General features: G+C 46.4%; 63 protein-coding genes, 1 tRNA gene, 1 other RNA gene and 1 riboswitch (1 of these 66 running past the window's edge). Of the genes, 11 read left to right on the top strand and 54 right to left on the bottom strand.

Translation table 11 applies throughout. The annotated features are described in order from the left end of the window. The 3 genes in view from QMA09_RS11070 to QMA09_RS11060 are tightly spaced (at most 13 nt apart) and all read right to left on the bottom strand, a layout consistent with a single transcriptional unit that may run on beyond the window. A protein-coding gene (locus QMA09_RS11070; RefSeq protein ID WP_290213178.1) for a bifunctional metallophosphatase/5'-nucleotidase crosses the window boundary here: on the bottom strand, positions 1-274 show its 5' portion. The gene continues 1,070 nt to the left of window position 1, outside the view; 274 of the gene's 1,344 nt are visible here — the first part of the coding sequence; its start codon is at positions 272-274; its stop codon lies beyond the left edge, outside the window. A 13-nt stretch (positions 275-287) separates the two neighbouring features. Further along, positions 288-1,115, bottom strand: coding sequence for a sulfite exporter TauE/SafE family protein (locus QMA09_RS11065; RefSeq protein ID WP_135501413.1), 828 nt, complete (start codon positions 1,113-1,115; stop codon positions 288-290). Next, entirely contained in the window at positions 1,115-1,975 is an 861-nt protein-coding gene (locus tag QMA09_RS11060; RefSeq protein ID WP_290213177.1) for a DUF72 domain-containing protein, read from the bottom strand. Before QMA09_RS11060 ends, QMA09_RS11065 begins: the two co-directional genes overlap by 1 nt. Before the next feature lie 251 nt (positions 1,976-2,226). Here QMA09_RS11060 and QMA09_RS11055 point away from each other — a divergent pair, with 251 nt between their 5' ends. After that, entirely contained in the window at positions 2,227-2,904 is a 678-nt protein-coding gene (locus QMA09_RS11055; protein WP_290213176.1) for a DNA alkylation repair protein, read from the top strand. Between the two features lie 167 nt (positions 2,905-3,071). On the opposite strand, the gene QMA09_RS11050 is transcribed toward QMA09_RS11055, so the two are convergent. The 19 genes from QMA09_RS11050 to QMA09_RS10965 form a co-directional block, all read right to left on the bottom strand. Next, on the bottom strand, positions 3,072-3,257 hold the full coding sequence (locus tag QMA09_RS11050) for a hypothetical protein (protein WP_135501407.1): 186 nt from the start codon (positions 3,255-3,257) through the stop codon (positions 3,072-3,074). Positions 3,258-3,434: 177 nt separating this feature from the next. Then, on the bottom strand, positions 3,435-4,832 hold the full coding sequence (gene sufB, locus QMA09_RS11045) for a Fe-S cluster assembly protein SufB (RefSeq protein ID WP_290213175.1): 1,398 nt from the start codon (positions 4,830-4,832) through the stop codon (positions 3,435-3,437). Positions 4,833-4,852: 20 nt separating this feature from the next. Beyond that, entirely contained in the window at positions 4,853-5,293 is a 441-nt protein-coding gene (gene sufU, locus QMA09_RS11040; protein WP_135501403.1) for a Fe-S cluster assembly sulfur transfer protein SufU, read from the bottom strand. Continuing rightward, on the bottom strand, positions 5,283-6,512 hold the full coding sequence (locus QMA09_RS11035; protein ID WP_290213174.1) for a cysteine desulfurase: 1,230 nt from the start codon (positions 6,510-6,512) through the stop codon (positions 5,283-5,285). Before QMA09_RS11035 ends, sufU begins: the two co-directional genes overlap by 11 nt. After that, positions 6,512-7,816 (bottom strand): Fe-S cluster assembly protein SufD, encoded by a 1,305-nt coding sequence (sufD, locus tag QMA09_RS11030; RefSeq protein ID WP_135501399.1) that lies wholly within the window; start codon positions 7,814-7,816, stop codon positions 6,512-6,514. The genes QMA09_RS11035 and sufD overlap by 1 nt, the downstream gene beginning before the upstream one ends. A gap of 18 nt (positions 7,817-7,834) precedes the next feature. Continuing rightward, a complete protein-coding gene (gene sufC / locus QMA09_RS11025; RefSeq protein WP_135501397.1) occupies positions 7,835-8,614 on the bottom strand; it encodes a Fe-S cluster assembly ATPase SufC in 780 nt (259 codons plus the stop codon). Positions 8,615-8,884: 270 nt separating this feature from the next. Continuing rightward, positions 8,885-9,043 (bottom strand): YuzK family famiily protein, encoded by a 159-nt coding sequence (locus tag QMA09_RS17180; protein ID WP_479681130.1) that lies wholly within the window; start codon positions 9,041-9,043, stop codon positions 8,885-8,887. 273 nt (positions 9,044-9,316) lie between these two features. Further along, entirely contained in the window at positions 9,317-9,844 is a 528-nt protein-coding gene (locus tag QMA09_RS11020) for a prolipoprotein diacylglyceryl transferase (protein WP_290213173.1), read from the bottom strand. Between the two features lie 103 nt (positions 9,845-9,947). Beyond that, the gene (locus QMA09_RS11015) at positions 9,948-11,117 is read right to left on the bottom strand and encodes a dicarboxylate/amino acid:cation symporter (RefSeq protein ID WP_183736497.1); all 1,170 of its coding nucleotides are present in this window, start codon (positions 11,115-11,117) and stop codon (positions 9,948-9,950) included. A 148-nt stretch (positions 11,118-11,265) separates the two neighbouring features. After that, on the bottom strand, positions 11,266-12,081 hold the full coding sequence (locus QMA09_RS11010) for a MetQ/NlpA family ABC transporter substrate-binding protein (RefSeq protein WP_135505769.1): 816 nt from the start codon (positions 12,079-12,081) through the stop codon (positions 11,266-11,268). Positions 12,082-12,115: 34 nt separating this feature from the next. Continuing rightward, entirely contained in the window at positions 12,116-12,784 is a 669-nt protein-coding gene (locus QMA09_RS11005; RefSeq protein WP_135505771.1) for a methionine ABC transporter permease, read from the bottom strand. Further along, the gene (locus tag QMA09_RS11000; RefSeq protein WP_135505773.1) at positions 12,777-13,802 is read right to left on the bottom strand and encodes a methionine ABC transporter ATP-binding protein; all 1,026 of its coding nucleotides are present in this window, start codon (positions 13,800-13,802) and stop codon (positions 12,777-12,779) included. Before QMA09_RS11000 ends, QMA09_RS11005 begins: the two co-directional genes overlap by 8 nt. 81 nt (positions 13,803-13,883) lie before the next feature. Beyond that, positions 13,884-13,988, bottom strand: a riboswitch (SAM riboswitch). A 47-nt stretch (positions 13,989-14,035) separates the two neighbouring features. Then, positions 14,036-14,347, bottom strand: a complete 312-nt coding sequence (locus QMA09_RS10995; RefSeq protein WP_135505775.1) for a thioredoxin family protein — start codon at positions 14,345-14,347, stop codon at positions 14,036-14,038. 6 nt (positions 14,348-14,353) lie between these two features. Beyond that, complete coding sequence (locus QMA09_RS10990; protein ID WP_135505782.1) at positions 14,354-14,692, bottom strand: toprim domain-containing protein; 339 nt, start codon at positions 14,690-14,692, stop codon at positions 14,354-14,356. A 461-nt stretch (positions 14,693-15,153) separates the two neighbouring features. Beyond that, a complete protein-coding gene (gene gcvH, locus QMA09_RS10985; RefSeq protein WP_135505777.1) occupies positions 15,154-15,534 on the bottom strand; it encodes a glycine cleavage system protein GcvH in 381 nt (126 codons plus the stop codon). 79 nt (positions 15,535-15,613) lie between these two features. Further along, a complete protein-coding gene (locus QMA09_RS10980; RefSeq protein WP_290213172.1) occupies positions 15,614-15,967 on the bottom strand; it encodes an arsenate reductase family protein in 354 nt (117 codons plus the stop codon). 162 nt (positions 15,968-16,129) lie between these two features. Then, on the bottom strand, positions 16,130-17,911 hold the full coding sequence (locus tag QMA09_RS10975; RefSeq protein WP_290213171.1) for an acyl-CoA dehydrogenase family protein: 1,782 nt from the start codon (positions 17,909-17,911) through the stop codon (positions 16,130-16,132). Between the two features lie 40 nt (positions 17,912-17,951). Further along, on the bottom strand, positions 17,952-19,124 hold the full coding sequence (locus QMA09_RS10970) for an acetyl-CoA C-acetyltransferase (protein WP_290213170.1): 1,173 nt from the start codon (positions 19,122-19,124) through the stop codon (positions 17,952-17,954). A gap of 28 nt (positions 19,125-19,152) precedes the next feature. After that, entirely contained in the window at positions 19,153-21,537 is a 2,385-nt protein-coding gene (locus QMA09_RS10965; RefSeq protein WP_290213169.1) for a 3-hydroxyacyl-CoA dehydrogenase/enoyl-CoA hydratase family protein, read from the bottom strand. 207 nt (positions 21,538-21,744) lie between these two features. On the opposite strand from QMA09_RS10965, the gene QMA09_RS10960 reads away from it, so the two are divergent. The 3 genes from QMA09_RS10960 (at position 21,745) to QMA09_RS10950 (ending at position 23,597) form a co-directional block, all read left to right on the top strand. Continuing rightward, positions 21,745-22,065 carry a thioredoxin family protein gene (locus tag QMA09_RS10960; protein WP_290213168.1) on the top strand — a complete coding sequence of 107 codons (321 nt, stop codon included), beginning with the start codon at positions 21,745-21,747 and terminating at the stop codon, positions 22,063-22,065. A 514-nt stretch (positions 22,066-22,579) separates the two neighbouring features. Beyond that, positions 22,580-23,044: an STAS domain-containing protein gene (locus QMA09_RS10955; protein ID WP_135501178.1), complete on the top strand. Its 465-nt coding sequence runs from the start codon at positions 22,580-22,582 to the stop codon at positions 23,042-23,044. A gap of 37 nt (positions 23,045-23,081) precedes the next feature. Next, a complete protein-coding gene (locus tag QMA09_RS10950) occupies positions 23,082-23,597 on the top strand; it encodes a C39 family peptidase (protein ID WP_290213167.1) in 516 nt (171 codons plus the stop codon). On the opposite strand, the gene QMA09_RS10945 is transcribed toward QMA09_RS10950, so the two are convergent. From QMA09_RS10945 to QMA09_RS10910, 8 genes are all read right to left on the bottom strand, one after another. Next, positions 23,581-24,480 (bottom strand): 5'-3' exonuclease, encoded by a 900-nt coding sequence (locus tag QMA09_RS10945; RefSeq protein WP_290213166.1) that lies wholly within the window; start codon positions 24,478-24,480, stop codon positions 23,581-23,583. The genes QMA09_RS10950 and QMA09_RS10945 overlap by 17 nt on opposite strands. Positions 24,481-24,563: 83 nt before the next feature. Next, the gene (locus QMA09_RS10940; RefSeq protein WP_135501172.1) at positions 24,564-26,060 is read right to left on the bottom strand and encodes a glycine betaine uptake BCCT transporter; all 1,497 of its coding nucleotides are present in this window, start codon (positions 26,058-26,060) and stop codon (positions 24,564-24,566) included. Positions 26,061-26,291: 231 nt separating this feature from the next. Then, entirely contained in the window at positions 26,292-27,362 is a 1,071-nt protein-coding gene (locus tag QMA09_RS10935) for an aldo/keto reductase (protein ID WP_290213165.1), read from the bottom strand. 137 nt (positions 27,363-27,499) lie between these two features. After that, a complete protein-coding gene (locus QMA09_RS10930; RefSeq protein ID WP_290213164.1) occupies positions 27,500-28,063 on the bottom strand; it encodes a DNA-3-methyladenine glycosylase I in 564 nt (187 codons plus the stop codon). A gap of 471 nt (positions 28,064-28,534) precedes the next feature. Continuing rightward, on the bottom strand, positions 28,535-28,822 hold the full coding sequence (locus QMA09_RS10925) for a hypothetical protein (protein ID WP_290213162.1): 288 nt from the start codon (positions 28,820-28,822) through the stop codon (positions 28,535-28,537). Between the two features lie 32 nt (positions 28,823-28,854). Beyond that, positions 28,855-29,244 carry an NUDIX hydrolase gene (locus QMA09_RS10920; protein ID WP_290213161.1) on the bottom strand — a complete coding sequence of 130 codons (390 nt, stop codon included), beginning with the start codon at positions 29,242-29,244 and terminating at the stop codon, positions 28,855-28,857. 114 nt (positions 29,245-29,358) lie between these two features. Then, complete coding sequence (locus tag QMA09_RS10915) at positions 29,359-29,907, bottom strand: GNAT family N-acetyltransferase (protein ID WP_290213160.1); 549 nt, start codon at positions 29,905-29,907, stop codon at positions 29,359-29,361. Between the two features lie 73 nt (positions 29,908-29,980). Continuing rightward, positions 29,981-30,418: a hypothetical protein gene (locus QMA09_RS10910; RefSeq protein WP_290213159.1), complete on the bottom strand. Its 438-nt coding sequence runs from the start codon at positions 30,416-30,418 to the stop codon at positions 29,981-29,983. 184 nt (positions 30,419-30,602) lie between these two features. Between QMA09_RS10910 and QMA09_RS10905 the strand changes: the two genes are divergently transcribed. Further along, complete coding sequence (locus QMA09_RS10905) at positions 30,603-31,478, top strand: aminoglycoside 6-adenylyltransferase (protein ID WP_290213158.1); 876 nt, start codon at positions 30,603-30,605, stop codon at positions 31,476-31,478. A gap of 25 nt (positions 31,479-31,503) precedes the next feature. Here QMA09_RS10905 and QMA09_RS10900 read toward each other — a convergent pair whose 3' ends face one another. After that, positions 31,504-31,857: a hypothetical protein gene (locus QMA09_RS10900; protein WP_290213157.1), complete on the bottom strand. Its 354-nt coding sequence runs from the start codon at positions 31,855-31,857 to the stop codon at positions 31,504-31,506. 117 nt (positions 31,858-31,974) lie between these two features. Next, positions 31,975-32,772: an aminoglycoside adenylyltransferase domain-containing protein gene (locus QMA09_RS10895; RefSeq protein WP_290213156.1), complete on the bottom strand. Its 798-nt coding sequence runs from the start codon at positions 32,770-32,772 to the stop codon at positions 31,975-31,977. A 154-nt stretch (positions 32,773-32,926) separates the two neighbouring features. Here QMA09_RS10895 and QMA09_RS10890 point away from each other — a divergent pair, with 154 nt between their 5' ends. Continuing rightward, the gene (locus tag QMA09_RS10890) at positions 32,927-33,250 is read left to right on the top strand and encodes a hypothetical protein (protein WP_290213155.1); all 324 of its coding nucleotides are present in this window, start codon (positions 32,927-32,929) and stop codon (positions 33,248-33,250) included. Between the two features lie 88 nt (positions 33,251-33,338). Here the strand turns inward: QMA09_RS10890 and QMA09_RS10885 are convergent, their stop codons facing one another. The 6 genes from QMA09_RS10885 to QMA09_RS10860 form a co-directional block, all read right to left on the bottom strand. Then, complete coding sequence (locus QMA09_RS10885) at positions 33,339-33,752, bottom strand: NUDIX hydrolase (protein WP_290213154.1); 414 nt, start codon at positions 33,750-33,752, stop codon at positions 33,339-33,341. Positions 33,753-33,785: 33 nt separating this feature from the next. Next, complete coding sequence (locus QMA09_RS10880; RefSeq protein WP_290213153.1) at positions 33,786-34,238, bottom strand: NUDIX domain-containing protein; 453 nt, start codon at positions 34,236-34,238, stop codon at positions 33,786-33,788. Between the two features lie 64 nt (positions 34,239-34,302). Further along, on the bottom strand, positions 34,303-34,878 hold the full coding sequence (locus QMA09_RS10875; protein ID WP_290213152.1) for an AAA family ATPase: 576 nt from the start codon (positions 34,876-34,878) through the stop codon (positions 34,303-34,305). A 42-nt stretch (positions 34,879-34,920) separates the two neighbouring features. Continuing rightward, positions 34,921-35,490 carry a GNAT family N-acetyltransferase gene (locus tag QMA09_RS10870; protein WP_290213151.1) on the bottom strand — a complete coding sequence of 190 codons (570 nt, stop codon included), beginning with the start codon at positions 35,488-35,490 and terminating at the stop codon, positions 34,921-34,923. 4 nt (positions 35,491-35,494) lie between these two features. Beyond that, positions 35,495-36,028, bottom strand: a complete 534-nt coding sequence (locus tag QMA09_RS10865) for an NUDIX hydrolase (protein ID WP_290213150.1) — start codon at positions 36,026-36,028, stop codon at positions 35,495-35,497. Positions 36,029-36,043: 15 nt separating this feature from the next. Further along, entirely contained in the window at positions 36,044-36,520 is a 477-nt protein-coding gene (locus QMA09_RS10860) for a GNAT family N-acetyltransferase (RefSeq protein WP_290213149.1), read from the bottom strand. 166 nt (positions 36,521-36,686) lie between these two features. Here QMA09_RS10860 and QMA09_RS10855 point away from each other — a divergent pair, with 166 nt between their 5' ends. Continuing rightward, on the top strand, positions 36,687-37,475 hold the full coding sequence (locus QMA09_RS10855; RefSeq protein ID WP_290213148.1) for a class I SAM-dependent methyltransferase: 789 nt from the start codon (positions 36,687-36,689) through the stop codon (positions 37,473-37,475). Positions 37,476-37,570: 95 nt separating this feature from the next. Here the strand turns inward: QMA09_RS10855 and QMA09_RS10850 are convergent, their stop codons facing one another. The 3 genes from QMA09_RS10850 to QMA09_RS10840 form a co-directional block, all read right to left on the bottom strand. After that, positions 37,571-37,777, bottom strand: a complete 207-nt coding sequence (locus tag QMA09_RS10850) for a hypothetical protein (RefSeq protein WP_290213147.1) — start codon at positions 37,775-37,777, stop codon at positions 37,571-37,573. Between the two features lie 18 nt (positions 37,778-37,795). Beyond that, positions 37,796-38,317 (bottom strand): GNAT family N-acetyltransferase, encoded by a 522-nt coding sequence (locus tag QMA09_RS10845; protein ID WP_290213146.1) that lies wholly within the window; start codon positions 38,315-38,317, stop codon positions 37,796-37,798. 80 nt (positions 38,318-38,397) lie between these two features. After that, positions 38,398-38,841, bottom strand: coding sequence for an NUDIX hydrolase (locus QMA09_RS10840; RefSeq protein WP_290213188.1), 444 nt, complete (start codon positions 38,839-38,841; stop codon positions 38,398-38,400). A gap of 245 nt (positions 38,842-39,086) precedes the next feature. Here QMA09_RS10840 and QMA09_RS10835 point away from each other — a divergent pair, with 245 nt between their 5' ends. The 3 genes from QMA09_RS10835 to QMA09_RS10825 all read left to right on the top strand — a co-directional run bounded on the left by QMA09_RS10835 (position 39,087) and on the right by QMA09_RS10825 (position 42,879). Then, positions 39,087-39,626, top strand: coding sequence for a short-chain dehydrogenase (locus tag QMA09_RS10835; protein ID WP_290213145.1), 540 nt, complete (start codon positions 39,087-39,089; stop codon positions 39,624-39,626). Between the two features lie 302 nt (positions 39,627-39,928). Continuing rightward, the gene (locus tag QMA09_RS10830) at positions 39,929-41,134 is read left to right on the top strand and encodes an MFS transporter (protein ID WP_290213144.1); all 1,206 of its coding nucleotides are present in this window, start codon (positions 39,929-39,931) and stop codon (positions 41,132-41,134) included. A gap of 272 nt (positions 41,135-41,406) precedes the next feature. Beyond that, positions 41,407-42,879: an aldehyde dehydrogenase family protein gene (locus QMA09_RS10825; protein WP_290213143.1), complete on the top strand. Its 1,473-nt coding sequence runs from the start codon at positions 41,407-41,409 to the stop codon at positions 42,877-42,879. Positions 42,880-43,007: 128 nt separating this feature from the next. Here the strand turns inward: QMA09_RS10825 and ssrA are convergent. The 13 genes from ssrA to QMA09_RS10760 form a co-directional block, all read right to left on the bottom strand. Further along, positions 43,008-43,360, bottom strand: a transfer-messenger RNA (tmRNA) gene (gene ssrA, locus QMA09_RS10820). A gap of 81 nt (positions 43,361-43,441) precedes the next feature. After that, positions 43,442-43,906 carry an SsrA-binding protein SmpB gene (smpB, locus tag QMA09_RS10815; RefSeq protein WP_135501110.1) on the bottom strand — a complete coding sequence of 155 codons (465 nt, stop codon included), beginning with the start codon at positions 43,904-43,906 and terminating at the stop codon, positions 43,442-43,444. Positions 43,907-43,959: 53 nt separating this feature from the next. Then, on the bottom strand, positions 43,960-46,311 hold the full coding sequence (gene rnr / locus QMA09_RS10810) for a ribonuclease R (protein WP_290213142.1): 2,352 nt from the start codon (positions 46,309-46,311) through the stop codon (positions 43,960-43,962). A 25-nt stretch (positions 46,312-46,336) separates the two neighbouring features. Continuing rightward, positions 46,337-47,083, bottom strand: coding sequence for an alpha/beta hydrolase (locus tag QMA09_RS10805; RefSeq protein ID WP_135501106.1), 747 nt, complete (start codon positions 47,081-47,083; stop codon positions 46,337-46,339). 453 nt (positions 47,084-47,536) lie between these two features. Further along, positions 47,537-47,764, bottom strand: coding sequence for a preprotein translocase subunit SecG (gene secG, locus QMA09_RS10800; RefSeq protein ID WP_135501104.1), 228 nt, complete (start codon positions 47,762-47,764; stop codon positions 47,537-47,539). A gap of 96 nt (positions 47,765-47,860) precedes the next feature. After that, a complete protein-coding gene (gene eno, locus QMA09_RS10795) occupies positions 47,861-49,156 on the bottom strand; it encodes a phosphopyruvate hydratase (protein ID WP_290213141.1) in 1,296 nt (431 codons plus the stop codon). A 20-nt stretch (positions 49,157-49,176) separates the two neighbouring features. Beyond that, a complete protein-coding gene (gene gpmI, locus QMA09_RS10790; RefSeq protein ID WP_135501100.1) occupies positions 49,177-50,709 on the bottom strand; it encodes a 2,3-bisphosphoglycerate-independent phosphoglycerate mutase in 1,533 nt (510 codons plus the stop codon). After that, positions 50,702-51,463: a triose-phosphate isomerase gene (tpiA, locus tag QMA09_RS10785; RefSeq protein ID WP_290213140.1), complete on the bottom strand. Its 762-nt coding sequence runs from the start codon at positions 51,461-51,463 to the stop codon at positions 50,702-50,704. Before tpiA ends, gpmI begins: the two co-directional genes overlap by 8 nt. 14 nt (positions 51,464-51,477) lie before the next feature. Further along, on the bottom strand, positions 51,478-52,659 hold the full coding sequence (locus tag QMA09_RS10780) for a phosphoglycerate kinase (RefSeq protein ID WP_290213187.1): 1,182 nt from the start codon (positions 52,657-52,659) through the stop codon (positions 51,478-51,480). Positions 52,660-52,769: 110 nt separating this feature from the next. Continuing rightward, positions 52,770-53,774: a type I glyceraldehyde-3-phosphate dehydrogenase gene (gap, locus tag QMA09_RS10775; RefSeq protein ID WP_135501094.1), complete on the bottom strand. Its 1,005-nt coding sequence runs from the start codon at positions 53,772-53,774 to the stop codon at positions 52,770-52,772. Next, entirely contained in the window at positions 53,775-54,818 is a 1,044-nt protein-coding gene (locus tag QMA09_RS10770; protein WP_135501092.1) for a sugar-binding transcriptional regulator, read from the bottom strand. A gap of 107 nt (positions 54,819-54,925) precedes the next feature. After that, on the bottom strand, positions 54,926-55,156 hold the full coding sequence (locus tag QMA09_RS10765; RefSeq protein ID WP_290213139.1) for a glutaredoxin family protein: 231 nt from the start codon (positions 55,154-55,156) through the stop codon (positions 54,926-54,928). A 273-nt stretch (positions 55,157-55,429) separates the two neighbouring features. Beyond that, positions 55,430-55,501: transfer RNA gene (locus tag QMA09_RS10760), tRNA-Arg, on the bottom strand. 172 nt (positions 55,502-55,673) lie between these two features. Between QMA09_RS10760 and clpP the strand changes: the two genes are divergently transcribed. Continuing rightward, positions 55,674-56,285 carry an ATP-dependent Clp endopeptidase proteolytic subunit ClpP gene (gene clpP / locus QMA09_RS10755; protein WP_135501084.1) on the top strand — a complete coding sequence of 204 codons (612 nt, stop codon included), beginning with the start codon at positions 55,674-55,676 and terminating at the stop codon, positions 56,283-56,285. The last annotated feature ends 396 nt before the right edge of the window (positions 56,286-56,681 follow it).

The raw sequence follows: 56,681 nt of genomic DNA, 5'->3' as shown, positions 1-56,681 counted from the left end.
GCTCTTCTTTCGACAATGTAATGCCTTCGTTGTTTCCGATGGTCACTGCATCATAGCCAGCATCGTTCAGAAGATCCACATTGCCCTTTCCAGCAGTTCCTTCTGTAAAGGGGTGCGAGCGGTCAACATGGTCGCCAATGTCCAAAATCAGGCATGTATCGCCCGTTTCCTCATGCCAGCGCTTGCGTTCATGCAAAAAGGCACGGATCTCCGGCCAATGCGAAAAATGGCTATGCAGATCATTTGTATGATAAATATGAATGGTTTCCCCCATGTTCTGCACCTCTTTAAAAACTGAATAATCCTTCGTAAATCGAACGCAAGCCAAGGATCAGCAATGCGATCCGTAAAATGACGACAAGCGTCTCTGATTTCATCTTTTTGTTCAATGAAGCGCCTATTTTTGCGCCGATGTATGCCGAAGGTACAATCGCCAGTGTGTAAATCCAAGGCACATTGCCCAGCGAAATATGCGTGATGGAATTGATGATCGAAGATAAGAACACCATCAGCATCGATGTACCAACCGCGACATGCGGCGGGAACAAAAATAGCAAAATCATCGCTGGCACCATGATGGAGCCTCCGCCGATGCCGAACAGCCCTGAAGCGAAACCGACGCCGAATGTCAACAACAACGCGAACCAGATGGGATAGCCATAAATGTATTCCTTGTTCATCGAATCCGTGAACGTATTCTTTTTGCCGTTCTCGACAAACCAGTAAACGGCCTTTAATTTGTCGCGAACCAATAATAGCAAGGATAGGAAAACCAATAGAATTCCAAAGTATAAATTGAATGATGGCAAATCGAGCCCTTTATTGACAAAGGCGCCCACGACTGTACCCGGTGCGCTGCCCGCAAAAAAGATGAGCGCGCTCCGGTAGTCGACCGTCTTGACTTTCATATAAGATAAAGTAGACGACAAGCCGGTGAAAATCATCATGATGACAGATAGACCGACGATTTGCTGAGGGCTTAAATCAGGGAAGAAAGCGACGGCGGTACCGAGGAACAGCATCGCCGGCACCAGAATCACGCCGCCTCCGAGGCCTATCAGCGCTCCTACAATGCCCGAAAATAACCCAGCAATCGCCAGTAATACGAACTCCATTAAAATCCTCCTTCAAATAAATCCAGTTGCTTGGCAGACAAACCATTGAATTCCAAGCCATTCATGCTTTGAAACTGCTTTGCATCTCCAGCAGCGTGGCCGCCGGAATTATTATTGAATATGACGTAAACTTTATCGGAAGATTTCTGAAGAGTTTCAGCCGCGTTGCTGATTTCACGCAGTTCTTCATCATTGTAATCATACAGATAACGGACTTCCCGCCATTTTTGGCCGCCCCCGGGATTTGTCCAACCATGAACATTGCGTCCGTGGATACGCAATAGCGCTTTGTCGCTGCGCGTAGAAGCTGCCACTAGCGGGACGGAGCCATCTCCGGCCTGCGGTTCATCACACACCGTATGGATCAAATTGTTTTCCTTTAAAAATTCCAGCGTCTTTTCGCGGAATTCCGGTGCATACCAAGATTGGTGGCGGAATTCAATCGCCAAATCGAACTCTTGCAATTGGCCCGTGATTTCCCTGATTTGTTCCACATTGTCCTTCTGGCAATCAAACCAAGGCGGAAATTGCAGCAGAACCATCGCCAGTTTTCCCGCCTCTTTCATGGGACGGATCGATAAGCGGAACGCTTCAAACATTTCGTCTCTGCTGTCGAAAGGATTTTCCCCACGCAAATGCCCAGTCATGCCTTGGTATGCTTTTACGACGAACTGAAAGCCTTCTGGCGTCTCGTTTATCCACTTGGTGATATTGCGCGCCGGCTGAACGGCATAGAATGAGGAATCCAGCTCGACAATCGGGAAATGAGCACTATAGTCAATGAGTTTTTCAGTCTTTTTAGAATCAGGGCTGTAGACGTCCGGATGGTCGCCCCAGCCTGTCAATCCCACGTATATCATCGTCCCGCCTCCATTTTCACTGTTATTTTATGATAGCATAGAAAAAAACGAACGTCTTTTATGAGGACGTCCCTTAATCGAATGTGCTGGCTTTCAGCTATTTGCAGAATAGAGGATGAAAGAATACTATTTAGCAATTTCTTCTATATAATGCAGACAGCATCCAGCTTAATCAAAATCCTATATAGTTTCATTTCCCACCTATTGAATATGCTACACTTTTTTAAAAAGCTGATTGGAGATGGTAAAAGATGAAAACAGAGTGGGACCATAACAAGCTTATTGAAAAATTCGAAGCGCACCGCGATGAAAGCTTAGCCCTCCCCATGGCCGCCTACATGAGAAACCAGTTCCCTTTCCTGGGCATTAAAACACCTTTGCGAAAAGCTTTGCTAAAAGAGCAGTTTTCCGAATGCCGCCTTCCAGAACCGGATTGCTTGGCGCAAGAAGTCTGGACGCTTTATAAGCTTCCGGAACGCGAATACCAATACGCTGCAATCGCTCTGCTTGATAAGATGAAAAGCCATTTATCGATCCACGACCTCCCTTTTCTTCGCGAATTGGTGGAAAGCAAGTCATGGTGGGACAGCGTCGATTCCATCGCGCCGCGGATTGTCGGCCACGTGGTTTTGCACGAACGAAATGCCGGTACTGCCGCCATCTTTGACTGGTCAAGTGCGGATAATATGTGGACCAACCGGGCAGCCATTCTCCATCAATTGAAGTTTAAGCAAGCTACAGATACCGAGGTGCTCAGCCGCATTGTTTTACAGCATGCCGCTTCACCCGAGTTCTTTCTCCAAAAGTCCATCGGTTGGGCGCTGCGGGAATACGCCAAAACCGATCCGGAATGGGTGAGAGATTTTGTTGCTGCTTCTGCACTGCAGCCGCTCAGCAAACGGGAGGCATTGAAAAACATCAAAAAATAAAAGCTCGGGGCAGATGCACCGGGCTTTTATTTTGGTGTTCAACACCCATCTCCTTACCGATGATTGGAAGATTCTCCATCAGTTTGTACAGAAAAATAACCTTGGGCATACCGTTAGCATGCTCAAGGTTAGTCTCTCTTATCCAAATGAAATTTCATTTCAGCCTCTTAAAAAAGCCCACCGAGCCCTTTGCTTCCTATGACGGATTTTGCAGATTCCAAGAGTTCGTTTCTTTCATTTTCATCGATTTGTCCATCATCGTAAGCTTGTTTAGCTTGTATGATTACGTCTTTTGCTTGCGCCAGATCTGCGTTGCTAAGCTTTGCCTTTAATGCATCAAATGCTTGGCTCATGTGCAATAAACCTCCCCATATTTTATCTTCTTGGTTTATATACCCTTTGAACAGACTGTAAAACCGTGCAATTTTTCCAGCAGAAACTCCCCGAGTTTACATTCGGCACCCTAAAACTTCACAAAAAAATAGCCCTTGGCATGGTCAAAACCATACCGAGGGCTATTCATTAATTCATTAACCGATCGAGCCTTCCATTTCAAACTTGATCAAACGGTTCATTTCTACCGCATATTCCATCGGCAATTCTTTCGTGAACGGTTCGATAAAGCCCATTACGATCATTTCTGTCGCTTCTTGCTCAGAAACACCACGGCTCATCAAGTAGAACAATTGCTCTTCAGATACTTTTGAAACTTTCGCTTCATGCTCCAAAGATACATTGTCATTCAAGATTTCGTTGTATGGAATTGTATCAGATGTAGATTGGTTGTCCATGATCAGCGTATCGCATTCGATGTTCGAACGCGCGCCGTCGGCTTTGCGGCCGAAGTGGACGATTCCGCGGTAGGAAACTTTCCCGCCTTGTTTCGAAATCGATTTTGAAACGATTGATGAAGATGTATTCGGAGCCAAATGGATCATTTTCGCTCCGGCATCCTGGTGCTGCCCTTTGCCAGCGATTGCGATCGACAATGTCATGCCGCGTGCGCCTTCGCCTTTCAAGTAAATAGCTGGGTATTTCATCGTCAATTTAGAACCGATGTTGCCGTCGATCCATTCCATTGTACCGTTCGCATCAACAAAAGCACGTTTCGTTACAAGGTTGAAGACGTTGTTCGCCCAGTTCTGGATAGTTGTGTAGCGGCAATAAGCGTCTTTTTTCACGATGATTTCAACTACAGCAGAGTGCAATGAATTCGTCGTGTAAACCGGTGCTGTACAACCTTCTACATAATGAACGCTTGCGCCTTCATCAACGATGATCAACGTACGCTCGAATTGGCCCATGTTTTCCGAGTTGATTCGGAAATATGCTTGAAGCGGTGATTCCACTTTAACGTCTTTAGGGACATAGATGAACGATCCGCCTGACCATACTGCAGTATTCAAAGCTGCAAATTTATTGTCTGCAGCCGGAATAACTGATTGCCAGTATTCCTTGAACAAGTCTTCGTTTTCACGAAGTGCAGAACCAGTATCTTTAAAGACGATTCCCATGTCTTCCAATTCAACTTTCATGTTATGGTAAACAACTTCGGATTCATACTGTGCTGAAACGCCTGCAAGGTATTTCTGCTCCGCTTCAGGAATTCCGAGTTTGTCGAACGTCGCTTTGATTTCTTCAGGCACTTCATCCCAAGAAGTCTGGCTTTGTTCAGATGGTTTTACGTAATACGTAATTTCATCAAAGTTCAATGAACCCAAGTCGCCGCCCCATTGTGGCATTGGCATTGAGTAAAACAATTTAAGAGCTTTCAGGCGGGAATTGAGCATCCATTCCGGCTCTTCCTTGATTTTCGAGATTTCTCTGACGATTTCTTCCGTCAGACCGCGTTTGGATCTGAAGATCGATACATCTTTGTCATGAAACCCATATTTATAATCGCCGATTTCTGGCATTTTCTTAGCCATCGCCGTTCCTCCGTTCTGTGTTACGATTTTTCTTCGCTTTGTACACCCTTTTCCATGGCTTTCCATGCAAGCGTCGCGCATTTGATGCGTGCTGGGAATTGCGAAACTCCTTGAAGAGCTTCGATATCACCCAGGTCGATCGAGTCATCATACTCTTTGCCGAGCATCATGTCTGAAAAGATGTGCGAAAGTTTTAACGCATTTTCCACTGGTTGGCCTTTTACAGCCTGCGTCATCATTGAAGCGGATGCCATGGAAATCGAGCAGCCTTCGCCGTCGAATTTCGCATCTTTGACAATCCCATCCTCGACTTGGAGCGTCAGCAAGATGCGGTCGCCGCAAGTCGGGTTGTTCATCTCTATATTAACACTGTTCGTGTCAAGCGTGCCTTTATTGCGCGGTGTTTTATAATGATCCATAATCACGCGTCGGTATAATTGGTCTAAATTATTAGAAGACATCGTTGAAATACTCCTTTGCTGAACGCAGTCCTTCTACAAGGCGGTCGATATCCGACTCGTCATTGTAAAGATAGAAGCTTGCGCGGGCTGTGGCTGAAACGTTCAGCCATTTCATAAGCGGCTGTGCACAATGGTGGCCAGCGCGTACAGCGATTCCGCTCATATCCAAGACTGTTGCAACATCATGTGGATGGACATCATTCAAATTGAATGTGACAATGCCTGCCCGTTTTGCCGGATCTGCGGGGCCGTAAATTTCTAGCCCTTCAATCCCGCTCATTTTGTCCATCGCATAGGCAGCCATTTTATGCTCATGCTTTTCGATTTCATTCAAACCGATATCATTGAGAAAATCAATGGCTGCACCTAAGCCGACAGCACCGGCAATGATCGGTGTTCCGCCTTCGAATTTCCACGGCAGCTCTTTCCATGTAGAGTCATAAAGGCCGACAAAATCAATCATTTCGCCGCCGAATTCAACTGGTTCCATGTCGTTCAAAAGAGCTTTTTTGCCGTATAACACACCAATGCCAGTCGGTCCGACCATTTTATGGCCTGAAAACGCGAAGAAATCGCAGTCCAGATCCTGGACATCAATTTTCAGGTGCGGAGCAGCTTGCGCTCCGTCCACGACCATGACCGCTCCGACTTCATGAGCGAGTTTCGCAACTTCTTTTACCGGATTCATCGTGCCTAGGACGTTGGAAACGTAAACCATGGAGACGATTTTTGTCCGGTCAGTGATTGCTGCGCGAACTTGTTCCAATGAAATCGTTCCATCTTCTTCAAGTTCAATATATTTCAGGACAGCTCCGCGTTCTTTCGCCAATTGCTGCCAGGGAATAATGTTCGAATGGTGCTCCATATAAGTGATGACAATTTCATCGCCTTCTTCGACGTTTGCCCGGCCATAACTTTGAGCAACCAAATTAATTGCTGTCGTTGTGCCGCGCAGGAAGATGATTTCTTCTGTCGATTTGGCATTGATGAATTTGCGCACTTTTTCACGGGCGCCTTCGTATTTCTCAGTAGCACGATTGCCAAGTGTATGGACGCCGCGATGGACGTTCGAGTTATCGAATTCGTAGTAATTTTTCAATGCTTCGATTACTTGAACCGGCTTTTGTGAAGTAGCGGCGCTATCCAGGTAGACCAGCGGATGGCCGTTGATTTCTTGATTCAGGATCGGAAAATAGCTTTTAATCTCTTTAGATATCATTAGCGGACTTTCCTTTCGATAACCTCCGTCAATTGCTTTTTAACGCCTTCGATTGGCAACACGCGAACAACCGGTGCCAGGAAGCCGTGAATAACAAGACGTTCAGCTTCTTGTTTTGAAATGCCTCGGCTCATCAAGTAGAACAATTGCAATGGATCCACGCGGCCAACTGAAGCAGCGTGGCCAGCTGTTACATCGTCTTCATCGATCAAAAGAATCGGGTTTGCATCTCCGCGCGCTTTCGGGCTAAGCATCAATACACGCGATTCTTGCTCGGCGTTTGCTTTGGTTGCACCGTGTTCGATTTTGCCGATGCCGTTGAAAATGGCTGATGCTGAATCTTTCATAACGCCGTGTTTTAAAATCTGTCCGTCTGAGTTCTTGCCCCAGTGGATAACTTTCGTTGTGAAATTCTGTTTCTGCGAACCGCGTCCGACCACAACCGTTTTCGTATCGCCGACAGAATTGTCACCGATTAAGAACGTCGTGTTTTCTGAAATCGTGTCGCTGTCGTTCATCATGCCAAGTGCCCATTCGATGCGCGAGTCGCGTTTTGCAACGCCGCGTCGGTTGACGTAGGTTGTGAAACCTTCAGCCAATACATCCACTGCACCATAAGTGACTTGGGCATTGTCTTCTGCAATTACTTCAGAGACGATGTTCGCCAGTCCATTTGCATGCGGCACTGTCGAAATATATGTTTCTACATATGTTACTTGGCTGCTTGTGTCCGCTACGACCAATGCATGGTTGAACAACGACGCATTCTCATCGTCATGGATGAAGATAACCTGTACAGGCTCTTCCACAACAACGTTTTTAGGAACATAAAGGAAAACTCCACCGTTCAATAGAGCGGCGTGCAATGCAGTCAATTTATGCTCTTCAGCTTTAACGGCATCTTTCATGAAATACTTGCCCACTAAATCCGCGTGGTCGCGGATTGCAGTGAAAATATCAGTCAAGATGACGCCTTTCGCTTTCAAGTCTTCCGACAAAGAAGCATATGCCGGCGTATTATTGTGTTGGATATATAGGTTTTTCTGTTCAAGATCAACCAATGATTTCACTTCTTCAGGAAGCTCAGTTAATGAAGAGTACGTTGAGCTTTCTGTTGAATGCACCGGAAACTCCGTGAAGTTCCAGCTTGTGATTTTCGTTTTATCCGGTTTTGGCAAAGGCAAAACTTCTGCCGCTGCCAGCGCCTGGACGCGCAGGTTCGTAAACTCTTCTGGTTCTGATTTAGAAGCCGAGAAGGAGCGCACGTCCTGCTCGGTCACTTTTAAGTTTGTTTCAACCGTCACGTTAGTCTCCCCTTCCAATTAAGCTTCTTGTCCTACTGTCTCGTCTTCGATGCCAAGCTCAGTTTTGATCCAGTCGTAGCCTTCAGCTTCCAATTTAAGCGCAAGGTCTTTGCCGCCTGATTTAACAACACGGCCTTGCATCATCACATGGACATGGTCCGGCGTGATGTAGTTCAGCAAACGCTGGTAATGAGTGATGATCAAGCAGCCAAAGCTTTCGCCTTTCATCTGGTTGATGCCCTCAGAAACAACTTTAAGTGCATCGATATCCAAACCGGAATCGATCTCATCCAAAATTGCGAATGTTGGTTTGATCATCATCAACTGAAGAATTTCGTTGCGTTTCTTTTCGCCGCCTGAGAAACCTTCATTCAAATAGCGCTGTGCCATTTCCTGGTCCATATCAAGCGTCTCCATTTTGCTGTCAAGCTCACGGATGAACTTCATCAATGAAATCTCTTCGCCTTCTTCGCGTCGAGCATTGATTGCTGAACGCATAAAGTCAGCATTCGTCACGCCTGAGATTTCGCTCGGGTATTGCATGCCAAGGAAAAGGCCCGCACGTGCGCGCTCGTCCACTTCCATTTCAAGAACGTCTTCTCCGTCAAGAGTGACTGATCCTGATGTTACTTCATATTTCGGATGCCCCATGATAGCAGAAGCAAGTGTAGACTTCCCAGTTCCGTTAGGTCCCATGATGGCATGAATTTCACCTGTATTAATTGTTAAGTTTACACCTTTTAAAATCTCTTTATCTTCGATTTTAACGTGCAAATCTTTAATGACCAAAGTTGACATTTAAATACCTCCATAAAGTTAATATAGAATGGAATTCCATTCTTAATTAGTATCATTCTAATCTTACATGAAATAGCCCATTGTAGCAAATCTTTAAATCGGCTCTGAAAACCAACGGCAATCAATTTAAAAACCTGTATTTGCCCTAATTTCAAGAGGTTTTTTTCCCTATCAAACCTATATTCGCATTTTCAATAACTAAATGCTAAATGAGAAATAAGCAAATAAAAAACCGGCACTTAAAGGCGCCGGCCGTGTCAATTTCGTCTATTATGAATTTCTGTGTACTTGACGTTCCAAACGAGCGGCAACTTGTTGGCCCTGCCGATAATCCTGTTCTCTCCGTTGTTCCACTTCAATAATCTTGTCAGTGTCGTTTTGGTATTCGTTGATACCAAATCCGTGAACATCCCTAAAGGCTTGCTCCATTTTTTCTGTGTGTTCAATTCCATTTGAATCGATGGCGTTTCATCCCTTTCCGGTTTGTTTTACTTGTTAAGTATACCCCTGTTATTCCAGTTAAAACCCATAAATATCGATTTTCTATAAAATGGCTCTTTTGCCTTATTAAATACCAGAAAATTCAAAACGAAATAATCTGTTATAAATAGCCGATATTCCGCAAAACAACTGCGCTATTTCCTCAACAAAAGATCAAAAAAACACAAGAAAGGCCCAGCATATATATGCCGGGCCTTTTCTTTATTGGCTTACTTCGTTGTAGATGCTTGAAGGGTTAAGCTCTTGCGCTTCCAATAGTGCGTTGAACTTCTCGTCTGCTTCTTGGAATTTTGCATTTGCCGCTTCGAAAGAAGCTTCTTTAGTCAGCTCTTCAGCTTTCATGTCGTAGGACTCTTTAATAGAAGCAAGTGCAGCTTCGATATCAGTTTTCTGTTCTTCGAGCGTTTCCGGAATTTCGATTCCTTCTACTGCTGCAGAAGTTTCTTCAGCTGAAGCTTTTGCCGCATCCTTCATTGTTTGAAGTTCTTCAGCTTCTGGCAATGTGCCTTCAGTCTGTGCCATTTCAAAAGCGTTCAAGTCTGCATCTGTTGCATTGATCGTATTTGGAACTGACATGTAGAAACGCATCATTTCCTGTTTAGCATTGCCTGTCTCTTTTGCAGCGTCGTCTGTTGCTGGTGACTTTTCAGTAGCCCCGCTAGTTGTATCTTCACCGCAAGCACTTAATAGAAGTGCAGCTGAGAACCCGATAACCAATAATTTCTTCATAAATATTTCCCCCTTTTTCTTACAATCAAAATTATAGTAGCACAGCTTTTTCTGATTGTATATATTTGGGAGAAAAGTCGAAATAGGTGAAATATTGTTTTTATTACACCGCTTTTTTTCCATTCGTGAAGCGATCGACGATCATCGATAAAGCACCGTCGCCCGTTACATTCGTTGCAGTTCCAAAGCTGTCTTGTGCTAGGTAAAGGGCAATCATTAACGCGATCATGGTTTGGTCAAAACCGAGCATGGACTCGAGCAATCCGATAGCTGCCATTACAGCACCGCCTGGCACACCTGGCGCAGCAATCATGGTGACGCCGAGCATCAAGATGAACGGCAAGATGCTACCGAAAGCCGGCACTTCGCCAGTCAATAACATGACACCGACCGCACAAGACACGATTGTGATTGTGCTGCCGGAAAGGTGAATCGTTGCGAACAGCGGCACTGCGAAGTCAACAACACGTTCGTTGGCTCCGGTCTTGCGCGCTTGCTGGACGGTAACTGGAATCGTCGCCGCAGATGACTGGGTGCCAAGCGCTGTAAAGTAGGCCGGCATCATCGTTTTCAGCAAGAAGAACGGATTTTTCTTATTCAAAGTTCCTGCAGCCGTATATTGAAGCAAGAGCATGATCCAGTGAAGGATGATGATCATTACGAATACAACCGCAAACAAGGACAGGATTTCAGCAACTGCCCCGCCGTATGCCATATTGCCGAAAATCCCGAAAATATGGAATGGCAGCAAGGGAATGATGACATACGAAATCGTCTTTTCAATAACCGCCTGGAATTCATCAAAGAACGAAACCATTGTTTTGCTGCCTGTTGAAGCCATGCCGATTCCAAGCAAAAATGCGAGGATCAACGCAGACATAACACCGAATACCGGCGGCATTTCCAAAGTAAGATAAGATGCAGCAAGTGCATGTTCCGGATCGTCGATGTTGCTCATCGTACCGGCTTTCATGAAATTCGGCAAAATTGTCGTTGACGCCATAAATGCGAGAATCCCTGCAATTATTGTCGAGAAATAAGCAAAAAAAGTAGCCAATCCGAGCAATTTCCCTGAGCCTTTGCCGAGTTTTGCAATACCGGGTGCGATAAACCCAAGAATAATCAAAGGAACGATGAAATTAAGAAAGCTTCCGAAAATAGCATTGAATGTTGCGAATACACGAGCGAGCCATTCCGGCGCAAATGAGCCAATCAATACACCCAGAGCGATGGCCAAAATGATCCTCGGCAATAAACCGAACTTGATCTTCATTACTATGTCCTCCCCATATGAACAATTGTATTATCATTATTATTCAAAAGTATCACAGGCGGCAAAATAAAAGAATAGATTCAAAAAAACGCGGAATATTTTCATTATTTCTGCAAAATAAAAAAGCACCCTCTCGGATGCTTTTTGGTCAGTCTACAGGTACGACAGAGCCGCCCCATTCTTCTAGGATAAAGTCTTGGATTTCATCTGATTTCAATACTTCAACCAATGCTTTTACGTTTTCATTGTCCTCATCGCCTTTGCGGACTGCGATGATGTTAACGTATGGCGAGTCTGAATCTTCAAGGGCAATGGAATCTTCCATTGGGTTCAAGCCGGCATCGATTGCGTAGTTGGAGTTGATCAACACAGCGTCACCTTCGCCTTGCTCGTACATTTGCACTAAAATTGCTGCTTCGTAATCTGTTTCAAACTTCAAGTTTTTAGGGTTTTCCGCAATATCGCTGACTTCTGCTGTTGTTTTCTCTACAGCTTCATCCAACTTGATCAAGCCTTGCGCTTCAAGCATAGACAAAATACGGCCGTGATCAGCAACTGAACTGCTCATCAGGATAGTAGCACCCTCTGGAAGTTCTTCTAAAGAGTCGTATTTTTGCGAATAAACACCAATTGGTTCGATGTGGATGCCACCAGCGTTTTCAAATTCGTAGCCGAATTCTTCAACTTGTGAAGCCAAATAAGGGACGTGCTGGAAGTAGTTTGCGTCAATTTCGCCAGCTTCCAAATCCTGGTTCGGCAAAATGTAATCTTGGTATGTTTCGATTTCAAGCTCGATGCCTTGTTCTTCAAGGATCGGTTGAGCTTGTTCAAGAATTTCAGCATGCGGCACGTTGGATGCACCAATTTTCAATGTTGATGACTCTTCTCCTGAGCCGCCTTCGTCTGCTCCGCATCCTGCTAGTGCAAATGCTGTTAATACTGTTCCTGCTACAAATTTCTTCATGTTGTCAATCTCCCTTTTTATGTGTTTTTTATGATTAGCGCTTGTCTGACTTGACAGTCAAACGGTCACCGATAAACTGGATGGCAAATACAATGATCAAGATAAGGATTGTGGCCATTAACGTGACGTCTTGGCGGCTTCTTTGGAAGCCGTCAAGGAACGCCAAGGTACCCAGGCCGCCGGCTCCGATGATGCCTGCCATTGCGGTATAACCAACAAGAGCAATGGCTGTCACCGTGATGCCGGAAATAAGTGCCGGTTTGGATTCCGGAAGCAGCACTTTGCGGATGATGGTCCATGTGCTTGCACCCATTGAACGGGCGGCTTCGATAACGCCTTTATCAATTTCCTTCAGCGCAATCAAAACCATGCGTGCGTAAAATGGTGCGGCGCCGATAATCAATGCTGGCAATGCGGCGTTTGGTCCGCGAATCGTTCCGATCATATACTTCGTGAACGGAATCAGCAAGATGATCAAGATGATGAACGGAATTGAACGGAAAATATTAACGAATGCACCGGTCAGCCAATTGACGATGCTGTTGGCCCATAATTGTTTCGGCGCCGTCAAAAACAGGATGACGCCGAGCACCAAGCCGATGACAAAAGTGAAGAATGTCGACATGGCCGTCATGTATAAAGTTTCGAGCGTCGCTTCCCACATATCATTCCAGTCGACGTTAGGGAATAATGACTCAATCATTTGCCATCACCTCCGTTTGGACGTCTTCTGCATTGAGGAAGGCGATCGCCTCATCAATTTCAGGTTGAGAGCCTTTTATTTGTAAGATCAATGTACCGTAAGCCCCTCTTTGCGTATGTGCGATATTTCCCTGCACGATGTTGATATCGACAGTGTATTTGCGAATCAGTTTCGTTAAGATCGGCTGCTCGGTCTGGTCGCCGACAAATACCAGCTTGATGAGGACACCCGACGGATACAGTTCACGCAAATGCTTGATGGTTTCCTGGGAATCTTCGGTATCTGTCACCTGGGCCACAAAGCGTTTCGTGATGTTTTCCTTTGGCGCCTGGAAAACGTTCAGTACATCGCCCAATTCGACGATGCGCCCGCCTTCCATTACGGCGACGCGGTGGCAGATTTTGCGGATGACGTGCATTTCATGCGTGATCAGCACAATTGTCAATCCGAGCCTTTTGTTGATATCGACCAGCAAATCCAGGATTGAATCCGTCGTCTGGGGATCCAATGCAGAAGTGGCTTCATCACATAGCAGCACTTCCGGGTTGTTCGCTAAAGCGCGGGCAATGCCGACGCGTTGCTTTTGCCCTCCGGATAGCTGCGAAGGATACGCATTCTCTCTTCCAGCGAGGCCAACGAGTTCCACAAGTTCCAAGACACGCTCAGCACGTTTTTCTTTCGGCACTCCTGCAATTTCAAGCGGAAATTCGATATTCTCTTTGACGGTGCGCGACCACAGCAAATTGAAATGCTGGAAAATCATGCTGACTTTCTGGCGTGCTTTGCGCAAGTCTTTGCTGTTGATCGCTGTAATGTCCTGGCCATTGATGACGACTGATCCCGACGTCGGCTTTTCCAAACCGTTCAATAGGCGGATGAGCGTACTCTTGCCCGCTCCACTATAGCCGATGATTCCGAAAATCTCGCCTGGCGCGATGTCCAGTTCCACTCCATCGACCGCTGTCAACGAGCCTTTGCCCGTATCGAACACTTTCGATAACTTTTTAAGTTCAATCATTTCCCAAACACTCCTAATCCAAAAATAAAAACCCTTCTGCGCAGAAATGAGCAGAAGGGTAACTGTAAAAGTTGAACCGATCTCTCATTTCCCGAAGTTTCAGCTTCGCGTGACTTGGCACCATTTCATTTTCATGACGGTTGCCGGGCTTCATAGGGCACTTCCCTCCACCACTCTTAATAAGAGTAACGATATTTAATTAATTTCAGAAATTTAATTTACCACGCTTGGTTTTATACGTCAACTGATTTCAACTTTCCATATAGATAAGGTACGGATTGGAACGCGTAAATCTTTTCTTTCAGCTGTCCGTTCTGTGTGATGAGCAGGCACGGAACGCTTTCCACTTGGTACAGCGAAGCGATTTCCTGTACATAATTCAAGTTGGCTTTGCCCATTGGCAAATCAGGCACCAGTTCCTGCACGACATCCAGCATTTTCGAAGCAATCTGGCAAGTGCCGCACATCGGCGCATACAGGTAGTAGGCAGCCACGTCGTTTGTATTTTTTTCTTTCAGCCATTCTTTATGTGTCCATTCTTTCATGCAAATTCATCCTTCAGCTATAAACTTATTGACTTGAACGTTTGCCGATATCAATATATCCATCAATATGCGAATAGGTGTAGCAGCTACTTCTTTGTAGCTCGGGTTGATATAGAAATGGCGGGCTTCCGGAAACTCGCGCTTCACCAGTTTGCGCAGCTTCTCGCCTGATTTATCCGCATCCACCAAAATGATGATATCCATTTCTTCAAACGGCAGCAGCAATTCTTCAAGCCTTGTTGCACTTACTGTACCATTTGTGCAAAGAATCGTCACGGGTTCTGCAATAAGCGGCGCTATTCTCGCTTTGTCGCTGATTCCTTCCACCAAAATCACTTTTTCCATCATGCAACACCTCGCTAGATAAGTTGAACAATCAAAGTTAAAGTTTATACACCGCTTCGGTCGCTTTGGGCATGGCTCTCGCTATGAGCCGAGAAAAGCACTCGTCTCATTGCTTCGCCTAGCCCTTGGACGCGCCTCCGCTAAAATATCTCTTGAAATGAAGCAAAACAGCAGAGAAAACCTTACTGCTCGTGTAGTGCTGCGCTAACTTCTAGACATGAAAGGGAACTGCTTCTGTGCAAGCTTGTCGCTAAGAGATCTCTCGATATGGAGCAAAACAGCGGAGACGCATGCGGGAAAGCGAGACAGCCGAGACCCGGGAAGCACGCGCTAGCGGGCTGAAGAGGCTTGGCGCTCGCCCGCGGCAAGCGGAGCTGTTTTGCGGAATATCGCGATATTAGAAAATATCATATAGATATCCACATTTGTGTATAAAAAAAGCGCCACATAGGCGCTTTTCATTACTCGTTGATCATTTCTTTGTATTGCTCAGCTGTCATCAATTCGCCCAATTCAGCTTCGCTAGGGGATTCGATTACCACCATCCACGCATTTTCGTAAGGGGATTCGTTAACAAATTCCGGGCTGTCTTCAAGCTCACTGTTCACTTCTACCACTTTACCGCTGACTGGAGCGTAAAGTTCAGAAACAGTTTTAACAGACTCGACACTGCCGAAAGGCTGGTCTTTTTTCAGTTCGTCGCCAACTTGCGGCAATTCAACAAAAACGATATCTCCAAGTTCAGCTTGTGCAAAATCAGTAATGCCGATCCGTGCTGTCGCGCCTTCTACCTTGACCCATTCATGCTCTTTTGAATAACGAAGTTCTAGTGGTGTGCTCATCGAAAACCCTCCATATTATGTAGTTTACTCATATCTAAGTTTGACATAAACAAATCGGAAATACAAGAAATCAATTGCTCTATCTCCAGCTCGCTTCAAAGTCCTGTTCTTTGAATCCAAGCGTCACTTTTCCGTCGCCATAAGCCAATGGGCGTTTGATGAGCATGCCGTCGGAAGCCAGCAATTCGAGCTGTTCTTCTTCTGCCATATCAGCTAATTTGTCTTTTAGCCCAAGCTCCCGGTATTTCATGCCGCTCGTGTTGAAAAACTTCTTCAAGTCGACTCCGCTCGCTGCATAAATTTCGCTAAGCTGCTCTTTAGAAGGCGGTGCTTCCGCGATATTGATTTCGTTGTATTCAACCCCTTGATCGTCAAGCCATTTCTTCGCTTTTCGGCAAGTTGTGCATTTCGGATACGCGTAATAAGTAATCAAGAAAAAACCTCCTTTTTTTCCAAGCTTACCAAATCGCCGGCGCTGCGTCGATGTAAAATACTCCCTTCGCCTGTACCTTCCGGTTAACGCAAAAAAGGGATTAGGCCCCCTGCCCAATCCCTTTTTCGTACCAGGCTCACCGAATGAGCCTGTTGGTCCCTGTTACACCACGTATTTTTCTGCTTCGATCAATTTAACAGCCGCTTCGCGTTTCTTCGCGATGACGTTGTACGGAGTCGAACGCGTCAGTTTGCGCAATGCTGAAAGCATCATGCGCTGGTTGTCGCCTTCGATTGCTGCGATCAATGTTTCTTTCGCGTCTTTCTCGATCTTATCGAATGCTTCTTGGCAATAAATTTGCGTATACAGCAATTTCTGCTGTGCTTTTTCTTCGCCTGATGCAGCGATCGCTTTTTCGGTGCGGAGAACGACAGATTCCATTGCGAATACATTGCTGACGATGTCAGCGATGTTCACGAGAACTTCCTGCTCCTGCTCCAATTTCGTGCCGTACGTCTGCGCCGCTAAGCCAATTGCCAGCAAGGCGATTTTCTTCGCGTTGCGGACCAGGTATTTTTCCTGCACCAAAGCTTCTGTGCCGACTTCTTCCGGCATCATCATGAGCAATTCTTCTTGCAATTTCTGTGCGTGCTGCAGCAACGGAAGTTCGCCTTTCATCGCTTTGCGCAATAACGTACCAGGAACCAGCAAACGGTTGATTTCGTTTGTTCCTTCAAAAATACGGTTGATGCGCGAGTCACGGTAAATGCGTTCGATTTCGTATTCCTGCATAAAGCCGTAGCCGCCGTGAAGCTGAACGCCTTCATCAACGATATAATCAAGCGTTTCTGTACCGAAGAATTTATTCAACGAACATTCAACTGCGAACTCAGCGATTGAGTCAGCAACCAATTTGCCGTCAGCCTGCTGCTCATCCGTGAACTCGCTCATGCGGTCTTCGAACAAACCGACTGTGCGGTAAACCGAACTTTCCACTGCATATAGGTGTGAAGCCATCGTCGCCAATTTCTCGCGCGTCAAGTTGAATGATGAAATCGGTGTCTTGAACTGCTGGCGCTGGTTCGTATACGGAATCGTGATTTCCATCGCGCGCTTCGAAGCTCCGATTGTGCCAACGCCCAATTTGTAGCGCCCGATGTTCAGGATGTTAAACGCAATGATGTGCCCACGCCCAGCTTCACCCAATAGGTTTTCCACAGGCACTTGCGCGTCTTCCAAGATCAATGTACGAGTCGATGAAGATTTGATGCCCATTTTCTTTTCTTCCGGCCCGACTGAAACGCCATCATATGCACGTTCAACGATGAACGCTGAGAATTTGTCGCCATCAATTTTCGCATAAACCACGAAAACGTCAGCAAAACCAGCGTTGGTGATCCATTGCTTTTCACCGTTCAATACATAATGCGTGCCAGCTTCGTTCAAGCGAGCTGTCGTTTTCGCACCCAATGCATCTGACCCTGAACTCGGCTCAGTCAATGCATAAGCAGCGATCATTTCGCCAGTCGCCAAGCGCGGTAAATATTGCTGTTTTTGCTGCTCGTTGCCGAACAAAACGATTGGCAATGAACCGATGCCGACGTGTGCGCCGTGCGTGATCGAGAATCCGCCGGCTTTCGACATTTTTTCAGCGATCAATGCTGATGCGATTTTATCTAACCCAAGACCGCCGTATTGTTCTGGAACGTCTGCTCCTAGAAGACCAAGGTCGCCAGCTGATTTCAGCAAGCGCACGGAATGTTCGAATTCGTGGTTTTCCAATTTTTCCACGACAGGCATTACTTCTGTGTTGACGTAATCCTCGGTCGTTTTGGCAATCATTTTATGTTCTTCTGTAAAATCTTCCGGTGTGAAGACGCGTGAAAGGTCTGCCTCTTCGATTAAGAAACTGCCGCCTTTGATCAATGTTTTTTCTTGTTCCATTGTGAATTCCTCCTAGTTTTTATTCATGAAATTAAAGATCCTATAGCATTTCAAAGACGCCTGCTGCGCCCATTCCGCCGCCGATGCACATTGTTACCACACCGAATTGCTTGCCTTGGCGCTTCAATTCACTCATCATGCGGATCGTCAAAATGGATCCTGTTGCACCCAGCGGATGCCCAAGGGCAATTGCTCCGCCGTTGAAATTCACTTTATCGATATCGATGCCGAGGTTGCGGACAACCGCCAGCGATTGCGAAGCGAAGGCTTCATTCAATTCCCAGACGTCGATGTCGCTGATTGACAAGCCAGCCAATTTTAACGCTTTCGGAATTGCCACGATCGGCCCGATACCCATAACTTCCGGCGGCACGCCGCCTGTTGCAAATGAGCGGAATTTAGCCAAAGGCTTAAGCCCAAGCGCTTCCGCTTTTTCACGGTCCATCACCAATAGCGCGCCTGCGCCATCTGATGTTTGCGACGAGTTCCCAGCTGTTACCGAACCGCGGGCAGAAAAGGCTGCACGCAATTTCGATAAACCGCCGACGTTCGTGCCATGGCGTACGCCTTCATCCATTTTGAACATGAACGTTTTTTCCTGGTATTTATTGTTTTCATCAACAAATCGTTTGGTCACTTCAACCGGCACAACTTCATCATCGAATTTCCCAGCTGCGATTGCGGCACCCGCCCGCTCATGCGAACGGACGGCAAATGCGTCCTGGTCTTCTCGGCTGACGCCGTATTGGGTTGCCACTTGTTCTGCCGTATGGCCCATGCTCATATAATACTGAGGCGCCGTTTCCGCCAATTTTGCATTGGGGCGGATGACGTTGCCCATCATCGGTACCATGCTCATCGATTCCACTCCGCCGGCGATGACCGCTTCAGCCGAGCCAACCATGATTTTCTCCGCTGCGTATGCGATCGACTGGAGGCCTGACGAACAAAAACGGTTGACTGTTACTGCCGGTGTTGTATCCGGCAAGCCGGCCAATGCACCGATGTTGCGGGCGATGTTCATGCCTTGTTCCGCTTCCGGCATTGCACAGCCCATGATTAAATCATCGATCGGACCGTCATATCCTGCCCGGTTCAATGCTTCCCTTACAACCAATGCGCCGAAATCATCCGGCCGCACAGTCGCTAGAGAACCTTTTGTCGCTTTTCCGACCGGTGTTCTTGCTCCGGCCACGATTACTGCTTCGCGCATTTCTTTTTCCTCCTTTAATATCGAGCTATTAGTTCCGGAGCGGTTTGCCTTTAACGAGCATATGCTGCATCCGCTGCTGTGTTTTCGGTTTTGCCACTAAGCTTAAGAACGCTTCGCGCTCCAAATCGAGCAGGTATTGCTCATCGACTAAAGTACCGTAAGGCAATTTCCCGCCTGATAAGACATGGGCCAATTTTTTAGCAATCTTTAAATCGTATTCGGAAATATAGCCTGAGATATGCATGCCTTCAGCGCCCAACAAGAGCGTTGCGTAACCTGGTTCGCCGGTGACAGGTACTTTGTCGCGTACTGGCGCCTGGTAGCCATTTTCATATAAATTAAGAGCGGCTTGTTTGGCGTCATGGATCAAGTGATCGCTGTTGACGCTGATGCCGTCTGTAAAGTTCAAGAAGTTGGTGTCGCGCGCTTCTTCAGCAGATGTCGACACTTTCGCCATCGCTATCGCTTCGAATACCTTGCTTGCAACGTTTTGGTAATCGAATGTCACGCCATGCGGCAAGCCTTTCAAATGCTTGATGTATAACTCTTTGTTTCCGCCGCCGCCAGGGATCAGCCCGACGCCTGCTTCCACAAGACCCATATACGTTTCCATCGAAGCTTGGATATGCGCAGCGTGCAGCGCCACTTCGGCTCCGCCTCCGAGCGTCATGCCGAATGGTGCGACGACGACCGGTTTCGAGCTGTATTTGATTTTCATCAACGCGTTTTGGAATGTTTTGATCGTAAAGTCCAGTTCGAAAATATTGTCGTCCTGAGCTTCCATTAAAATCATTCCCAAGTTTGCGCCGACACAGAAGTTCTTGCCTTGGTTGCCGATGACGAGCCCCTTATGGTTTTTCTCGACTTCATCGACTGCGTAATTGATCATCTGCATGATATCCAGGCCGATTGCGTTCGAACGTGAATGGAACTCAAGCAGCAGAATGCCATCGCCGATGTCGATCAAGCTAGCGCCTGAATTCGACTTCAGGACACCGTGCTTTTTCTTAAAGCGCTTCAAGTCGATCACTTTGCTATTGACCGGCACTGCCGTGTAATCTGAGCCATTGAAGAAATGAAGGTCGCCATCCACTTCTTTATAGAAGCTCTCATTGCCGCTGTCGAGCAAGCTTTGCGCGAACGCTGGAATCACATGCCCTTCTTCGGCCATCTTAGCGGCCGATTGGCGCACCCCGATAGCGTCCCATATTTCAAACGGCCCTTGTTCCCAGCCGAATCCCCATTTCATAGCGTTGTCGATGGCAACGATGTCATCAGCGATTTCGCCATGCAATTGAGCGGAATATCGCAATGTCGGAGCCAGCAAGTTCCACAGCAATTCGCCGGTGCGGTCATTTGCATAAACAAGCGTCTTCACTTTTGCGTTCAAGCCTTTTTGCTGCTTCGCCATTTCCTGTGAAGGCGTTTTCAAATTTCCGGCTGCACGGTATTCCATCGTTTCCGGATCAAGCTCCAGAATTTCTTTGTCTTTTTTCAAAAAGAAGCCTTGCCCCGACTTCGCGCCGAGCCAGCCGTTCTCCACCATTTGCTTCATAAAAGCAGGTGCTTCGAATACTAGCTGTTCTTCACCGTTCGTTTGGTCGTAAACATTTTTCGCAACGTGCATGAATGTATCAAGCCCGACTACGTCCAAGGTGCGGAAAGTTGCTGATTTCGGACGGCCGATCAATGGCCCAGTCACCGAATCCACTTCACCGATCGAATACCCACGGTTCTGCATCTCGCGCACCGCTACCAGCAATCCGTATGTCCCAATGCGGTTGGCAATGAAGTTCGGTGTATCTTTTGCTTCGACCACACCTTTGCCTAAACGGTCTTCACCGAATTCTTTCATGAATTCGAGCACTTCCGGCGATGTCGTTTGGGCCGGAATCACTTCAAGCAATTTCAAATAGCGCGGCGGATTGAAAAAATGTGTGCCGAGGAAATGCTTGCCGAAGTCTTCCGAGCGGCCTTCCGCCATCGCGTTGATGCTGATGCCGGAAGTATTGGATGAAATGATTGTGCCAGGCTTTCTGACGGCATCCAATTTTTCGTACAATGATTTTTTGACATCCAGGTTTTCGACAATGACTTCAATGATCCAGTCGACGTCTTTCAATTTATCCAAATCATCTTCCAGATTTCCTGGCGTGATCAGCTGCAGGTTCTTTTTCGCTGCCAACGGCGCCGGTTTCTGTTTCAGCAATTTCTGAACTGCTGTCGCAGCAATGCGGCTTCGCACTTGGCGATCTTCCAACGTCAGGCCCTTTGCTTGTTCTTCTGTTGATAATTCACGCGGAACAATATCCAGCAATAAAACCGGAATTCCGATATTTGCAAGGTGTGCCGCTATGCCCGATCCCATGACGCCGGAACCGATGACGGCTGCTCTTTTAATTTGGTATGCCACTCGAAAACCCTCCCAGTATTTTTTGAATGAATCCTCATTCATTTTTTAAGTAAAAAAAATAGAACGTTCTCTATGTCCTTAGTTTAAATTATATTTCATATTTTCGCAATATTTAATCGTTAAAAATTTCCTGCCACGGAGATTAATTTCTTTTCGAAAGCCATTCCGCAAGGTACACTGATTAAAGATTAATTAGGAGGAGATTTTATGAAACCCATTACTACGAACGAGCAATTCAATGAAGTCATCGGTGGCACGGAGCCGGTCATTGTCAAATTCCAAGCTGGCTGGTGCCCTGACTGCACGCGCATGGATATGTTCATCGACCCGATCATCGAAGAATTCAACCAATATAAATGGTTTGATATAAACCGCGACGAGCTTCCTGAGCTCGCTGACAAATACGACGTCATGGGTATCCCGAGCTTGCTGATTTTCAAAAACGGCGAAAAAACAGCCCACCTTCACAGCGCAAACGCCAAATCCCCTGAGTCTGTGACAGACTTCTTGTCCAGCCAGGAAAAATAGAAGCTTACTACATTAGCGGTATTTGAGATTAGTGAGTATCCCGATATTCCGCAAAACAGCTACGCTTGCCGCGGGCGAGCGCCAAGCCTCCTCAGGCGCTTTTGCGCCTTGCGGGGTCTCGGCTGTCTCGCTTTCCCGCAGGCGTCTCCGCTGTTTTGCTCCATATCTAAGGACAACTAAAATATGAAGATATTTTTAAATAAATTCTAAGATAAAAGAAATCATTCGATACTAAGATTCACCTTTGAATGAAGCAGAAGGCGGTGAACAAGTTGGCAAAAGGATTTTGGCCAACTTGTTTGCGACGAAGCGCAGAGCGCTGCAGGAGCAACGTTTTTCTCAGCGCGGAAAGCGTCCGCCTGAAGCGAAATGAAAAGAACTTTTAAGGAACTTCTTCACCGTAAAAGGTTTCGGAACTCACCGTTCCGAAACCTTTTCTCATGATTTTCGTATACTGTAGCAGTTGGCTGTATTTAGGATATAATAGAAGTAATCATAATAATTGAGGTGTCCCATGGAACAAGCTAAAGAAATTCAAGAATTAAAAGAATTGGTCGCGCATTACGAGAAAGTCATCCACAATATGTCTGCACCGATCATCCCTTCGATCGTGCCGAATACGATATTGGTGCCGATCGCCGGATTCATTTTCAGGGACCGCTTTGAAACGATCCGCTCGAAAGTGTTGGAATATGCCGAGAAACACCGCGAGACCGAGCGTGTGATTTTTGACTTCACTGGCGTCCGCATGGAAGACGTGGAGACGTTCGATTACAACGAACTGGCAACTGAATTGTCGCAACTGAACAGTGCGTTGAAATTGATGGGCCTGCGCCCGATTTACGTTGGCTTCAATCCGCGTTTTGTACGGGAAATTGTCCACGCGGGCATTCAAGTAGAACTTGAAGTGTATACGACATTCAGGGCGGCTTTGAAAAACTTGCTGACTGAAACAGAACGAAGCCTCTCTTCTCTATAAAGAGAGCATCTATTATTACCTGCTGGAGGCTGCGCTGATGAAAATCCTCATCCCTTTTAACGGCATGTCGCAATATGACCCGGCAATTGATGCGAAATGGCAAGGCTCCGCTTGCGGACCTGTCACGGCGGCAGCCATTCTCCGCCACCACGAAAAAAAAGAGTGGGACGCCGGCGAGCTTTACGGCGCGCTCGGCACGACGCGCATCGGATTGTTCACTTGGCGACTCGTCCGAAAGTTCAAGAAATTGACCGCCGGCCGTTACCGCATTGAAAAAATCCGTTCGGTCGATGAAGCGAAAAAAGAATTGGCAGCTGGTCGGCCGCTTGCGATGAAGTTTGACCGCTGGTTTTCGTTCAATTGGTTTTCAAAACCGCTTTTCAATTATCATTGGGTTCCACTAATCGGCTTCGAGGAGCGGGAAGATGATTTGATCCTCTATTTCCACGATAACGGAAAAAGAAACCGCCCCAGCAGAATGCAGGCAGTTTCTTATGAAAAAAATAAAAAGTTTTTGACGTTCGTCAAGATCGTTCCTACTCAAATGGATTAACCGGCAGCAGGCTTTTCTCCAATTGCCGAGCCAGCAATTTCAGTTCCTGGCCGTCAAAGAGCTCAACGTGGTCGTTCGTGTAATTCGGTACGGTAATTTCATCCAGCGACACATCAAGCGGGATATCGCATTTGATGACCGCCAATTCCTTAGATAGAAGCAGCATATCCTTATGCTCTTCTATCTTTTTCTTTTGGGCCGATTTTAATTCGTCAATGGCGTTCAACACACCGCTCACCGATTCGTATTTCTGAATCAGCTGCAGCGCCGTTTTTGGACCGATTCCTTTTACGCCCGGATAGCCGTCGCTGGCGTCTCCCATAAACGCTTTGACGTCAGCGAATTGGCCTGGCTCGATGCCATATTCTTCTTGGAAACGGCTTTCCGTGTAGACATCATACACATGGAAGCCTTTTTTCATGAACGCGATCTCGACAGACGGATTCAGCAATTGCAGCATGTCCTTGTCCCCCGTGATGACAGTAAAGCGGGCCTGCCCTTCCCATTGCTTCGTGAACGAGCCGATAAAATCATCCGCTTCGATTCCCTTCTCGCCGTAATTCATCCAGCCGAGCTGCTCGGAGACTTTCTTCGCCAAATCGAATTGGTGCAGCATATCATCCGGCGGCGCCGGGCGGTTCGATTTATAGCCCTCGAACATATCAGTGCGGAATGTATGCGCGCCCATGTCCCAGCATACGGCCATATGGGTCGGCTTCATCATCGTTTTCGCGGCCAGCACGTGGCGGGCAAAGCCTTGTACTGCATTCGTTGCAAGGCCTTCTGAAGTCCGGAAATACTGCCCGACTGCCGATGTTGCAAAAAAGGAGCGGAACAGCAGCGCCATACCGTCGACTAATAAAACATGCGGTTTTTCATTCACAAAATTTCCTCCATTCGTTAAAAACACTTTCTCTATTATACACGCTTAAAAAGCAAAAAACCGCCGAAGCGGCGGTTTTCGTTTTAGCGTTTTCGTTTCGTTGCTTTGTAATCCAAAGTAACAGCTTTGTAGAATGATGCCATCATCATCAGCATGATGAACGAGAATGGGAATGCGGCGATGATCAACGCAGTCTGCAAGGCATCCAAGCCGCCTGCAGAAAGAAGAATCACCGCAATCAGTGACTGGGCAATTCCCCATGTCAATTTGATCGAATTTGCTGGATTCAACGAACCATTCGTTGATTGCATGCCCAAGACGAATGTCGCCGAGTCTGCAGATGTGATGAAGAATGTTGTAATCAGCATAACAGCAATGATCGACAAGATGATGCCCATCGGCAGTTCATTGAAGACCCCGAAGAGCACTTCCGACGTCAGCAGACCCGTCAGATCGACACCGCTATTTTGCACGTCCATCGCAGTCGAACCGAAAGCCGCGAACCAGATAAAACTGATTACCGTTGGGATCAATAATACACCAACAAGGAATTGGCGGATTGTGCGCCCTCTTGAAATGCGGGCGATGAAAATCCCGACGAATGGTGACCATGAAATCCACCAAGCCCAGTAGAAGATGGTCCAGCCATCAATCCATGCCCGGTTCTCTCCATCAATCGGTGCTGCGCGGAAACTCATGCCCATTAGATTTTGGAAGTATGCCCCCAAGGAATCCGTGAACGTATTTAAAATCAGTAAAGTTGGTCCGAGAATGAGAACCAAAGCAAGCAGCGCAATCGCCAGTACCATATTGGCGTTTGACAAATACTTGATTCCTTTGCTCAAACCGCTCCATGCCGAAATCATGAACAATACGGTAATAACAGCAATGATGATCAGCTGAACAGTAAAGTTGTCACTTGGAACACTAGGGATCAAGAAAGATAAGCCTTCATTGATCTGCACAGTCCCGAAGCCAAGCGTAGTTGCTACGCCGACCGCTGTTGCGAATACCGCAATAACATCGACAGCTACACCAAGCGGTCCGTTCATCTTATTGCCGAAAATCGGTTTCAATGTGGCGGAGATTAATCCGGGTTCGCCTTTTCGGAACTGGAAATACGCTAGCGACAACGCGACAACCGCGTAAATTGCCCAAGCATGGATACCCCAGTGGAAAAAAGTGAAACGCATTGATTCTTTGAACGCTTCTGCTGACCCTGGTTCAGCCGTGGCTGGGTCAATTGCAAAATGGGACAGCGGTTCAGCCGCTCCCCAGAAAACGAGTCCGATCCCCATGCCTGCTGAAAACAGCATCGCAATCCATGAGCCGAACGAAAATTCCGGTTTGTCCGTGTCTTTCCCCAAACGGATCTGCCCCATTGGACTGATCAAGAAGAACAGGCAGAACAAGACCATAAGCGAAACGATCAATAAATAATACCAGCCGAACGAAGTTGTCAGGAATCCTTCTATATTCCCGGTAACTTCTGCAAAACTTCCTGGAGCAATCGCGCCGTAGGCTACAGCCAAAATGACAAGGCCCAATGCAATCCAGAATACATTTGTTACTTTCTTCATATAGTACACCTCCTGATTTTTATCACAATTGTTCATGTTACGGAACATCAAAGCGCTTGTCAAACCGCCCAAAGCCATTTCCGGCGGATGATGCCGCTTACATGCACTGCTATCCGCATAAGCAGGCGGCTTAAAAAAATCGCCCCATATTTGTAAATGGACGCTTTGGCAGCACCATAACAAAAGGGCGATTTAATATGCGGCTAAAAGACAGGCTGGAAAGCTACTCGTTCAGTCTTCGATTCCCAGTGTTTGTTTAAAGCTTTTCAAATAAGGCATTTCAGACGGGCTCCCCATTTCAAACGAACTCATCGCACGGTGCCAATGTGGATAGAGCGGTGCAGGCCGCGCCGTTTTTTCGATGAGGTCATGCTCCTCCTGGCTGAGTTTAATATCGAATGATGCGATATTTTCCTTCAGCTGCTCTTCGTTGCGGGCTGCGATGACAATCGGCCCGACGTTCGGACGGTCACGCACCCATGCGTAAGCAATCTGCGGCACCGATGCATTGTGGTTTGCTGCCACTTCTTCAAGCGCATCAATCACATCAAAAAGGCGATCCTGCTCCTGAATCCAAGGCTCTGGCCAACCGGCACCTTGGCGCGTATTGTCAGGCGCTTTTTTCCCGCGCCCGATCTTGCCGTTCAGCAAACCTTCGCCGAGCGGACTCCAGATCATCGAGCCTACACCGAGCTCAGTTCCTGCCGGCAGCAATTCATATTCCGCTTCACGCGCTTCCGGCGTGTAATAAATCTGCTGGGTGATCGGCGGAATAAAACCGTCACGTTCTGCGATGGAAAAAGTTCTTGCCATTGCCCATGCGCTATAATTCGAAACGCCCCAATGGCGTATTTTCCCCGACTTCACCAAGCTTGTCATCGTTTCCACGGTTTCTTCGATTGGCGTGCGGCCATCCCATAAATGCACAAAATACACATCGAGGTAATCCGTCCCAAGCCGCTCCAGCGATTGGTCGATGGATGTCAGGATGTTATTGCGTGAAGCTCCGCGTGCGTTCGGATTATCGCCAAGATGGAATCCAGTTTTCGACGTCAACAGCACGTCGGCCCGGCGTCCCTTTATCGCTGATCCCAATACACGTTCGGCATCCCCTTTTGAATAGAGGTTTGCGGTATCGAACATATTAATGCCTGCTTCAAGAGCGAGATCGACCATCCGGCGTGCTTGGTCTTCTTTGATGTCGCCGGCTGCTTCAAAGCCATTTGTCCCGCTGAATGGGACCGTTCCAAGTATATACTTCGGCACACGCAAGCCTGATTTCCCTAAATTGATATATTCCATGATAGCCTCCCTATAATAGAAACGTGCTTATTTATGTTGTCTGTACATTTAGTAAAATACCCGACAATCCAGCACCTAAAACGGCTTAAAAGAAATATCATCATAGCTCAGATTTTTTTATCTATCCCCTGTGTTCTTCACAAATTCCCTGTATGAAAATGGCATGTGCGGATATGGTCATCCACCATGCCGATCGCTTGCAAGAAAGAATAGGCAGTGACCGGTCCAATGAATTTAAAGCCCCGCTTTTTCAATGCTTTGCTGATCTCCACAGATAAAGGTGATTGCGCCGGAATTTGATCGTCCCTTTCCCAGCTGTTGATAATCGGTTTGGATTCTGTAAACTGCCATAGGAAATTGGACAAGCTCCCAAACTCTTGTTGGATTTTCAAGGCGGCGTTTGCATTGCTGCGAACGGATTGCAGCTTCGCTAAATGTTTGATGACGTCAAAATTGTCTTTGATATAAATCAGGTCCTCATCCGTCAAATTGGCGCAGTATTCCAGATCAAAATCATGGAAAGCTCGCTTATACCCTTCGCGTTTTGCGAGAACGATGCTCCATGACAATCCCGCTTGCGCCCCTTCCAGCGACAGCAATTCAAAGATATAGCGGTCGTCCCGGCTTGGCCTGCACCATTCTTCATCATGGTAAGCCTGCATCATGTCACTGCCTTGCGGCCATTTGCATTGATATTCCATTTTCTGCACCTCTTTCATCTATCTGAACCCACTGTACCATTTCAAATAAGACAACTGCATGTCATATTAAAATCAAGCAAATAATTTAATACTATATAAGTTGACCTAAAGAAGTTAATGTTTATACACCGCTTCGGTCGCTTTGGGCATGACTCTCACAATGAGCCGAGAAGAACACTCGTCTCACTGCTTCGTCTAGCCCCTTGCCGCGCCTCCGCTAAGAGATTTCCCGATATGGAGCAAAACAGCGGAGAAAACCGTACTGTTCCTGCAGCGCTTAGCGCTTCGTCGCAAAGACTTGCCCTCGCAAGCTTCGGGTAAGTCTTGCCTGCGGGATAGCGAGACAGCTGAGACCCCGGAAGGCGCGAAGCGACTGAGGAGGCTTGGCGCTCGCCCGCGGCAAGCGCAGCTGTTTTGCGAAATATCGACAATTAAAAATCATTAGTTCAAATTATATAGAATTGTTCTCTATTAAGAGACTGGTCCGCGTCCTTTTGTAAAAATTCCTATTGCGATCCATACAAGGCCATTCAAGAAAAAGAGAATTCCGTATAATAATGAAACGATGGCGGTGCCGAATCCTCCCGGGTCGAATGGTGCGACCACAGCAAAAGTCAGATAGTAAATCACCGGCGCCAGGAGTATAACAGTGAGTCCAGACAAGATTCTCCGTTTTTTATTGTTTCCAGCGAATTTAAAGACTAAATGATTGGTCAACCACAGCATCAGGCCGATGATAAGAAAAAGCAAGATTTCCATTTACATCACCTCTTCTCGAAGAATGAGACATGCTATATAAACAAATTCTGTTTAAATGCGTTTTGTGCCGCCAGCAATTCAAGCATTGGTTTTGTGACGCGATCGAATTTTTTATCATCGGTAATGGCTACCCAGGCAGCATCGATTATATCTTCGTTCACATCGCTTGTCCTATCAACCGTCAGTTCCCCGGCGATAATCTCTGCTAGAAACGTATATTTTTGAGGGGATTGCATCAGCAAGCTTGTTATCTCGATGTCATAGCCTGTTTCTTCTTTCACTTCCCTGATGCATGCCTGCTCGGGTGTTTCACCTTCTTCAATGCCGCCGCCGGGATAATTCCAGACGATGTCCCCTCTTTCAACATGCTGTTTGACCATAAGAATCTCTTGCCCTCTTATCAATAAACCCTGTGCAATCATTTTGCTGCCTCCGTTTCTCTAAGTATAAAAAATAAAAAAAAATCCCGTCTTCACGGCTGCTTGCCTTAAAAACGAGATCTAAATACGATGCTTATAATATCGTTTCGGTCACTCCTACTTTTCCCACTCTTCTCTCAGCATCCCCATCTTAATCGCATCAAAATATTGCCCTTCTACCATTCGGGCTTTTCTGATGCGTGCTTCCACGCTCATCCCGAGCCGTTCGGCAACTTTCATCATCCTGTCGTTGCCCGACCACGTCGACATGCCCAGCCGGTGCAAATCGGTAGAAGAAAAAAGGAAATCAATCCACAGCTTGTAGGCTTCCGTGCCATATCCGCCGTTCCAATATTCTTTGTCGTAAATGACAATGCCAGTTTCGAGCCAGTTTGTATTCTTGTCGACCCAATAGGCGCCCACATAGCCAATCACGCTGCCTTCAGCTTTTATGACCAGGGACGCGGGCACACCTGCTGAAATCTCCTCTTCATTTATCCAGAATGTACGATGCTCTTCCTTTGTCATGCGCTTTTCGGGAATATAGGGGCCATTCCATTTTTTCGCTTCCTGTCCTTTTTCTTCAAACCGCCAGAAATACAAGTCATCCAGATGTGCCAGCGTGTTTTCTGTCAGCTCGATTTTTCTGCCAATAATTCTATGCATGCAATGGATCAGCCTTTCTGGAGTAAAGTTCTGGAATTAACGAGCTTTTAAGTTCTATTTTACAATCAAAACATTAGAATAATTTGGATACCATTTCATACAAGTTACTGTCAGTATACTTATAGCTTCTAGAAGAGTTGATGTCGTTATTGGGTGAAGCGAAGCTGATAATACGGTCATTTTCATATAAATGAACTTGATAAACGCCATTTGAATTGGTATCCAGGAAAATCACATATTCGCCATTCGTTGGGCGAGTAACAGAAAAAAGCCTGGTTCTCTGGACTTTCATTTTTTTCAACTCATCAATAATCGCTTTTCGATTGGTATTCTCAAATTCATTTAAAACGCCAACTGGAAAATTCGATTTGACAATGGAGATTTTCTCCACTGTATCCAATTCTATTTCACTGAGAATTTCCCGGTCCACGGACGATGTGTTTAAGTAAAGATAAGACGGTATGCCGATTCCTATGAGCAGAAGAAAAACAAGAAGCCATTTTTTCTTCATCCAATCCCCCTTTTTGAAGTTCTTATTTCTATAACTCTACAAGTTACAATTGGAATTTTCAAACATTTAAGGGAGCAGTAATAAATTATTTGGAAATTTACTGTTTCACTGTTCAGCTCGATGGATAAATGATTGTACCGTTTAAGGAATTCTGGAACAATGAATGACGAAGGGGTGGTTGGCTATGAGAAGCGAAGAAGAGATGCTGTCTTTGATTTTAAGGAAAGCAGCCGACAGTGAAAATATCCGGATGGTGGAACTGAATGGCTCACGCGTTCATCTTCAAAATGCCGAGGATCCATTCCAGGATTATGACATCATTTATTATGTAGAAGACATGCTTCCTTTTTTAGGGGATCATTCGTGGGTGGATTCTTTTGGAGAAAGAATCATGATGCAGATGCCGGATGCAATGGTGATGCCGCCTGCCGGGAATAAACGGGAAAGCTTTTCTTATTTGATGCTTTTTACAGATGGCAACCGGATCGACTTGACCTTGACGCCGGTCTCGCTTATTGAAGAGTCTTTAGCGAAGAAAGAGCCCCGCAAGATTTTATTGGACAAAGACGACCGGCTCAGCACGTTGTTGATGAATACGGAAAATCCGTTCCGAATTGTTGAACCCGGACAGCAAGAGTTCAGCGACTGCGCAAATGAGTTTTGGTGGGTCAGCACCTATATTGCCAAAGCCTTATGGCGGCAAGAGCTCCCCCTCGCCAAGGATATGATGGATGGCCCGGTGCGGGATATGCTGATGGCGATGCTGAACTGGTACATCGGGGTTGAAACGGACTTTACTGCGCTTCCAGGGAAAAGCGGGAAAAACATTGAAAAGTATGTGGATAAGGAAATGTGGCAAAAAGTGCTGCTCACTTATCCCGATGGAAGCTATGCAAATATGTGGGCTGGATTGTTCGCGATGTGCGCACTTTTCGAAGAACTGACAATTGAGGTTGCCGAAAAACTGGGATTGGCGCTGCCGGAATACGGGAAAGATGTTCTCCCGTATTTAAGGCATATCGAAAAACTGCCTCGGGACAGCGCAACGATTTATCCTTAAACAAGAAAAAGCTGGTGTTGCTGAATTACTGGCTATTGTATTTTCCTTCTCTGAGGGCTTTTCGATATTTGCCGTCTTCTTCTTTAACAGCAATCGCCTCGTCCGTGCTAATTCCCGTTATTGAATAATACGCTGTGCCTTTTTCATATTCATTGGAAAAGTTTCCGGAATAAGTTCCTTCCCTATCGGAATAAACCGTCACTTCTCCAATCTCTTGATCTACTTCTTGAACATATTCATCGCTTATTTGATAAATAAAGCCATCCCAAACGACAAACGAATAGGCCCAGGAAGCTTGTGAATTTCCGAACGAACAAGCAGACAAAACGAATACGATACAGAAAAAGGAAATAAGCGCTGCTAACCGTTTTCTTTTCACTGGATTTCCTCCTTGATTGCCAATTTTGAAATCGTACAGCTCTCAAAAGCATAATTGCATCAATAAAAGAAACTAGGGTCTTTGTGTAAAAATGCATGAGAACATTTTCTACTCTACCTATACCAACAATTCTTCTACCTTCTTTTTCAAATAATTTCTCAATCTTATCAAATCGTGTTCAGCAAACACCCTATCCAAGCTATTATTGCCATAAGCTTTGGCTGCTTGTTGAACAACCGGATGAAACTCCATGGGTAGGCTAGTTGTTCCCCACACGCCCGCTTCTTTCTTCGACATGATCACGCCTTCTTTTAAATAGCCATACACTCGGATCAAATTTAAAACACCATAAACCGGCTGGTCCTGAATGTTCGCTAAGCATTCTTCATAATCGAACAGGATGGAAGAAACATAATCGTTTGTTGGAATTGCCGGAAAGGTTTCGTGGATCGGGCTGCCGCTTAAACAGATGCCACGCGTGTTCACAATGGTCAGGTGCGCAGCCAAATCGCTGTCCAATTTCAATTCATCATTCAAGTAAATCGATGTCCCTTTTTCCAGTTCTTCCTCGTAGCGCTCCCGCCAATATTCACTGAAATGAAAATCATACGGCGTCGGATGCTGCCAATTCCGCAATTGGGAACGGTTCAAAAAACTGATTTCAATCGGAAACGGCTTTTTTGAATGGGCTAAAAAGAGCTTGGCCAACCGACGTTGTGTTTTAAGCGCCAGCCGCTGCTCCGTGACGATGAGCAAGTCGATATCGCTCTTGCTTGGATTGAATCCCCCCATTGCAAGAGACCCATGCACATACACTCCGATAATCCCTTCTTCCACAATGTTTGATGTCTCTTCAATAACTTCCGATAGGAACCCGTCCAAATTTGATGAATTGTCCATCTCTGTGAAATTCAACCCGAAACTCCTCTCCCGACTTGCTTTTTTGCTGCGCCATTTTCAGACTTGTTTTGTATTGGCAGAATTATTTGAAACCTCATATCCGTTTCAACGTATAAACATATAGAAGGATATTAACATTTATTTCAAAAAATACAAAATGGAGGTATGTATGAAAAAACTATTGATTGTTTTAAGTACAATTACCGTTATTGCGCTCATCAATTGGGCGGCTGCCAGCGTGCTGCAATTGGCTTTCCTGGATCTTGCCATACCGATTGCCGGCTTGGCTTTGGTGCTCATCTATTTTTTCAAATCGAAAGGCGGCATGGCGAGCCGCCACTTGGACATGTCGATCCAAGGACAAACGGGCATTCGAATGGAGCAGCAAGCCCATGTGTCCGAACGTTCCTATATTTTCATCGGCTCAATCGTGTATCTGCTTTTTGCGGTATGCTTCACTTTCTTTATTTACAGGGAGTATTTTTTGAATTAAGGAAGCGGCGTCATGGGAGCTTTTTGAAAAGGACTGGTAGAACCGCTCAAATACGAGCTTCTATCTGTCCTTTTTGTTTGCCGCAATTCTATTCAGAACTCTGCAGCAAATAATTCTTATTATAAAAAGAAAGCAGCAACTCGCGGTCTTCCGGATAATCGTGGATCAAACCGGACAATTCCCTGCCGGTTTTCCAAGCTATCTCTTCGATCGCATCGTCCGGATCGTGATAAGAAATTTGCCCTTCGGTGACTTCGCATAAAAAATAATGGAGCGCCACATCATGGTTTTTGATGATTGTCCGTTTAACATGAAGCGGCTTCAGGATGTTGACGCGGAATCCCGTTTCTTCCCACACTTCTCTCAGGCACGCCTGTTCTGGAGTTTCACCCTCTTCAATGCCGCCTGAAGGTATGCTCCATCCCCCGGACTCTTTTTCTTTGACCATCAACACCTGATCTTCTGCCATTACAATAGCGGCAGCGCCGTTCCAACTCTTCATCCCCGTTACCCCTCTCCCAAAGCAAGTGGCCTGTCAGGCCGTTATGTATTCCAGAATTTTTAAATCCATTTCATCGAAGCAGCCGATTTCCTCAACCCCATCCCATAATTTAATCTCGGTGGTTTCGTCATTGGCGATAAATGGCTGCAATTGTTCAATTGCTGCGGTATAGACGGGATTGAATTTAATCTTGCCATTCGAAACCCGTTTCAATTTCAATAAACCCGTGAACTTCAGATTTTCCACAAACTGCCCGCTTTCTTCAAACAATTCACGGACTGCACATTGTTTTGCCGTTTCTGTTCCTTCTCTTTTGCCAGCCGGCAATTCCCATTGCTGCCGCCATTTGTTATAAACAATAAGAACTCGCCCATCACATTTGATCACGGCAAAAGACCCTGCGAGCGGTGAGTAGAACTGAAGATCCTCTTCTTTTGTAAAAATAAAATCGAGAAATTGAAAGCCATGATTTTTGGTGTGATTCATGCAATCCCCCCTATATGAGCGTCTCTTCTTCAATCCTCACGAGTTTTTCATTCGCATCTCTTTCTTATAACTTGAATTCATTTTTTATGAAAAGCGCCGCTTCTTTCGGCGTCATGTTCGTATTGTTGATGCGCAGGTAGTTTTCCGCTTTGATTTCGCCTTCGGTCGAATTCAACCGCCTGTTTTCCAGGCTGCTCAGCAAATGCGCTTCCGACTGGAGGACATTCCGCTTCGTCGGCTTGTGTTCCAAGCGATGAGGTGTTTTATTCCGTGCCAGCCGCTCCTCCACATTCGCTTCCAATTCCACGAAGTAGATTTGCACACCTTGCGAACGGAAAATATCGCATATGTTTTCAATTTCATCCCAATCCTCTTGTTGGTCAAAATACCAAACTTTCGTAAAAATCATTCCGTATTGATCGCTTTGGGCGAAAGACTGGAAGATGTCACAGCGAAAAGAAGTCGTCAGCCGCCACATCTCCGGGGTGAAGCCGAACAGCGGCTCCAGCAAATCGATGGTCATGTGGTTATGAAAGAGTTTCAAGCCAGTCATGGCCGCCAGCTCCTGGCCAACCGTCATTTTGCCCACTGCTTGCGGACCGAATATGAATACGAAATTTTCCAACGTGGTGGCCTCCATTTTGAATATGTAATTATTTCTAGCAGATCATCAGTTTTCTAATTAAAGGCGGCTCTTGCTCTCTTTATATTCCATCAACCAGCTAACTCCACCTTTTATCTGTTTCACTTTAACAAATCCGCATTTTTCGTAGCATCTAATCGCTCTTGTATTGGAGAGCTCTGGATCTAACACAACAATATCTGCATCCGTATTTTGCCCCAGATATTCCAAGAATTTCTGTACCATGATTGTTCCTATTCCTTGATTAAAATATGTTGGATCTCCTATAAATTGATCAATGCCATAGACGTTCAAGTTTACTGGATAACCGAATTCTTTTTGTTCTTCTCCACTTAACTTATAATGCTGCATAAAGCCTATTGGTATTTGTTTAAATTCTACGATGTAAGGTGAAACCGGAATTTCCCCTTTAATTCTCGGTTCATACTTTCGCTTTATTTGCTCTACCGTAAACGGAGAATCGACATCACCATAGAATTCCAGAACTTCTTTTGTGCTTAGCCACTCTGACATAACAGCAAAATCATTCTGCGTCATTCTTCTAATGGATACATCCAAATTGCTTGCTATGGCAACTTCACTCCTTTCTCCGTTTGTCCCTATATTCATCTTGTTAAAACTTGCTAGTAACAGGAGTTGTCTTAATGACTTCACCCAACTTCTCAGCATATAATTGCCATCGATCCCACACGGGCGGCACAAGTTCGCCCCTGGCATTCATTTCTTCAAACTCTTTGAACGTCACCAATTTGGCATCGCACACTTCGCCAACCTGTAAATTCAAGTCGCTGAGATCGATATTTTCTTCGCTTTTCCAGACATAGCTGTCCAGAAAATAATTATCGCGCTTCATTTCACCGATAAAATACAGATTTTCCGCTCTTACGGATAATCCCGTTTCTTCATGAAGCTCACGGATTGCCCCTCGCAAACTGGTCTCACCGGCATTAACGGAGCCGCCTGTGCTCTCCCACAATAACGGATAGGTTTTTGCCGCGTCTCTTTGCGTCACGAGAATTTTGCCGTCCCGGTTAATGGTCAGAACTTCCACGACAATGTGGTATTCCCCGGGCAAAGTTTCCTCGCCTCTCGTATGCAGTTTCCCGATTGGGTTCCGGGAACCGTCCACCAAATCCCAAATTTCCATTTACTTATCCTCCTTTTATGTCTGCTGTTGCTCTAGCGCCAACTTCATTTTCACGAATTTGTAATGGCCGCCGTTGGTTTTTTGCAGAAAAACTTCATCCGGCTGAAAACCTGCCTTTTTATAAACCGCAATCGCTCGTTCATTGAACGCAGCCACTGCCAGCGTAAACTTTTCAGGCTGGTACCGAGCAATCGCGAAATCCAGTCCTGCTTTAAAAAATCGCAGCCCGTAACCTTTCCCAGTGAAGCCGGGTTTCATGCCGAGTCCGATATCTATAATTCCGGCAGCGGTTTCTTTGAAACAATAAAACCCGATCAATTCATGGCCTTCTGTGACAGCAAAATAGGAATCCTTTTGCTCTAAAGGATTTAAAAACTCCTGAAGATCGTCTTCATCCGCAGCCATATCGTAGAAAGCATAATCTCCCTCGTACTGCCAATCGGCTATTTCTTCGCTTTGTTTCTGGGTCATCGGTTGAAAGGTAAAATTCATGCCGCTTCTCCCTTCATCTTTCCTCTTTTTAAATTTACTTAATAAGGAAATTAGCCGTCTTTCTCTACTATATCCAATTGACTTATTTAAATCCAATTAATTTACAGAATATTATAGTATTATGGGAAGAGTGCAGGAAAAAGCACTTTTTAAAGGGGGAATTGTTGTGGAAGAGTTGATCGAGCAATATCACAATGCTTCGAACTTAGAAGCCCGCATTAAACTGCATGAGTTATATAGTTTGAACAAAAAAGATTGGTTTACGTGGCTTTTTGAACAATATCAAATAGATTCCGGAAGCAAACTCCTGGAACTCGGTTGCGGAGATGGCACGTTTTGGGCAAAAAATGAGCAACTCATCCCTAATGGCTGGAATGTGGTGCTTTCCGATTTTTCTCCCGGCATGCTTGCTGATGCTCAACGAAAACTAACGAACTTGGCAGCTATTCAATTTGAGCAAATTAATATCGAAAGCATTCCTTACCCCGATAATAGTTTCGACATCGTTGCCGCCAATTTTATGCTTTATCATGTAGAAAATAGAAAAAAAGGATTACAGGAAATCCGGCGGGTCTTAAAACCTGGCGGAAAGTTGTATGCCGCTACAATCGGAGAACAGCATTTAATGGAGTTTGGAACTTTGCTCAGTGAATTTGATCCTTCGCTCGATTTCTCATCTGCTGCCAATAACGCCAAAGCATTCGGGCTGGAAAGCGGCGCAGCCCAATTAAAGCCTTACTTCTCGAAAGTGAAACTGAAACTGTTTGCAGACGGTTTAAAAATTCCAGATGCCGAGCCGGTTATCGCATATCTACTATCTACTCATACCAATTTAAAAGATCAATTAACGGTTCGTAAATTAACGGAATTCAGGCTCTTCCTGGAAGAGAAGAAAAAGAAAGATGGCGGATTTATCAGGATCACTAAAGCTTCTGGTCTTTTTGAAGCTCAATAGCAAAAGGAGGGAACGATGCTATATTACGCATTGTCCCCTTCTCTTTTATTGGTATCCAATACTAGCCTATTCAAATTACCCTTTTGCTAAGACCGCTATTTACTCCGCCAATCCAAGGATTTGACCGCTGAATTTTTCTTCTTCGAAAAAGCTCCTATGGATAAAATCATTATCCCTATGATGCTTCCGATCATCTCAGCAATATAAAAATCTCCGTCCCGAATCAAACGAATGAGAAAACCACCGCCAAAAATAAGGATTATTAATAACCCGAAACTTATAAACCAATTTCGATTATTCATATGATGCCTCCCTCTGTTTTAGATAGTTGTCATATGTTTCTTATGTGTGGAATTCTTTTTCTTCCAAAGGTAATGAATGAATTTCATTTTTTGGCCATTCATTTCAAACTCTTCATTGTCCATAGCCGTTTGGACAAAGCCGTTATTTTGCAGCACCTTTTGAGAAGCCTTATTTACAGTAGTTGTTTTTGCGGTAATTCGCTTGATGTCCAAATCTGTGTTCAGCAACAGGCTTAATGCTTTGTTTCCAATGCCTTTTCCGACAAAGGATTCACCTACTCTAAAGCCAAGCTCTGCTGTTCCAGGTGTTATATCGATATCCACCAAATTGATTCTGCCTACAATTTTTCCAGCAGTGTCTTTGATCAGGTAAAAATGAGAGAGGCCAGTTTGCTGTTCATTGAGTAATGCTTGATGTCTTTTTATAAAACTTTCCCAAATATAATAGTCGTCTCCTCTGCTCGGCACCATTCTTTCAAAAAATCCGCGATTTTTAATTTCGAAATCAAATAAGTCTTGAGCATCAACTTCTTGCAGCATATGTATTGAAATCTCCAATAACCTACACGCACCTTTCTCTAGCTAATAAGCTCATTTAATTGAAATTAGTCAGCACTCTATTAATACGAAAAAGATGCTGAATTGCTTTTTACCAAGTCGTCAGCAAGCCCGATATTCACTTTCAAAAAGCTTGGAATTTCTTCGCTGTCCAAAATTTCTTGCGTACTCATCCAAGCAACGCTTGCCACTTCGTCGGGATCTTTAACGAATGGCTCTCCGAATTCATACGAGCACAGGAAGACGATATCAACGACTGGAATGCCGGAATCTGTGACAAATGATGAACTATTTACGTAGGCAAGATTCGAAACCGTTATCCCCACTTCTTCCTCGACTTCTCTTATCAATGTACGTTCCAGAATATCGGTCGAGTTCCCTTCCTGATCCACTTGGCCGCCCACTAAAGCCAGCGCACCCGGCGCATGGTCTTCTTTGTCGCTTCTCCGGACAATCAGCCACTTTTCATCCTTATAAATTGCACCTTCCACATTTACAATAAACATCTTCTCAACTCCCGTTTCATCTTCTTCTATGTATAGCGCGCCTTTTACCAACAAAACAATTGTCCTCATCGCTTTAGGGCAATTTTCTGCTCCATTGCTTCGAGAAAATACTTGATGCCTATCTTTAACTATATCCAACTCCACCATTTTAATCCAATTAGTTTCCAGAATATTATAGTATAATGAAAATACTTATTTAATAATAAACAGCGAGACTTAGGAGCAAAAAATGGGGAGTGAAACGAATGAAACACGCATTGGTCATCGGCGGAACCGGCATGCTTTCACAGGCTTCGGTTTGGTTATCAGAAAACGGCTTTCACGTTTCTGTAATCGGCAGAAATCCTGAAAAGATGCAGCAGTTGCTGGAACAGAATCCTACGCAGCTGACACCGGTATTAGTCGACTACACCAATACCGAGGAATTGGCAGAACAAATCCGCTCCATCCAACAACAGAATGGGCCAATCGAATTGGTCGTTGCCTGGGTGCATTCAACCGGGCCGCACGTCATTCCTTGCATGCTGGAAATGCTTCCTGCCAATCAGCCTATGGCGTTTTTTCACGTGAGTGGCAGCAGTTCAAATTTGAAGGATATAAAAGCTAAAACAGCAGTACCCAATCATGTTTTTTATCACCAAATCCAGTTGGGCTTCAAAATAGAAAATGGGATTTCCCGCTGGCTGACGCATGATGAAATTTCGCAAGGCGTCATCGATTCCGTTCTATCAGGGAAGCCCGAATCGGTGATTGGAACGACTGAACCATGGGATAAGCGCCCTTAAGGGTATGCCCCATAAAGTTCACGATATTTCCTGAACCAATGTCTAAAACTTCCCCGCTCTCTTAGCATTCCCCAAAGCACATCCAATATAATATCAGTTTATCTTTTTACCAAATCCATTATCTACTTTCACCATTTATTTTCCAATTCTTTCGCGTATAATGAATATAACAAAAACGTCTGATAAATCCCCCCCCAAGATTTATCGTTCACCTGAAAGGAACATCGTCCATGACCATCAGTCCAATTTGATCCCCCCTTGAATAGACAGTATCCGAATTAAACTCTTGGGGGATAAGAATCATGAAACTGAATAGAAATTTTAACTTGCTGCTGGCCGGGCAGTCGCTTGCCAACACCGGCGACATTTTATATATCGTCAGCGTCATCTATGCCATTTTTGAATTGACCGGCTCAGCCACTGCGGCAGCTTTTGTGCCGTTTACGATCACCGGTGCGATGTTCGTTTCGAACACGTTAACACCCTTGCTGATGCAGCGCTTCAACTTAAAATTGCTGCTAGCCGTTTCCCAGTTCGGAAAAACGGGATTGCTAGTTGTACTTGCTTTGCTGCTGCCCCTGCTTTCCATGGCCAATTATATCCTGCTGTTCGCCGTGCTGGCTTTGATTGCGCTGCTTGATGGCTGCGCCAATCCCGTCACCCGCTCGCTCATACCGGCTTATGTGGACAATAGCCTGCTCATGAAAGCTAACAGCATTTCCGAATCGGTCACGCAAGGAATTCAAACCGCTATGTGGTTTATCGGCAGCTCCTTGTTGATCTGGCTCGCAGCGGATGAGCTGCTGTGGTTAACAGCAGGATTGTTTTTATTGTCCAGCTTGTTATTAAGCCTTTTGGAGCCTGTCCATCTCCAGCCAGCCAAAGAGCTAGGAAGATGGCAGCAAATCACCAAAGGCTGGCAGACGGTGTCTTCTACGCCTGTCTTGAAACGCCTTGCCTGGATGGATGTCTTGGAGACGATTGCCGGCACGGTGTGGATTGCCGCCATCCTCTATGTTTTTGTCAGCGACGCCTTATTGGTGAACGAGAAATGGTGGGGCTTCATCAACGGCTCCTTCTTCTTGGGCTTGATCGGCGGCAGCCTCCTTTGCCTGCGCTTTGCCGGATCGATTGAGAAGAACCTCGGCACGTTCATTTTTGCCGGTGCTTTTCTCAGCAGTGCCGTAACGCTGCTGTTCGGAATGAATAATGTGCCATTATTGGCGCTAGCCCTATCCTTTCTCGTCGGCATATTCGGCCAGCTCAAGAACATTCCGCAGCAGACCGTCATCCAGACGAGCGTACCGAGGGAAGCATTGCCGACCGTTTTCACTACACTTGGTGCGATCGGTACCGGAACCTTCGGAGTCGCCTCCTTATTGATGGGTGTGCTGGCGGATGCATTCGGCATCCGCACCGTCTTTGTGATTGCTGGCCTATTGCTGGCAGCAGCCAGCCTGATTGCTTTTAAAGGCCGAATTCTTTTATGGAAAACTGCACAACAATAAAAAAAAACAGGAGACAGCCACGTAAATTCGGCTGTCTCCTGTTTTGCTTTTTCAATTAGCTGCTCCAAAGACACTTCTTATCTCTGCTAACCCCTAATCTAGAATGAAGACATAAATAAGTCCAACTTATGAAGACGCAGTAAACTGTTTGTAAAGAAAGGTATGTAACTTGTTTAAAGTAACTAAGCAGAGGGGTAAACAGAGAAGGTGCATTTAACAAGGACCCGTTCGATCTTACAACGGGAACAAAAAAAGAATGGAGACGATTTTAAATGAAAACCGATTTTTCAAAGATATATATAAATGGTGAATGGATTACAGGCTCTAGTGATAGCCAAATGAGAAACACAAATCCGTTTACAGGCGAAGAACTCGCCATTACACAAGCAGCCGATAAGAATGATTTGGATGCCGCTTACAAAGCTGCAGCAGAGGCGCAAGTGGCCTGGGCAAAAGAATTGCCGCAGACGAAGCGTGCCGTCATTGAAAAAGCACAAGAAGTCATGCTCGAAAACAAAGAGCTCATCATCGACTGGCTTATCAAGGAAGCCGGCAGCACGTTCATCAAAGCGACCGTTGAATTTGGCGCATCGATCAACATCCTGAAAGAAGCGGCGACTTTCCCTTACCGCATGGAAGGCAAGATTCTTCCTTCCCAGCAAGCAGGCAAAGAAAACCGCGTCTACCGCAATCCACTTGGCGTCATCGGCATCATCAGCCCGTGGAACTTCCCATTGCACTTGGCAATCCGTTCGATCGCACCGGCGATTGCTACGGGCAATGCCGTTGTCATTAAACCCGCTACTGACACACCGGTTACAGGCGGCTTGCTGTTCGCCAGCATTTTCGAAGCAGCCGGCTTGCCTAAAGGCTTGCTGAACGTTGTTGTTGGACGCGGCTCTGAGATTGGTGATGACATCGTCAAGCACCCGACACCGCGTTTGATTTCATTCACAGGTTCTACGCCTGTCGGAAAACGCATCGGCGAATTGGCCGGCGGCGCATTGAAGAAAACGGCATTGGAGCTTGGCGGCAATAATAACTTCATCGTCTTGAATGATGCGAACATCGACCAAGCCGTCGATTCCGCGTTGTTCGGCAAATTCTACCACCAAGGCCAGATCTGCATGGCGATCAACCGCATCTTTGTCCACGAGGACATTTACGAAGAATTCGCAGAACAATTCATCGCCCGTGCCGGCAAAATAAAATTCGGCAACCCGGCTGAGCAGGATACGCAAGTCGGACCGCTCATCAACCGCGATCAAGTTGACCGCATCCTAAAAGACATCGACGCAACTGTTGAACAAGGCGCTAAATTACGCCTTGGCGGCAATGCTGATGGCAACGTCCTTGAGCCGACTGTATTAACAGGCGTCACCAACGACATGCCGCTTGCGGAAAACGAAATCTTCGGTCCTGTAGCCATTCTGATTCCGTTCAAAACCGATGAAGAAGTAGTCGACATGGCCAATGCCTATCCATTCGGATTGAGCGGCGCCGTCCATTCTTCAAACATCGACCGCGGCACGAACATCGCCCACCAAATCGAGACCGGCATGATCCACGTCAACGACCAATCGGTCAACGACGAAGCACATATGCCATTCGGCGGCGAAAAAGAATCAGGCCTCGGCCGCTTTAACGGCGAATGGGTACTTGAAGAGTTCACCACCTTGAAATGGCTGTCGGTGCAGCACCAGCGCCGACAATACGGAGCATTTGTTGATAATACGAAAGAATAGATAAATGCTTAAAAGCCAGCGATCCCAGGAATGGGGTTGCTGGTTTTTTGATATTAGAATACAACACAAAAAAGCGCCAAAACCTAATGACTAGGTTTTGGCGCTTTTCGTAAGATCCTTTTTCTCCAAAATGGAGACGGCGGGAGTCGAACCCGCGTCCAGAAACTCCGCTACTTGAGCGTCTACGCGTGTAGCTTACTTATTAGGGTTTCATGCGTCAATCTGCCAATAAGCGGGCGTCCTGGGCACTAACTTGCGAATCTCTTGCAAGCAGCTCAAGTGGCACTGCCTGCCGTATCCCACTAAAGTTGAGCTTTACCTAGCCACATGGGCGATGGATAGATAAAGCAGATCCGAGCTTACGCTGCGAATGCTAGGTTTTGGTTTGTTTTGCCAGTTGTTATAAACGCGTTTTTACGGAGCCGACCCTCCGACGCGCAACCCAAGCCCAGATCATCCCTGTCGAATCCGTAACGTCCCCTCATATTAAAGGAACACGGAAAGGCGATCAGCCTTAAGTGCTATACCATTAGTATAAGACAAGATTGGTCAGACTTCAAGCTTAACGGCTGCGTTCTTTCATTGCACGGTCAATTTCCCGTTTCGCGTCTTTCTTTTTCAGGTCCTGGCGCTTATCGTAGTTCTTCTTCCCTTTACCGACGCCAAGCAGCACTTTCGCGTAGCCGTCTTTCAAGTACATTTTCAGCGGAATGATTGCCGCTCCCTGCACTTTCGACACGCCAATCAATTCGTTGATTTGTTTTTTATGCAAAAGCAATTTCCGAACCCGTGTCGGATCGTGGTTGAAGATATTCCCCTGCTCGTAAGGTGCGATGTGCATATTCGAAATCCATGCTTCGCCGTTCCGGATCCGCACAAATGCATCCACCAGCTGGACCTTCCCGTTGCGGGCAGATTTGATCTCTGTCCCTTGCAGGACAATGCCAGCTTCGATCGTTTCTTCAATCGCGTAATCGAAGCCGGCTTTTTTGTTCTGGGCTATGACTTTCCCTTCACCCTTTGCCATATTGCTTCACCTCATAATTGATAGAAAAGAGCGGTTGGAGAGCCGCCCCCTCATTATTTCTTTTTGCCTCCGCGTTTCGCGGCGCCTTCGTAAAACTTCTTCTTCTGGCTTTTCGGTTTGCGCCCTGGAGCTTCTCCCGGTTTGCTTCCCGGTTTTCCGCCGCCTGGCTTGCCGCTGCCGCCTCGGCCTTTGCCTTTCGCGTCTCCGTCCCGTTTGCCGGCACGGATCACTTTCGGTGCATCTCTGCTTGTGCGGCGCTTGCTTTGCGGCATGCCGACAATTTCGAAATCAATCGAAGATTCTTCCGGTTTTACCCCGATCACTTTGATCTGGATTTCATCGCCGATGCGGAATTGGCGGTTTGTCCGTTCGCCGATCATCATCATCTGGCGGTCGTCGAAACGGTAGAAATCATCTGTCATATTCGACACGTGGACCAAGCCTTCAATCGTATTCGGCAACTCGATGAACAAGCCAAAATTCGTGACCGATGAAATGATGCCTTCGAATTCTTCGCCGATTTTATCAGCCATGTACTGGGATTTCTTCAAAGCATCCGTATCGCGTTCGGCATCGACTGCACGGCGTTCGCGCGCTGATGTATGCTCCGCGATGTCGTCCATATTCGCTTCCCAATGCATGATCGTCGCTTTCGACAAGTCTTTATTAATCAAATACGTACGGATCAAGCGGTGGATAATCAAATCCGGGTAACGGCGGATCGGTGAAGTGAAATGCGTATAGTATTCACTTGCAAGACCGAAATGCCCTACGCTGTCCGATGAATATTTCGCCTGCTGCATCGAGCGCAGCATCATCGTCGAAACAACCGCTTCTTCAGGTGAATCTTTTATCGAATTGATGATTTCCTGCAGCGCACTCGGTTCAACTTGCGTTCCGCTGCCTTTGACAACGATCCCGAAATTCGTGATGAATTCAAAGAAACGCTGAAGTTTTTCCGGTTTTGGATCTTCGTGGATCCGGTACAACGATGGCACTTCCATGTGATGGAAATGTTCAGCGACTGTTTCGTTGGCAGCCAGCATGAACTCTTCGATCAAACGCTCAGAAACCGTCCGTTCGCGGACAACAACATCAATCGGATAGCCTTCTTCGTCAACAATGACTTTCGCTTCCTTGAAATCGAAATCGATTGCCCCGCGGCGCATGCGGCGTCCGCGAAGAATTTCGGCCAAGTCCTTCATCAATTCGAACATCGGCACCAAGTCAGTGTATTTTTCTTTCAACTCTTTATTGTCGAGTTCCAGAATTTCATAAACATCCGTATAAGTCATACGCGCTGATGTGTTGATGACACTTTGGAAAATGTCATGCGACAACACTTCGCCCATGTCGTTGAAGATCATTTCACACGATAGCGTCAAACGGTCGACTTGCGGATTCAGCGAGCAAATGCCGTTCGACAAACGGTGTGGAATCATCGGAATAACCCGGTCTGTCAGGTAAATACTCGTTGCGCGGTCGTAAGCTTCGCGGTCAATCGGCGAACCTTCCGTGACGTAATGGCTGACATCCGCAATATGGACACCTAATTTATACGTGCCGTCTTCCAATTTCACCACTTGAACCGCATCATCCAAATCTTTCGCGTCGGCGCCATCGATTGTCACGATTTGCTCCCCGCGCAAGTCGCGGCGATTGTTCAAATCAGCTGGATCGATTTCTTCCGGTACATCATTCGCCTGGTCCAGCACGTCTTGCGGAAATTCCGTTTCGATGCCGTGCTTGTGGATAATCGACAAAATGTCAACGCCCGGATCGTTCTTATGGCCAAGGATCTGTGACACCATGCCCGTAGCGGACTTGCGCCCTTCCGGCCAGCCCGTGATTTCAACGACCACTTTATGGCCGTCCACTGCGCCAAGCGTATCATCTTTGGCAATAAATACATCCATATTCATCTTTTTATCATCCGGCACAACAAAGCCGAAACCGCGGTTATCTTGGAACGTACCGACCACTTTCGTCGTGCCGCGTTCCAAAATGCGGATAATCGCGCCTTCACGGCGATCGCCAGATGATCCTTCAGATACACGGATCATGACTTTATCGCCATTCACTGCCCCATTCACTTCTGTCGGCGGAATAAACACATCGTCCAAGCCCGCCTCTTCCGGAGCCACAAAGCCGAAGCCTTTGGCATGCCCGATAAATTTACCGCGCATCAAATTCATGCGTTCAGGGACGCCATAGCGGTCAGCGCGCGAACGCACCAGCAGCCCTTTTTCTTCAAGTTTCACCAATGTTTTCACAAGTTCCTTGAACTCATCCGCATCTTCGAAACCGAATTGTTCTTCAATTTCTTTTACAGTTAACGGATTATACGCATCTTCGCGCATAAAGGTCAATAAACGTTGTTCAAGCGACATTTCATTATTAGCCATTCCCAATTCCTCCTATTCGAAATTCTCACACGCTCCAATCGAGCGATTCAAGAAATTCTAAAATATCTTCGTGCAATTGTTCTTTCTCTTTATCAAGTGTAATGACGTGCCCCGATTCTTCGTACCACTTGATCTGTTTATCGATCGACTCTGCCTGATCGTAAATGACATTGGCCGAATCGGTATCGATGACATCATCCAACGTGCCTTGGACCACGAATAGCGGCGCATAAATATGATCCACCTGTCCACGCACTTCCTGGATCAGTTCCCGGAGATACTGCAAAGATTCCATCGGGCGCTCCTGGAACTTCTTCATTTCCTCTTCGATAAGCGCGTCGTCTTTTCCTTCATATTTCTTGTATTCACGCGCATATTTCAACACGCCCTCGTACATCAATTCAGTCGTTTTCATGTACATCGGAGCGCACATCGTCACAAGTCCCTTTATGGGGAATGTATACCCTAACTTCAGCGCGAATACGCCCCCAAGCGACAATCCGGCAACCGCGATTTCTTCATAGCCTTCTTCTTTCAATTGTTCATAAGCCGACTCGACATCCTGCCACCAATCTTCCGGCCCCGTCGGAATCAGTTTCTCCGGCTCCACGCCATGCCCCGCATAATGCGGCGCAATCGACGTATAGCCGTTTTTCTCAAGAAAGCGCCCCAGCATCCGGACATCCGCTGAATTTCCTGTAAATCCATGCAACAACAAGACCGCTCTCGGGCCTGCTTTAAAGAAAAATGGTTTTGGCTGCGAAACTCGCATAAAAATCCTCCATTCATTTGTTCAGTAATCATTGAACATATCAAGTTTTGTCTTGTCTATCATCATGAATAATTTAAACTAAATAATTTTAAGCTTAATAAATCGCTTCGGTCGCTTTGGGCATGACTCTCGCAAGAAGACAGGAAGAACACCTGTCTTCTTGCTTCGCCTAGCCCCTTGACGCGCCTCAGCTAAGAGATATCTCTCGATATGGAGCAAAACAGCGGAGACGCCTGCGGGAAAGCGAGACAGCCGAGACCCCGCAAGGAGCGAAGCGACTGAGGAGGCTTGGCGCTCGCCCGCGGCAAGCGTAGCTGTTTTGCGGAATATCGGAATTCATATTACCTTGTGTTACCAATTTGCTTTATGAAATATCTGCAGCTACTTATTATTATATCGTTATAAAAAGAAAACGCCTAACCAGTGAAATGGTCAGGCGATTAATCGTCTACATTAAGCTTTAGTTACGGCAATAGCCAAAATAAAGAATAAGGCAGCAAGTACAATCGTTACCCGATGAAGGACCAAGTCTACTCCACGAGCTTTTTGCTTGCCGAAAAGTTGCTCTGCTCCACCGGAGATGGCTCCTGAAAGACCTGCACTTTTTCCTGATTGCAATAATACGACAACAATTAAAGCGAGCGATACGATAACCAATAAGGTTACTAACAACGTATGCATAAATTCCACCTCCTGAAAAGAACTTCCACAACAAGAACTAGTTTACCAAAAACTTATAAATATGACAATAGCAATAGAAGAACTAACGCTAAAGCCTTATTTTTTCAAGTTGTAGAAAGTTTTCAAGCCAAGGTATTGTGCAGAATCGTTGAGCTGGTCTTCGATGCGCAGCAATTGGTTATATTTCGCAACACGGTCAGTACGTGAAGGAGCACCCGTTTTAATTTGGCCGGCATTTGTAGCAACTGCGATATCCGCAATCGTTACATCTTCCGATTCGCCTGAACGGTGGCTGATGACAGCTGTGTAGCCTGCGCGCTTCGCCATTTCGATTGCATCAAATGTTTCTGTCAATGTACCGATTTGGTTAACTTTGATCAAGATCGAGTTTGAGATGCCTTCTTCGATTCCTTGAGCCAATTTTTTCGTATTCGTTACGAACAAATCATCGCCGACCAATTGAACTTTTCCGCCGATGCGCTCAGTCAATAGTTTGTGGCCAGCCCAGTCGTTTTCATCCAAGCCGTCTTCGATTGAAATGATTGGGTATTTTTCGCAAAGCTCTGCGTACCAGTCAACCATTTCAGCAGACGTTTTCACTGTGTTGTCGCCTGGCAGGTTATAAACGCCTTTTTCTTTATCGTACAATTCAGATGAAGCAACATCCATTGCCAGCAAAACATCTTCGCCTGGCTTGTAGCCCGCTTTTTCAATTGCTTCAATGATTGTTGATAAAGCTTCTTCGTTTGAACCAAGGTTCGGTGCAAAACCGCCTTCGTCGCCCACTGAAGTGTTATAGCCTTTTTCTTTCAATACGCTTTTCAGGTTATGGAAAATTTCTGCGCCCATGCGTACTGCGTGGCGGAAAGTTTCTGCTCCGACTGGCATAACCATGAATTCCTGGATATCAACATTGTTGTCAGCGTGCTCGCCGCCGTTCAAGATGTTCATCATCGGTACCGGCAATTGCTTCGCGTTCATGCCGCCCAAGTATTGGTACAACGGAATATCCAAGTAATCTGAAGCTGCGTGCGCAACTGCCATGGAAACACCAAGGATTGCATTCGCGCCTAAACGCCCTTTGTTTTCTGTGCCGTCAAGCTCGATCAATGCGTTGTCGATTGCAACTTGGTCAAGGACCGAAAAATTTTCTTCGATTTCAGCAGCGATTTCATTGTTTACGTGGTCTACAGCTTTTAGTACGCCTTTACCAAGGTAACGGCCTTTATCGCCATCGCGAAGTTCAACTGCTTCGTGCTCCCCAGTTGATGCGCCTGAAGGAACGATTGCACGTCCGAATGCGCCGCTTTCTGTGAATACTTCAACTTCAATTGTAGGGTTTCCTCGTGAATCTAGTACTTCTCGTGCAAGAATGTCAGTGATAATCGGCATTTAAAAACAGCTCCCTTAGTTTAGAATAATGGTTTTCCGGTCATTTCTGCCGGTTGGTCAACGTTCAATAATTTCAAGACAGTCGGTGCCAAATCGGCAAGAATACCGTCTTCTCTCAGCACGACGCCTGGTTTCGTAACGATTAATGGTACTTTATTCGTCGTATGCGCCGTCATCGGATTGCCTTCGAGCGTCAGCACTTCGTCAGCATTGCCGTGGTCCGCTGTGATAACGGCCGCGCCGCCTTTAGCGTGCAAGGCTTCGACGATTCTGCCGAGGCATTCGTCGACGACTTCAATCGCCCGGATTGTCGGCACCAGCATTCCGCTGTGGCCCACCATATCCGGATTTGCAAAGTTCAAGATGATGGCGTCAAATGCATCATCATTGATCTCCTTCAATAATTGGTCCGTCACTTCGTATGCGCTCATTTCCGGCTTCAGGTCATAAGTCGCCACTTTCGGTGAATCCACCAAAATGCGCTTTTCCCCCGGAAATACATCTTCACGGCCGCCGCTCATAAAGAACGTGACGTGCGGATATTTTTCGGTTTCGGCGATGCGCAATTGGCGCAAACCGCTTTCCGATAATACTTCCCCGATTGTATTTTCCAGATCCAGCGTATCGAATGCGACCCGGGTCGGCAATTCATCGCTGTAGCTGGTAAAGGTAACAAACGTTAAATTCTGTGGTTTATTCGGTCCTTGCGGGAAGCCCTTGAAATCTTCCTTCACAAATGCCGATGTCAGTTGAATGGCGCGGTCCGGACGGAAATTGAAGAACAGGACAGAATCGCCTGTTTTAATCGTTCCAACCGGCGCGCCGTTCTCAGTCACCGCGAACGGCAAGACGAATTCGTCATTGGCGCCTGTTTCATAGGACTTGGCAATCCCTTCGCTCGCGCTTTCCGCTGCTCCGCCGACACCGTCGACAAGCACACGGTAGGCGAGTTCAACCCGCTCCCAGCGATTGTCGCGGTCCATTGCGTAATAGCGGCCGCTGATTGAAGCGAATTTGCCGACGCCGATTTCAGCCATTTGGCGCTCGGTTTCTTCTACATATTTCAATGCAGTCTGAGGGCCGACATCGCGGCCGTCCAAGAATCCATGTACATAGACTTCAGTCAGTCCGTGCTGTTTCGCAAGTTTCAATAACGCGAAAAGGTGCTCGTAATGGCTATGGACGCCACCGTCAGACAGCAGCCCCATTAAATGAAGTGCAGTGCCGTTTTGTTTGGCATTCGCAACAGCTTCCAGAAATGCTGGATTTCCGAAGAAATCACCGTCTTTGATCGATTTATGGATGCGCGTCAAATTCTGGTATACAATCCGTCCGGCGCCGATATTCAGGTGCCCGACTTCGGAATTGCCCATTTGCCCTTCCGGCAAGCCTACCGCTTCACCGGATGCCGTCAGCAAGCTGTGCGGATATTCATTCCATAATTGATCGAAATTCGGTTTTTTCGCCTGAGCCACTGCGTTCCCGAAGTTCTCTGCCCGGAAGCCGAAACCATCCAAGATAATCAATGCTACTGGATATTCTGTATTACGCATGCAATCCCGCCTCTAGCAATTTCACATAAGACTCCGCTTCCAGGCTCGCTCCGCCGACTAATGCACCGTCAATGTGCTCCATGCCCATCAATTCCTCGATGTTCGCTGGTTTCACACTGCCGCCGTATTGGATGCGTACTTGCTGTGCTGTATTTTCATCGTAAAGCGATGCCACTTTTTTGCGGATAATGCCGCAGACTTCATTGGCATCTTCTGCAGTTGCCGTTTTGCCTGTGCCAATCGCCCAGATCGGTTCATATGCAATGACCGTCTGAGCTGCCTGTTCTGCTGACAGGCCTTTCAGCCCTTCAGCCACTTGCTGTTCGACGATGTCGCCTGTAGAACCGCTTTCGCGCTGCTCCAAGCTTTCACCGACGCACATGATCGGCGTGATGCCGTATTCAAACGCGGCATGCACTTTTTTGTTGACGGAAGCGTCCGTTTCGTTGAAATACTGGCGGCGCTCCGAATGCCCGATAATGGCGTATTGGATGCCAAGATCCGCTAATTGCGCAGGGCTGATTTCGCCGGTGAACGCTCCTTCTTTTTCTTCGTGCATCGTCTGCGCCCCGATGTGTAGCGGGCTGCCTTCTGTTGATGCTGCCAGCTGCTGCAAAAACAGCGCTGGCGCACAAATCACTGAATCGACTTTGTCCGCGTCCGGCGCGAGGCCTTTCACTTCTTCGACAAATTCTTTTGCTTCAGAAAAAGTTTTATACATTTTCCAGTTTCCTGCTATAATCGGCTTTCTCAACAAAACCACTCCTTCTATTTATCGGTTAATGCAGTAACGCCAGGCAGATCCTTGCCTTCCATAAACTCAAGGGAAGCACCGCCGCCCGTAGAGATATGGTCCATTTTGTCAGCTACGTTGAATTTCTCGACAGCCGCCGCAGAGTCTCCTCCGCCGATAATCGTATAAGCTTCTGTTTCCGCCATTGCTTGCGCGACGGATTTCGTGCCGTTTTCGAATGAACTCATTTCAAACACGCCCATAGGCCCGTTCCAGATGACCAGCTTCGAATTTTTGATGACATCCGCATAAGTTTTCGCGGTCTCAGGTCCGATATCGAGGCCCATCCAGTCGGAAGGAATTTCAGAAATCCCCACGACTTTTGTTTCGCCATCGTTTGAAAATTCTTTTGCTACGACGACATCAATCGGCATGTATAAGTTGACGCCTTTGTCCTTCGCTTTTTCAATGAATGATTTAGCAAGGTCGATTTTGTCTTCTTCAAGCAGCGAGTTCCCGACTTCATTGCCTTGCGCTTTGCTGAATGTATACGACAAGCCGCCGCCGATGATCAGGTTATCGACTTTATCCAAAAGATGGTCGATGACCCCGATTTTGTCTTTGACTTTCGCTCCACCGATGATCGCCGTAAACGGACGGTCCGGTTCAGACAAGGCTTTGCCAAGGACATCCAGTTCTTTTTCCAATAACAAGCCGGATACCGCTGTCAGGTGCTCGGCAATGCCGGCAGTCGATGCGTGCGCACGGTGCGCGGCGCCGAATGCATCATTGACGAAAACATCTGCCAGCGCTGCGAATGCTTTGGCGAGTTCAGGATCATTCTTTTCTTCGCCTGCGTGGAAACGGACGTTTTCAAGCAGGATGACATCGCCTTCAGCCATTGCCGAAATTTCCTGTTCCACTTTCTCCCCGATCGACTCATCGAGGCTCTTAACTTGTTTATGTAATAATTCGGTTAACCTGGCTCCTGCTGCTGCCAGTCTCATGTCTTCGTTGACTGCGCCTTTCGGGCGGCCTAAATGACTTGCCAAAATAACTTTTGCTCCGTTTTCGATCAAGTATTCAATCGTTGGAACAGCTGCGCGGATTCGTGTGTCGTCTGTCACTTTTCCTTCTGACATCGGAACATTGAAATCCACTCGGCAAAATACGCGTTTCCCTTTTAAGTCCACGTCTTTCATGGTCATTTTCTTCAACATGAAAATCCTCCCGTTCATATAAAAAAATAAGGGGCGGGGTAAATCCCCACCCCTTTTACCCTCTTTCATTATAGAGGTTCATCGGTAATTAAGCTATGATTTTGAGATTACAAGCCTGTTTTGTACATGTGAAGAGCCAAGTCGATGCAGCGTGCTGAGTAGCCAGACTCATTATCGTACCAAGCAAGGACTTTCACCATGTTGCCGCCAAGTTCCATCGTTGACAATGCATCAACAGTCGCTGAAGCTTTTACGCCGTTATAGTCTCTTGAGACAAGCGGAAGTTCGCTGTATTCCAAGAAGCCTTTCAATTCGTTTTCAGATGCTTCTTTAAGCGCTGCGTTTACTTCTTCAATCGTTGTTGAAGTTTCAAGTTCAGCGACCAAGTCGATCAATGAAACGTTTGGTGTAGGAACGCGGATTGCCATTCCGTCCAATTTGCCGACCAATTCCGGCAATACTTTTGTTACCGCTACTGCTGCGCCTGTAGTTGTCGGAATCATGGATTCTGCAGCTGCACGTGCACGGCGGTAATCTTTATGCGGTGAGTCAAGCAAGATCTGGTCATTCGTGTATGAGTGGATCGTAGTCATCATCGCACGTTTGATGCCGAATTTGTCGTTCAATACTTTGGACATTCCAGCTAAGCCGTTTGTTGTACAAGATGCATTTGAAACGACTTTGTCTTCTGCTGGATCGTAGCTTTCATGGTTAACGCCCATAACAAGAGTTTTCATGTTTTTGCCCGGTGCAGAAACGATGACTTTTTTCGCGCCAGCTTCGATGTGTTTTTCAGCCGCTTCAGCGTCAGTGAAGAATCCAGTCGATTCAACAACGATGTCGATGTTCAATTCGCCCCATGGAAGGTTCGAAGGATCTTTTTCAGAGAAGACTTTGATTTTCTTGCCGTTGACGATCAAGTATTCGCCTTCAGAAGAAATTTCAGCGTCCATCGTTCCGTGGACTGAATCGTATTTCAACAAGTGTGCAAGCATTTTCGCGTCAGTCAAATCGTTTACTGCTACTACTTCCACTTCTTCATGAATCAATGCTTGGCGGAAAACAATGCGTCCGATGCGTCCGAATCCGTTAATTGCTAATTTTAAAGTCATTTATAATTCCTCCAGTTTTTGTGTAAGTTCAATTATTTGCCGGGCCGCCCCTTCATCAGTGACGAGCACCGTCCCTTTGGCTGCAATTTTGCAATACGATAGAATTGCCTGTGCTTTCGAATGCCCCCCGGCTACTGCCAGGATGAATGCGGCATTTTTGACTTGCTCCAATTGGATTCCCGCTGTACGGATGCGATAAACCACTTCTCCTTGAGCGTTGAAGTAGTACCCGAATGCTTCGCTTACTGCGCCGCCGGATCGGATATGTTCCACTTCTTCGCTGGAAGATTTTCGCTGCAATGCAATTTCCTCGGCATTGCCGATTCCATGCACCACGATATCCGTCCGGTCGTAATGGTCCATCATGTCTTTAATGACCGGTTCGCGCAGCATCATCTCGAACGCTTCCGCGCTAAGGTGATCCGGCAGGTACAGCGTTTTGACCGAGCCGCCGGTTTTGGCGGCAAATGCCGATGCAATGGTGTTCGCTTGGTGGAGGACATCTTCGCCCAAGCCGCCGCGTGCAGCGACAAATTGAAGCGCGTTGTCTTTCCTGTCAGTGGATAACTCTTTCGAGATGGCTGCCATCGTGCTGCCGCCGGTCACCGCAACAATTTTATGCTGGGCGAACCGTGATTCAAGAAGCCGGGCAGCTTCTTTGCCGATATCGCCTTTGACGGCCGGCATGTCGTCGCTGTCTTGCGGGACAATGTGCACCCGCGCGATTCCCAAAATGGATTTCAATTGCTGCTCCATGTGCGAAAGTCCGGAAACTTCGCGCATGAATTCTTTCAAGGCCTCCAGAACAGCTGCACCTTGATCGGTAACAACCATTCCAGCGGTTTTTGCTTTTATCAGCTGTTGGCTGCGCAACAAATCAGTTTCGTTGCGGATATCGCGTTCTTTCATGCCGGCAAGTTCGCTGAGTGCGCGCCTGCCAATGGGCTGTTCTCTCTGGATAGCCTGTAAAATCTGATAGCGTTTTTTCAGGAGGTCGGTCATTTCCGGCACGAGCTTGTTCTGCGCTTCCGTTAATGGATCCATTCAGTCACTCCTTTTCGCATGGGACAATTTACGTCCCAACACTTTTATTCTGTCCCACTCATTTCATTCTAGCTGAGCTTTCGAATAAATGCAAATAAAAAGAAGCGTTAAAGTTCTAACGCTTCCAATAATTCAATATAGCCGATATTGCCGTAGATGATCGTTTCACTATTGCGCTCGATCACGGGAATCATCAGCATGTATTTTTCATGCAAAGCGTCATCGCTTTCGATGTCCACTTCCGTCCAGTCGATATCGAAATCCTCCTGGACCAGTTTCAGCATGAGCTTTGCTTCATCGCATAACGGACAATTTGTCCGTGTGAATAATGTAATCATGTTCACCCTTCTTTCGTTACCATCCTCGGCCAGCTCCACTGCTCTCGGAAGAAGCAGGATCTAAATAACTGCCCTGGCATCTTCGTCTTCTATATAAAGAAGCCGCCTGTGTTTCTAGCGATTCACTACTCCAATTATATTCGGCAGCCGCTTCCGGGTAAAGTGCCGGGTAGATGCCAGCTTGGCTTGGATGTCCTCTATTCAGTTATAGCAGCAAAAGAAAAAAACAGCGCACCTTCTCCACTTTGCTGGAAAAGATGCGCTGCTTATGTATGCCCTCGGAGAGAATCGAACTCCCATCTTAAGAACCGGAATCTTACGTGTGATCCATTACACTACGAGGGCAGGTCACTATTGGCGACTTTTCTATTATATACAGAGATACAAAACATTTCAAGCTTGTTTTTTCAATTCGTTAGATTTGACCTTCATTGACCAAGATGTGTATGATATTATTACAGCTGAAGAAGATTTCAGTATAGTTAGCCAATACCTTATTATGAGGAGGAAATTATCCATGAATTTAATTCCAACAGTAATTGAACAAACGAGCCGCGGCGAACGTGCCTATGATATTTACTCACGTTTGCTGAAAGACCGCGTTATCATGCTGGGCAGCGGAATTGACGATAATGTTGCCAACTCTATCGTTGCACAGTTGCTGTTCCTTGAAGCTGAAGATCCAGATAAAGATATTTCGATCTACATCAACAGCCCTGGCGGCAGCATTACAGCCGGTATGGCGATTTATGACACAATGCAGTTCATCCGTCCGGATGTCCAAACCATCTGCATCGGCATGGCCGCTTCAATGGGAGCTTTCCTATTGGCAGCCGGCACGAAAGGCAAACGCTATGCGTTGCCGAATGCTGAAGTCATGATTCACCAACCACTTGGCGGTGCGCAAGGCCAAGCGACGGAAATCGAGATTGCCGCAAAACGCATCTTGTTCCTTCGTGAGAAATTGAACACGATCTTGTCAGAACGCACTGGCCAATCTTTGGATGTCATTTCCAAAGATACAGACCGCGATAACTTCATGACTGCAGAGCGTGCGCTTGAGTATGGTTTGATCGACCAAATCATCACTCGCAGCAAATTGCCTCAGCACACTAAAGAAGATATCTAAAACAGAAATCCCGCAGCTTTTCGAAGCTGCGGGATTTTTTTGTGTATCAGAGCAAGAGTTTCAAGTGCCGATATTCCGCAAAACAGCTGCGAAGGTATTGACCCAAGAATTGGGGCAATACCTTTGCGACGAAGCACGAAGTGCTGCAGGAGCACATCTCTTATGCCGCCGGCGAGCGCGATGCAGGAGCAGTAAGGCGCCTCCGCTGTTTTGCTTCATATCTGGAGATTAGCAAGAAAGACAGAAAGTGTATCTTTTATATTTTTAATAAAGAACAGTTTTGCTATTTAGAATCACATTTGAATGAAGCGCAAGGCGGCGACTCCAGCGGAACAGCGCGAGCTGAAGACCCTACTATGTAAAATAGATAGATGACAACATAAAGAACCATTGTTT

It is taken from the genome of Planococcus sp. APC 3906 (genome assembly GCF_030407685.1).
In the GTDB taxonomy this organism is placed as follows: domain Bacteria; phylum Bacillota; class Bacilli; order Bacillales_A; family Planococcaceae; genus Planococcus; species Planococcus koreensis.
This window is presented reverse-complemented; position numbering and strand designations above follow the sequence as displayed.

Bases quoted from the DNA above. Each gene is read 5' to 3' on its own strand.
- QMA09_RS11065 (WP_135501413.1), bottom strand. From the start codon at position 1,115: ATGGAGTTCGTATTACTGGCGATTGCTGGGTTATTTTCGGGCATTGTA.
- QMA09_RS11060 (WP_290213177.1), bottom strand. From the start codon at position 1,975: ATGATATACGTGGGATTGACAGGCTGGGGCGACCATCCGGACGTCTAC.
- QMA09_RS11055 (WP_290213176.1), top strand. From the start codon at position 2,227: ATGAAAACAGAGTGGGACCATAACAAGCTTATTGAAAAATTCGAAGCG.
- QMA09_RS11050 (WP_135501407.1), bottom strand. From the start codon at position 3,257: ATGAGCCAAGCATTTGATGCATTAAAGGCAAAGCTTAGCAACGCAGAT.
- sufB (WP_290213175.1), bottom strand. From the start codon at position 4,832: ATGGCTAAGAAAATGCCAGAAATCGGCGATTATAAATATGGGTTTCAT.
- sufU (WP_135501403.1), bottom strand. From the start codon at position 5,293: ATGTCTTCTAATAATTTAGACCAATTATACCGACGCGTGATTATGGAT.
- QMA09_RS11035 (WP_290213174.1), bottom strand. From the start codon at position 6,512: ATGATATCTAAAGAGATTAAAAGCTATTTTCCGATCCTGAATCAAGAA.
- sufC (WP_135501397.1), bottom strand. From the start codon at position 8,614: ATGTCAACTTTGGTCATTAAAGATTTGCACGTTAAAATCGAAGATAAA.
- QMA09_RS17180 (WP_479681130.1), bottom strand. From the start codon at position 9,043: ATGGAGCAAGCCTTTAGGGATGTTCACGGATTTGGTATCAACGAATAC.
- QMA09_RS11020 (WP_290213173.1), bottom strand. From the start codon at position 9,844: ATGAAGAAATTATTGGTTATCGGGTTCTCAGCTGCACTTCTATTAAGT.
- QMA09_RS11015 (WP_183736497.1), bottom strand. From the start codon at position 11,117: ATGAAGATCAAGTTCGGTTTATTGCCGAGGATCATTTTGGCCATCGCT.
- QMA09_RS11010 (WP_135505769.1), bottom strand. From the start codon at position 12,081: ATGAAGAAATTTGTAGCAGGAACAGTATTAACAGCATTTGCACTAGCA.
- QMA09_RS11005 (WP_135505771.1), bottom strand. From the start codon at position 12,784: ATGATTGAGTCATTATTCCCTAACGTCGACTGGAATGATATGTGGGAA.
- QMA09_RS11000 (WP_135505773.1), bottom strand. From the start codon at position 13,802: ATGATTGAACTTAAAAAGTTATCGAAAGTGTTCGATACGGGCAAAGGC.
- QMA09_RS10995 (WP_135505775.1), bottom strand. From the start codon at position 14,347: ATGAAAGAATGGACACATAAAGAATGGCTGAAAGAAAAAAATACAAAC.
- QMA09_RS10990 (WP_135505782.1), bottom strand. From the start codon at position 14,692: ATGGAAAAAGTGATTTTGGTGGAAGGAATCAGCGACAAAGCGAGAATA.
- gcvH (WP_135505777.1), bottom strand. From the start codon at position 15,534: ATGAGCACACCACTAGAACTTCGTTATTCAAAAGAGCATGAATGGGTC.
- QMA09_RS10975 (WP_290213171.1), bottom strand. From the start codon at position 17,911: ATGGAACAAGAAAAAACATTGATCAAAGGCGGCAGTTTCTTAATCGAA.
- QMA09_RS10970 (WP_290213170.1), bottom strand. From the start codon at position 19,124: ATGCGCGAAGCAGTAATCGTGGCCGGAGCAAGAACACCGGTCGGAAAA.
- QMA09_RS10960 (WP_290213168.1), top strand. From the start codon at position 21,745: ATGAAACCCATTACTACGAACGAGCAATTCAATGAAGTCATCGGTGGC.
- QMA09_RS10955 (WP_135501178.1), top strand. From the start codon at position 22,580: ATGGAACAAGCTAAAGAAATTCAAGAATTAAAAGAATTGGTCGCGCAT.
- QMA09_RS10950 (WP_290213167.1), top strand. From the start codon at position 23,082: ATGAAAATCCTCATCCCTTTTAACGGCATGTCGCAATATGACCCGGCA.
- QMA09_RS10940 (WP_135501172.1), bottom strand. From the start codon at position 26,060: ATGAAGAAAGTAACAAATGTATTCTGGATTGCATTGGGCCTTGTCATT.
- QMA09_RS10935 (WP_290213165.1), bottom strand. From the start codon at position 27,362: ATGGAATATATCAATTTAGGGAAATCAGGCTTGCGTGTGCCGAAGTAT.
- QMA09_RS10930 (WP_290213164.1), bottom strand. From the start codon at position 28,063: ATGGAATATCAATGCAAATGGCCGCAAGGCAGTGACATGATGCAGGCT.
- QMA09_RS10925 (WP_290213162.1), bottom strand. From the start codon at position 28,822: ATGGAAATCTTGCTTTTTCTTATCATCGGCCTGATGCTGTGGTTGACC.
- QMA09_RS10920 (WP_290213161.1), bottom strand. From the start codon at position 29,244: ATGATTGCACAGGGTTTATTGATAAGAGGGCAAGAGATTCTTATGGTC.
- QMA09_RS10915 (WP_290213160.1), bottom strand. From the start codon at position 29,907: ATGCATAGAATTATTGGCAGAAAAATCGAGCTGACAGAAAACACGCTG.
- QMA09_RS10910 (WP_290213159.1), bottom strand. From the start codon at position 30,418: ATGAAGAAAAAATGGCTTCTTGTTTTTCTTCTGCTCATAGGAATCGGC.
- QMA09_RS10905 (WP_290213158.1), top strand. From the start codon at position 30,603: ATGAGAAGCGAAGAAGAGATGCTGTCTTTGATTTTAAGGAAAGCAGCC.
- QMA09_RS10890 (WP_290213155.1), top strand. From the start codon at position 32,927: ATGAAAAAACTATTGATTGTTTTAAGTACAATTACCGTTATTGCGCTC.
- QMA09_RS10885 (WP_290213154.1), bottom strand. From the start codon at position 33,752: ATGAAGAGTTGGAACGGCGCTGCCGCTATTGTAATGGCAGAAGATCAG.
- QMA09_RS10880 (WP_290213153.1), bottom strand. From the start codon at position 34,238: ATGAATCACACCAAAAATCATGGCTTTCAATTTCTCGATTTTATTTTT.
- QMA09_RS10875 (WP_290213152.1), bottom strand. From the start codon at position 34,878: ATGGAGGCCACCACGTTGGAAAATTTCGTATTCATATTCGGTCCGCAA.
- QMA09_RS10870 (WP_290213151.1), bottom strand. From the start codon at position 35,490: ATGAATATAGGGACAAACGGAGAAAGGAGTGAAGTTGCCATAGCAAGC.
- QMA09_RS10865 (WP_290213150.1), bottom strand. From the start codon at position 36,028: ATGGAAATTTGGGATTTGGTGGACGGTTCCCGGAACCCAATCGGGAAA.
- QMA09_RS10860 (WP_290213149.1), bottom strand. From the start codon at position 36,520: ATGAATTTTACCTTTCAACCGATGACCCAGAAACAAAGCGAAGAAATA.
- QMA09_RS10850 (WP_290213147.1), bottom strand. From the start codon at position 37,777: ATGAATAATCGAAATTGGTTTATAAGTTTCGGGTTATTAATAATCCTT.
- QMA09_RS10845 (WP_290213146.1), bottom strand. From the start codon at position 38,317: ATGCTGCAAGAAGTTGATGCTCAAGACTTATTTGATTTCGAAATTAAA.
- QMA09_RS10840 (WP_290213188.1), bottom strand. From the start codon at position 38,841: ATGTTTATTGTAAATGTGGAAGGTGCAATTTATAAGGATGAAAAGTGG.
- QMA09_RS10835 (WP_290213145.1), top strand. From the start codon at position 39,087: ATGAAACACGCATTGGTCATCGGCGGAACCGGCATGCTTTCACAGGCT.
- QMA09_RS10830 (WP_290213144.1), top strand. From the start codon at position 39,929: ATGAAACTGAATAGAAATTTTAACTTGCTGCTGGCCGGGCAGTCGCTT.
- QMA09_RS10825 (WP_290213143.1), top strand. From the start codon at position 41,407: ATGAAAACCGATTTTTCAAAGATATATATAAATGGTGAATGGATTACA.
- smpB (WP_135501110.1), bottom strand. From the start codon at position 43,906: ATGGCAAAGGGTGAAGGGAAAGTCATAGCCCAGAACAAAAAAGCCGGC.
- rnr (WP_290213142.1), bottom strand. From the start codon at position 46,311: ATGGCTAATAATGAAATGTCGCTTGAACAACGTTTATTGACCTTTATG.
- QMA09_RS10805 (WP_135501106.1), bottom strand. From the start codon at position 47,083: ATGCGAGTTTCGCAGCCAAAACCATTTTTCTTTAAAGCAGGCCCGAGA.
- secG (WP_135501104.1), bottom strand. From the start codon at position 47,764: ATGCATACGTTGTTAGTAACCTTATTGGTTATCGTATCGCTCGCTTTA.
- eno (WP_290213141.1), bottom strand. From the start codon at position 49,156: ATGCCGATTATCACTGACATTCTTGCACGAGAAGTACTAGATTCACGA.
- gpmI (WP_135501100.1), bottom strand. From the start codon at position 50,709: ATGCGTAATACAGAATATCCAGTAGCATTGATTATCTTGGATGGTTTC.
- gap (WP_135501094.1), bottom strand. From the start codon at position 53,774: ATGACTTTAAAATTAGCAATTAACGGATTCGGACGCATCGGACGCATT.
- QMA09_RS10770 (WP_135501092.1), bottom strand. From the start codon at position 54,818: ATGGATCCATTAACGGAAGCGCAGAACAAGCTCGTGCCGGAAATGACC.
- QMA09_RS10765 (WP_290213139.1), bottom strand. From the start codon at position 55,156: ATGATTACATTATTCACACGGACAAATTGTCCGTTATGCGATGAAGCA.
- clpP (WP_135501084.1), top strand. From the start codon at position 55,674: ATGAATTTAATTCCAACAGTAATTGAACAAACGAGCCGCGGCGAACGT.